The sequence below is a fragment of the Micromonospora sp. L31 genome (assembly GCF_052068075.1).
Taxonomy (GTDB): Bacteria; Actinomycetota; Actinomycetes; order Mycobacteriales; family Micromonosporaceae; genus Micromonospora; species Micromonospora purpureochromogenes.
This window is the reverse complement of record NZ_JBQHDC010000006.1, coordinates 400,243-457,913: the sequence shown is the minus strand read 5'-3', so window position 1 is coordinate 457,913 and position 57,671 is coordinate 400,243. Positions and strand designations below refer to the sequence as shown.

Genomic DNA, 57,671 nt, shown 5'->3' with positions numbered 1-57,671 from the left:
TGCCGGCCGGCGAGGTCTCCTTGTCCGGGGTGAACCGGGGGTCGCCGATCCCGGCGATGGTCAGCCCGGCGACCGTGGTGGTCGAGTTGTTGAGCACGATCGCGTTGGGCTGCCGGGCCACCGCCGCAGCGGTGCGCGAGGAGTCGTGGTTGCCCCGGATGTAGACGTACGGCTTCTTGAGCAGCCCGATCGAGCCCACGAAGGAGGCCTCCGGCTCGCTGCCCCAGTCGGTGATGTCGCCGGTGTCGATCACCACGTCGATGTCGAACTGCTCCACCACGGTGCGGATCAGCTGCCAGCCGGTCGGGTTGAGGTGCATGTCCGACACGTGCAGCACCCGGGTGGTGCCGGGCGCCGGCTCGTACACCGGCAGCGCCGAGACCGTGGTGTAGAGCTGGCTGACGTTGCCGACGATGCGCTGCAGCTGCTCGGCGTAGCGCGAGTAGTCGTTGGCGATGCGGCGGGCGTCGCCGACGATCGCCGGGGCGTTGACCAGCAGCCCCTCGTACCGTGGCTCCTCGATCGCCTGGGGGCGCAGGGTGCCCGCGGCGAGCCCCAGGCTGCCGGCGGTGACCGCCAGCGCGAGCCCGGTGGACCACGCGGTGCGGCGGACGTCCCGGAAGATCAGCCCGGCCAGCAGCAGCGTGGCCAGCACGGACGACCCGGCGGTACGCAGCCCGAGCCGCATCACGCCGTCGCGGACGTCCTCCACCGCCGACAGGCTGGCCCGGTTGATGCTGGCCGGGTCGTCGATCAGCGCCTCGGTCTTGCGCTGGTCCAGCGCGCCCAGCCGGACGGTCAGGTGGGTCGGCCCGTCGTGGCTGTCGAGCTGGAGCGCGCCCAGCGGCGGGACGTCGACGGTGGTGCTGCCCTTGACTGCCGGGGCGAGGGTGAGGTTGGCCCGGAACGGGCCGATGTCGGTGTTCACCCGGCCGCCGGCCAGCACCCCGATCACGGCTCCGGCCAGCGCCACCGTCAGGACGGCGAGCACCACGCCCACCCGCCGGGCCCACCCCGACCGGCCCGACCGGCCGGCCCGGTCCCGCCCGGGCGGCCAGCGTCGCTCACGCCGGGCCGGGGGAGTGTCCTCGTCCTCGGGCCCGCGCTGCTCGTTCTCCCCACCGTCCATGCTGAGATTCTGACCTGCCCAATGATGGATCTTGGCAAACCCGACCGACGGCGGCGTGTTCCGCGCCGAAACTCCCGGTGTGTCGCGCCTCCCGGCGGCTCGTGACAGCCGTTCGGCCGGTGCTCAGCTGCGCCCGGCACCACCGTCGGCGAAGACCAGCCGCAGCAGCCGGTCGTCCTCCGGCGCCGGCTCGCCCCGCCCGTCGTGGTTGGACGTGGAGACCCAGAGCGAGCCGTCCGGGGCGGCGGCCACCGCGCGCAGCCGACCGTACCGGCCGGTCAGCAGCTGGCGGGGCTGCCCGAGCACGGTGCCGGTGTCGGTCAGCTCGAGCAGCCACAGCCGCTCGCCGCGCAGGCAGGCGGTGACCAGCAGCCGGCCCGTCGCGGCCAGCCCCGAGCAGGACGCCTCCGCGGTGCGCCACTGCACGATCGGGTCGGCGTACCGCTTGTCGCCGGCCTGCCCCTCGACGGTGGGCCAGCCGTGGTTGGCGCCCTTGTCGATCCGGTTGACCTCGTCCCAGGTGTTCTGGCCGAACTCGGTGGCGTACATCCGCTTGCCGGCGTCCCAGGCCATGCCCTGCACGTTGCGGTGCCCCAGCGACCACACCGGTGAGCCGGGGAACGGGTTGCCGGGCGCCGGCCTGCCGTCTGCGGTGATCCGCAGGATCTTGCCGCCGAGGCTCTTCCGGTCCTGCGCGAAGTCCCGGTTGCCGGCGTCACCGGTGCTCACGTAGAGCTGCCCGTCCGGGCCGAAGGCCAGCCCGCCGCCGTCGTGGTTGCCCGCTTTCGGGATGCCGGTGAGGATCGGCGTCGGCGTGCCGCCGAGCTTCAGCCGGGCGACCCGGTTGTCCCGCTCAGTGGTGTAGTAGACGAAGACGGTCTGGTCCTTGGCGTACGCCGGGGAGACCGCGATGCCGAGCAGCCCCGCCTCGCCGCCGGCCGCCACGTCCGGCACGGTCTGCACCGGCGCGACCCGCAACCCCTCCGTCCCGGACTCCGGGCCGACCTTGAGGATTCGCCCGCTGTCCCGCTCGGTGACCAGCGCGCCGCCGTCCGGCAGGAACGCGATGCCCCACGGCACCCGCAGCCCCTTGGCCAGGACGGTGGCGACCACCTCCTGACCGGCGCCGCCGGCGCTCGCCGACGCGGACGGGGTGGGCAGGTTGGGGGGCTCGCCGGCCGGGTCCGGCTCCGGCGGGCCGAAGCTGCACCCGGAGGTGGCCAGCAGCAGCGCCGCGCAGGACGCCACCAGCGCCGCGCGACGGCGGCCGGTGCGGGGGTACGGGGGACGGGCGCTCACCCGGCCCAGCCTAGCCCGCGAATCCGGACTCCCCGGCCCACCGGCGGCGGTTGAGGGCTTCGCGACCCGCTCAGCGGGCCCGGACGGCGAGCAGCGCGACGTCGTCCTCGCGTCGGTCTGAGGAGGAGAGCAGCAGGTCGCACAGCTCGGCGAGGGGGAGCGGACCGGTGTCGGAGAGTCGGCTCAACAGCTCGGCCAGCCCCTCGTCGATGGAGCGGTCCCGGCGCTCGATCAGGCCGTCGGTGTAGAGCAGCAGGGTGTCCCCCGCCGCCAGGGTGGTCTCCTGGCTGCTGCGGGGGATCGGCCGGGCGAAGCCGAGCAGCGGCTCCCGCCGGCCGCCGAGGACCCGGACCACGCCCTCGGCGTCGACCAGCAGCGGCGGTGGATGCCCGGCGTTGCACCAGCTCACCGTCAGGCCCCCGGCCTCGAGGGGACGCAGCCGGGCCAGAGTGGCCGTGGCGGCGGCCGGGATGCGCAGTCCGGAGATGGCGCGGTCCAGCCGGGTCATCAGCTCGTCCACCGGGTCGGTCCGGCCGAAGGCGTTGCCCCGGACCAGGTTGCGCAGCTGGCCCATGGTCGCGGCGGCCTCGATGTCGTGGCCGGCGACGTCACCGATCGCCACGACCAGGTCGCCGTCGGGCTGGACGAAGGCGTCGTACCAGTCCCCGCCCACCTCGACCCGGTCCGCCACCGGCTGGTAGCGGGCGGCCAGCTCGACCCGGGGGCTCTCCGGCAGGACCGGCAGCATGCTGTGCTGGAGCACCTCGGCCACGTGCCGCTGCTCGTCGTACATCCAGCTGTTGCCGAGCGCCTGGCCGGCCCGGCGGCCGATCTCCAGGGCGATGTGCAGGTCGCTGTCGTCGAAGGGCCGCCGCCCCGGGGAGTTTATCAGCGTCACGCAGCCGACCACCGCACCGCGCCCGGGCGCCGGCACCGGCACCGACAGGTGCGACGCGAAGCCGAGCCGCTCGGCGAGCGACACCATCTCCGGGTCGGTGGTGGCCCGCCGGACGTCCTCCAGGGTGGCCGCGCTGCCCAGCACGGGCTGGCCGGTGCGCAGCACCGTACGGGTGATCGACTGCGAGCCGAGAGCGGTCGTCATCAGCTCGGCGAAGCGGTCGACCTGGGCGGCCCGGCCGGGATCCCGGTGCAGGGCGGTGACCCGGCGCGGCGCGCCGGCCCGGTCGACCAGCGTCACCAGTGCCCAGTCGGCCAGCAGCGGCACCACCGCCGCGGTCAGCCGGTCCACCGCGGTGGCCACGTCGAGGGTGCCCGTCAGGGTCTCGCTCAGCGCGGAGAGCAGCTTGAGCCGCTCGTGCGCCTCCTCGGCCCGCCGCCGGGCCTCCTCCGCGCCGTCGAGCGCGATCCGCAGCCGCAGCTCCGACGAGCACGCGGCGGCGAGGTCGGCCAGGGTACGCAGCTGGTCGGCGGTCCAGGCGCGGGGCTTGCTGTCGATGGCGCAGAGCGAGCCGAGCACCCGGCCGTCCAGGTCGGTCAGCGGCATCCCCGCGTACGCGACCACGCCCAGCTCCGCGATGGCCAGGTTGTTCCACACCCGGGGGTAGAGCCGGGCGTCGGGCAGCACCATCGGGATCTCGATGTCCACCACGTGCTGGCAGAACGAGTGGCTCAGCGGGGTCTGCCGACGGGCGGCCCACGGCTCCGGCAGGCCGACCGCGCCCGGGAAGAACTGCCGTTCGCCGGTGACCAGCGACACCAGCGCGACCGGCACCTCCAGCAGGTCGCTCACCAGCCGGGCGAAGCGGTCGAACGCCTCGTCGGGTTCGGCGTCCAGGCCCGTCTCGGCGAGCGCGCGCAGCCGCGCCGGGTCCGTCAGCGCGGGAATGTCCACGGCGGGCAGCGGACCGCGACGGTGCGGGGAGCGCTCGGTCATCGGCCACCTGTCTGCGGACGTGCGGGGCACCGGGTTGCGCTCCGACCCTCGGTTATACCCGGCAGGCGGCGGTGACGCCCACGGGCGGTGACGACCGCCGCCCGCCCCCGATGAGCCGGTGCGCCGGACCGGGTCGGGTCGCGGTCGCTATCGTCGGCGGACGTGAAGGTATGGATTCCGCACGAGGCCGGGGTCGGGTTGCTCGGCGAGGCGCCCGCGGGCGTCACCGTCCAGGCGTGGACGGACCCAGGACGCCCGCCGTCGGACCCGGCCGGGGTCCGGTTCTGGGTGCCGCCGTTCCTGGCCGCCGGGGACACCGCCGGGATGCTGGCGCGGCTGCCGGACCTGGCGGTCATCCAACTCCTCTCCGCCGGGGCGGACGCCTGGGTCGGCCAGGTGCCGAACGGGGTGACCCTCTGTGACGCGCGGGGCGTGCACGACGCCGGCACCGCCGAGTGGGTGCTCACCGCGATCCTGGCCCAGCTGCGCGGGTTCCCCGCGATGGCCCGGGCCCAGGCCCGTCGGGAGTGGGCGTACGACGAGGTCGCGCCGACCGACGAGCTGACCGGCAAGCGGGTGCTGATCGTCGGCGCCGGCTCGATCGGCGCGGCGGTGCACGCCCGGCTGGCCCCGTTCGACGTCACCGTCACGCTGGTCGCCCGCACCGCCCGCCCGGCCGAGGGCGTGCACGGGGTGGACGAGCTGCCCCGGCTGCTGCCGGAGGCGGAGGTGGTGGTGCTGCTGGTGCCGCTGACCGAGCAGACCAGGGGCATGGTGGACGCCGCCTTCCTCGCCGCGATGCCCGACGGCGCGTTGCTGGTGAACGCGGCCCGGGGTCCGGTGGCCCGGACGGAGGCGCTGGTGGCGGAGCTGTCCAGCGGCCGGCTGCGGGCCGCGCTGGACGTCACCGATCCCGAGCCGCTGCCTGCCGACCATCCGCTGTGGGAGCTGCCCAACGTGCTGCTCACCCCGCACGTCGCCGGCTCGGTACGCGGCCTGCTGCCGCGGGCGTACCGGCTGGTGGGTGCGCAGCTGCGGCAGTTCGCCGCGGGGGAGCCGCTGGTCAACACGGTGACCGACGGCTACTGAGCGGGCTCAGCGCTCGCCGGGCAGGTGCTGGCCGGTGGCGGAGACCAGCCGGGGCAGGTCGGTGCCGCGCACCGCGGGCAGCATGATCTCCTGCCCGTCGTCGAGGCGGGCGACGGCGCGGCCGCGGTTGTCGGCGGTCAGCTCGACGACCCGGTCCCACGCGATCCGGCGGCTGCCGGCCACGGCCCGCAGCCGCAGCTCCCGCCGGTCGGCGTCGGTGCCCGCCCGCCACGCCCAGACCGCGACGGCCAGCGGGATCAGCAGCACCGGCAGCAGGTACCACTCGGCGGTGGCCAGCGGCAGGGCGCCGATGAAGGCGACGATCGCCGCGACCAGGATGGCCTGGTTGTACCGGAAGCGGATGGTGTCGGCGCTACTCACCCTCCGATGATCCCACCCCGGCACCGCCCCGCTCCGCCCGGGCGGTGGACGGTGACCGGCACTATCCGGCAGTGACATGAGTCACTGAACAGGGCCGTAACCGACGCTCCGATCCGTCGTTGGCGGGGTGGTGGGTGTCGGATATCTGTCCTGTGCCCCGTCCCGCCCGCATCGCCGCACCGCCCCGTGTCCCCCTCACGAAGGCGACCGTCGTGCCTCACTCGTACCTGGTCCACCGCCCCGCGCCCGCGGTGGCCGCCCTGCTGGCGGCGGCCGCACTGCTGGCCGCCGCCGCCCTGGCCGGCGTGCTGCCGCCGCTGGCCGCCACGACGCTGGCCGGCGCGGCCGGCTGCGCCCTGGCCGGTGTCCGACTCTCCCGGGAGGCCGCCGTCGGTGGCGGCCGGGACCGGCGGGCGCCGCGTCGCCGGCGGGCCGCCGCGCTGCTCGACGCCGCCGTGCTGGTGGTCGGCCTGACCGTCGCCGTCCTGCCGCTGGCCGCCGGGGAGCAGCGCGCGAACGTCGCGGCCCAGGGGCTGGCCGCCGCGACCCTGCTGTACGTCGGCGGCCTGCTCCTGCTCCCCGGCCAGTCCCGGCTGGCGCCCCGGGTCCGGCTGGGCCGGACCGTCGACGTGCTCGGGCTCGGCACCGCCCTGTTGTTCGCCGGTTGGGTGCTGTTGCCGCCGGGTGACGTCCCTCCGCTGGCCCGCGCCGTCACGGTGCTCGGTGCGGGCGGGCTCGCCGCGCTGCTGGTGAGCGCGCTGGCCGAGCGGCGCCGTCGGCCCGGCGCGGCGCTCTGTCGGGCCGGCGCGGCGACCGCCCTGCTCGGCCTCGCCGATCTGGTGGTGCTGCTGGCCTACCGGGCGCCGGCCGTGGCGACGCTGACCGCGGTCGCGCCGCTGCTGGCGGGTGCCCTGTTCACCGCCGCCGGGATGGCGCGGGTGTCGGCCGGGGATCCGGCCCTGGGCACCGGTCCGCCGCCGGCCTGGCCCCGGGTGACCGCGCCGGCCGCGGTGGCCACCCTCGCCGCCGGGTACCACCTCTGGGCGGTCGGCAGCTTCACGCCGACCGCCGTCCTGCTCGGACTCGCGGTGATCCCGCCGCTGGTCGGCCGGGAGCTGATCACCGCCGCCGACAACCGGCACTGGGCCAGCCGGCTGGCCGCCCGGGAGGCGCACTTCCGGGCGTTGGTCTCCGGTGGCCGCGACCTGATCCTGCAGCTCGACGACGAGCTGCGGGTGCGCTGGCTCTCCGCGGCCGGCGCCCGTTGGTTCGGTCTGCGCGACGACGAGGTGCGCGGCCGGCGGCTGGTCGAGCTGCTGCACCCCGACGACGCGCCGGGCGCGCTCGCCCGGCTCGCCGCGCCCCGGGGTGGCCAGGAGCCGCTGCTGCTGGTGGCCCGGATGGCCACCGGCGACGGGGGCTGGCGGGAGACCGAGTCGACCGTGAGCGACCTGCGCGGGGTGCCCGAGGTCGACGCGGTGGTGCTGCACGTGCGCGACATCGGCGAGCGGCGCCGGTTGGAACGCGAACTGCACCGGCTGGCCGCCACGGACCAGCTCACCGGCCTGGCCAACCGGCGTGAGCTGATGCGGGCGCTCGGCGCGCGGGGCGACGGCTCGGGCGCGCTGCTGTTGCTGGAGGTGCACGGCCTCGGCGCGGTGACCGACGGAGCGGGGCCGTCGGCGGCGGACGGCCTGCTGCTCACGGCCGCCCGCCGGCTGCGCGACGTGGTCGGCCCGCACGACCTGGTCGCCCGGGTGGCCGGCGAGGAGTTCGCCGTGCTCACCGACGCCGGTCCGGTGCCGGCGTACGCGCTGGGTGGCCGCCTGGTCGCCGCGCTCGGCGAGCCGTGCCCGACGCCCGGGTCGATGGTGCGGCTGCGGGTGAGCGTGGGCCTGGCCGAGCTGGCCGGCATCGGGCCGGAGGACGCGCTGCGCCAGGCGGATCTGGCCCGGCGGCGCGCCGTCCAGCTCGGCCGCAACCGGGTCGAGTGGTACGACGCCTACCTGGAGGAGCAGCTGGTCCGCCGGCTGGACCTGGAGCGGGAGCTGCCCGGCGCGGCCACCCGGGGTGAGCTGGACCTGGTCTACCAGCCGGTGCTGGGGCTGGCCGACCGGCAGCCGGTCGGCACCGAGGCGTTGCTGCGCTGGCGCAGCCCGGTGCTGGGCACCGTGCTCCCGGCCGAGTTGCTGCCGGTGGCCGAGGACCTCGACCTTGTCGGCGAGCTGGGGCGCTGGGTGCTGGACCGCGCCTGCCGGCAGCTCGCCAGCTGGTCGACGGGGGGCCGGGAGCTCTGGATGGCGGTCAACGTGACCCCCCGGGAGTTGCTGGCCCCGGACTTCCTGCCCGGGGTGGCCGCCACGCTGGCCGGGCACGGGGTGCCGGCGCACCGGCTGGTGGTCGAGGTGGCGGAACCCCGGATCGGCCGGGACCTGCCCACCGTGGTGGCCCGGCTGGCCGGCCTGCGGTCGCTGGGAGTGCGCACCGCGCTGGACGACTTCCGCGCCGAGCACGCCTCCCTGGCCCAGCTGCGCCGGCTTCCGATCGACCTGCTCAAGGTCCGGCCGCAGCTGGTGGGGTCGACGCACGACCCGCAGCGACCGCTGATCGACGTGGTGGTCAGCCTCGGCGAACGGCTCGGCCTGTCGGTGGTGGTGGAGGAGCTGGAGTCCGACGCCGACGTCGACCGGGCGCAGCGGGCCGGCTGCCCGTACGGGCAGGGGTTCGCGTTGGCCCGGCCGGCCACGGCGGAGCGGGTGGAGGCGTACTTCGAGGAGTTCCCGTCCGCCTCCCGCTGACCGCCCTGTTCAGCAAATGCTGAACCGGTTCATCTGATCCGCGGCGGTGCGGTGCTGCCGCGCGGGGTCAGGTGGGCGGTCTCGTCCTGCAGGCCGCTCGCCGGCTCGCCGGCGATGACCGCCAGCAGCTGCCGCGCGGCGTGCGCGCCGTACGCCGGGATGTCCCGGCCGAGCGCGGTCAGCGGCGGGTGCACCAGCTGGCAGAGCGGCGAGTCGTCCCAGGCCACGATCGAGAGGTCGCCGGGGACGGCCAACCCCATCTCCTGCGCCACCGAGAGCCCGGCGATCGCCATGACGTCGTTGTCGTAGATCACCGCGGTGGGGCGATTGGCGGAGCTGAGCAGGCGGCGGGTGGCGCGGGCGCCCTCCTCGCCGGTGTAGTCGGACCAGACGGTGACGGCGTCGGCCAGCCCGAGTCGCTGGCACACCTCGGCGAAGGCGTCGGTACGGATCTCGGTGTGCAGCAGCGAGGGCAGGCCGCCCACCCGGGCGATCCGCCGGTGCCCGAGGGCGACCAGGTATTCGACCGTCTCCACCAGCGCCGCCGCGTCGTCCGACCAGACGCTGGCCAGGCTGCCGGTGTGGCCGGGTCCGCCGATCACCACGGCCGGCAGTTGCAGCTCCTCCAGGGCCGGCACCCGCCGGTCGTCGGTGCGCAGGTCGCAGACGAAGACCCCGTCGACGCGCCGCTCCGCCCACCAGCGGCGGTAGACCGCGATCTCCGCCTCCTGGTCGGCCACCACCTGGAGGGTGAGCGCGTACGACCGGGCGGAGAGTTCCGCCTCGACGCCGCTGATCAGCTCCATGAAGAACGGCTCGATGCCCAGTATCCGGGCGGGCCGGCACAGGGCCAGGCCGACGGCGTTGGCGGTGGCGCCGGAGAGCGCGCGGGCGGCGCTGCTCGGGCTGAACCCGATCTCGGTGGCGATGGCCAGGATCCGTTGACGGGTGGCCTCCGAGACGCCCGGCTGCCCGTTGAGCGCGTACGACACCGCGCCCTTGGACACCCCGGCACGTCGCGCGACGTCGGCGATGGTCGGCCGCTTCACCGGCGTGCTCCTCAATCCTCGCGGCCCCCCGGGCCGGTCCCACGGCACCGGGATCACCGGCGGCCCTCACGCTACCCCGACCCGGTCGGGCGAACGCCCCGCCGGATCGGCGGAAGCGGACCTGCTGCACGATCACTTGCACGGTTAAGCGTACGGCCCGTACGGTGGACTCACTTATCCGGTTCAGTCAACGTCCCTCGATATCGGGAGCGTTCCCCGCTTGGCGCGCGGAATCATGGAAGGCGCGGTGAAGTCGTGACCCGGCAGACGTTGCACGAGGGCTGGACGCTGCGGGCCGTACCGGGGTCGCAGGTGCCGGACGGGATCGCCGGCCGGGCGGTGCCCGCCACCGTGCCCGGCTGCGTGCACACCGACCTGCTGGCCGCCGGGCTGATCCCCGACCCGTTCGTCGACGACAACGAGACGACGCTGGCCTGGATCGGGCGGACCGACTGGGTCTACGAGACCACCTTCGACCGGCGGCCCGGCGACCACGAGCGGGTCGACCTGGTCTGCGCCGGCCTCGACACGGTCGCCACGATCACCCTCAACGGGGTCGAGGTCGGCCGCACCGAGAACATGCACCGCGGCCACCGGTTCGACGTCGGCGCGCTGCTGCGCCCGGGAGCGAACACCCTGACCGTCCGGTTCGACTCGGCGTACCGCTACGCGCAGCGGCACCGGGACGCCCTCGGCGACCGGCCGAACGCCTACCCGGAGCCGTTCCAGTTCATCCGCAAGATGGCCTGCAACTTCGGCTGGGACTGGGGACCGACCCTGGTCACCGCCGGCATCTGGCAGGAGATCGGCCTGCACGCCTGGTCCACCGCCCGGCTCGCCACCGTCCGGCCGCTGGTCACCGTCGCCGGCGGGGTGGGACGGGTCGAACTGCACGTCGAGGTGGAGCGGCTCGCGGTAACCCCGTTGACCGTCCGGGCCGCCGTCGCCGGCGCGGCCGTCGAGGCCGTCGTCCCGGCGGGGGAGCGCACGGCGGTGGCGACCCTCACCGTCCGCGACCCCGGGCTGTGGTGGCCCCGGGGGTACGGCGAGCAGGCGCTGCACCGGCTCGACGTCACGCTCTGCGCGCCGGACGGCCGGACCCTGGACACCTGGTCCCGCCGGATCGGCTTCCGGTCGGTACGCCTCGACACCACCCCGGACGCCCACGGCACCCCCTTCGCCCTGCACGTCAACGACACCCCGGTCTTCGTCCGCGGGATCAACTGGATCCCCGACGACCCGTTCCCCAGCCGGATCACCCGGGACCGGCTGGCCCACCGGCTCGACCAGGCCGCCGGAGCCGGGGTGAACCTGCTGCGGGTCTGGGGTGGCGGCCGGTACGAGTCGGAGGACTTCTACGACCTCGCCGACGAGCTGGGGATCCTCGTCCAGCAGGACTTCCTCTTCGCCTGCGCGGCGTACCCGGAGGAGGAGCCGTTCGGCACCGAGGTGGCCGCCGAGGCCACCGAACAGGTCACCCGGTTGGCCACCCACCCGTCGCTGGTGCTCTGGACGGGCAACAACGAGAACATCTGGGGCTGGTACGACTGGGACTGGCAGGAGCCGCTGGCCGGGCGTACCTGGGGGCGGGGCTACTACCTCGACCTGCTGCCCCGGATCGTCGGCGAGCTGGATCCGACCCGGCCGTACTGGCCGGGCAGCCCGTGGTCGGGCAGCGAGGAGATCCACCCCAACGACCCGGCGCACGGCACCATGCACATCTGGGACGTCTGGAACACCGACGACTACACGAAGTACCGCGAGTACGTGCCCCGCTTCGTCGCCGAGTTCGGCTACCAGGCACCCCCGGCGTACGCGACGCTGCGCCGGGCGCTGACCGACGAGCCCCTCGCGCCCGACTCGCCAGGCATGGCGCACCACCAGAAGGCCACCGACGGCGACGCCAAGCTCCAGCGCGGACTCGACGCCCACCTGCCCGAGCCGGCCGACTTCGACGACTGGCACTTCCTCACCCAGCTCAACCAGGCGCGGGCCATCCAGCTCGGGGTGGAGCACTTCCGTTCGCACCGGGACGTCTGCGCCGGCACCATCGTCTGGCAGCTCAACGACTGCTGGCCGGTGACCTCGTGGTCGGCGATCGACGGCGACGGCCGCCGCAAGCCGCTCTGGTACGCGCTGCGCCGGGCGTACGCGGACCGGCTGCTCACCGTCCAGCCCCGCGACGGCGGGCTGGCCCTGGTGGCGGTCAACGAGACCGGCGAGCCGTGGCGGGCCCCCGCGACGGTCACCCGGCTGACCCTGGCCGGTGAGCCGAGGGCGAAGACGGCGTACCCGCTGGACGTCCCGGCGTACTCGGCGGTGGTGCTGGCGCTCCCCGCCGACCTGGCCGGGCCGGAGGAGGCCCGCCGGGAGCTGCTGGTCGCCGAGGCCGGCGACACGGCCGAGCGGGCCCTCTGGTTCTTCGCCGAGGATCGGGAGGTCGACTGGCCGGCGGCCCGCTTCGACGCGACGGTCGCGCCGGGCGACGACGGCCAGCGGGTCCGGGTGACCGCCCGGACGGTGCTGCGCGACCTGACCCTCTTCCCGGACCGGCTGGACCCGTCCGCCGACGTCGACCGGGCGCTGGTCACCCTGCTGCCGGGGGAGTCGGCGACCTTCACCGTGCGGGCCGACACGGCGCTCGACCCGGGGGCGCTGACCGCCCGCCCGGTGCTGCGCTGCGTCAACGACATCGACGCCGCGACGCGGGCGGTCCCGGCCGCCGCCACGGAAGGAGCCGCGGAGTAAGGCGCGACGGGCGGCGGCTGGTCGGCATCCTGCGACCCGCCGCCGCCACGGTCACCGAACGCGGCGAAGTCGGTCGTCCCGGGTTGCCGGCCCGCGCTGGCCGGCGGCGGTCGGGGTGCCCCGCGCGGCGCGCCGCACGGGCGCTACCCGGCGTGGTCCGCGCGGACCCGCACCCGGTGGTGAGCGATATACCGCTGAGTCATATTTATGCCTCTGAGGTATATCGCCCACCAGGCATACGCCCTCCCGCCACGACACGCCTGCTGGCGTTCACCCGATCGCGGGCGTGGCGCGACCCCGGTCACCCGAAAGGGGTCACCGCCGCGCCGGGGCGCCGCTCACTCCGGCACCCGCCGGTACGCGCCGTCGCTGGCCGACGTCGCCATCGAGGCGTACGCGCGCAGCGCCGCCGACACCGGCCGCTGCCGGTCGACCGGGGTGTACGGCCGCTCCCGCTTCTCTTCGGCCACCCGGCGCGCCTGGAGCACGTCGTCGGGCACGTTGAGCTCGATGGACCGGCCGGGGATGTCGATGACGATCTCGTCGCCCTCGGCGACCAGCGCGATCAGGCCGCCCGAGGCCGCCTCGGGGGAGACGTGCCCGATGGAGAGCCCGGAGGTGCCGCCGGAGAAGCGGCCGTCGGTGAGCAGCGCGCAGGCCCGGCCCAGCCCCCTGCCCTTGAGGAACGAGGTGGGGTAGAGCATCTCCTGCATGCCGGGGCCGCCCTTCGGGCCCTCGTAGCGGATCACCACGACGTCCCCGGCGACGACCTGCTTGGCCAGGATCGCCGAGACCGCGTCGTCCTGCGACTCGTAGACCTTCGCCGGGCCGCGGAAGGTCAGGCACTCCTCGGGCACTCCGGCGGTCTTCACCACGCAGCCCTCCGGGGCGAGGTTGCCGTACAGGATGGCCAGCCCACCGTCGGCCGAGTACGCGTGCTCCCGGTCCCGGATGCAGCCGCCGGCCGCGTCGGTGTCCAGCGACGACCAGCGGTTGCTGGTGGAGAACGGCTCGGTGGTGCGCACCCCGCCCGGGGCGGCGTGGAACAGCTCGACCGCCTCCGGCGTCGGCGAGCCGCCCCGCACGTCCCAGTCGGCCAGCCAGCGCTCCAGCGAGGGGGAGTGCACGGCGTGCACGTCCCGGTGGAGCAGGCCGGCCCGGTTCAGCTCGCCGAGGATGGCGGGGATGCCGCCGGCCCGGTGCACGTCCTCCATGTGGTACTGCGGCGAGTTCGGCGCGACCTTGGCCAGGCAGGGCACCCGGCGGGAGATCGCGTCGATGTCGGCCACCTGGAAGTCCAGCTCGGCCTCGCGGGCGGCGGCGAGCAGGTGCAGGATCGTGTTCGTCGACCCGCCCATCGCCACGTCCAGGGCGACCGCGTTCTCGAACGCGGCCCGGCCGGCGACGACGCGGGGCAGCACCGAGGCGTCGTCCTGGTCGTACCAGCGCTTGGCGATCTCCACGACGGTGCGGCCGGCCTCGACGAAGAGCGACCGGCGCGCGGCGTGGGTCGCCAGTGTCGAGCCGTTGCCCGGCAGCGCCAGGCCGATCGCCTCGGTGAGGCAGTTCATCGAGTTGGCGGTGAACATGCCGGAGCAGGAGCCGCAGGTCGGGCAGGCGGAGCGCTCGATCTCGCCGAGCTGGTCGTCGGTGACCGCCTCGTTGGACGAGGCGATCATGGCGTCGATCAGGTCGATCTTGGAGTGCACGATCCCCTCGATCGCCACCGTCTTGCCGGCCTCCATCGGCCCGCCGGAGACGAAGACGGTCGGGATGTTCAGCCGCAGCGCGGCCAGCAGCATCCCCGGGGTGATCTTGTCGCAGTTGGAGATGCAGACCAGGGCGTCCGCGCAGTGGGCGTTGACCATGTACTCGACCGCGTCGGCGATCAGCTCCCGGCTGGGCAGCGAGTAGAGCATGCCGCCGTGGCCCATGGCGATGCCGTCGTCGACAGCGATCGTGTTGAACTCGCGACCCACCCCGCCGGCCTCGGCCACCGCGTCGGCGACCAGGCCGCCGAGGTCCTTCAGGTGTACGTGACCCGGGACGAACTGGGTGAAGCTGTTGGCGATGGCGACGATCGGCTTGCCGAAGTCGTCGTCGGTCATCCCGGTGGCCCGCCAGAGGGCCCGGGCGCCGGCCATCGTCCGACCGTGGGTGGAGGTCCTCGACCGCAGCTCAGGCATGCATACCAGTCTTGCACCGTCCCGGCGGTAGGCCCCGGCGGTCCGAGCGTGTCCCAACAGATGCACACCCGGTGCCCCGCGCGGGGCGCGGATCCGGCACAGTTGAGGACGTGCGTTTCCCCCCGGGCATGGTCGCCGTCGCGCTCCCCAGCGCCCTGGTCGCCGTGACCGCCACCCTGCTGCTCGTCGGGTCGGTCCGGCGTCGCAGCGGCCCGGACCGCCGGCCGTACGCGCTGCTGGCCGCCGCCGGCGGGTTCGCCCTGGTCGGCCTGCTGGTCGGGGTGGGCCTGGTGCTCGGTGATCCGCACCACCCGCCGCATCCGGCCCGACTCACCGGCTGGCCCGTCCTGATCTCCGCCGCGGTGACGCTGAGCGGCCTGGCCGCCGCCGCCGGACTGCTCCGCCTGCCGGGGGCGGTGGTGTCCCGGCCGGCGACCGCCCGGCTGCTGCTGGACGCGCTGATCGTCGCGACGGCCCTCTGGTTCGTCGGCTGGGTGCTCTTCTCCACGCCGACCCGGCTGCTCGGGTCGGCCACCCCGGTGGCCTGCCCGGCGATCCTGCTGGCCACGGTCAACGCCGCGCTGACCGTCGGGGTGACCCTGACCGTGCTGCTGCGCGCCGCTCCGCCCCGGGGCCGGTTCGGGCTGCTCGGCGCCGGCATCACCGGCGTCGCCGCCGGCGGGCTGGGCGTGGCCGGCGGGGTCTGCCAGGGCGGCCCGGGGATGACCCTGACCAGCGCCGCGCTGCTCGCCATGGGCCTGCTGGCGGTCGCGCTGGCGGTGCACCGGGTCGAGGCGCCGGGGCAGGTCGACGTCGACCTGATCCGCCGGGACGGCGCGTACGCCTTCGTCCCGATGTTCGCGATGGCGGCCTCGGCGATGTACCACCTGGCCCAGGGCGGGCGCTTCGACGCGCTCGGCATCGTCGCCGGCAGCGTCGAGGGGTTCGCGCTGGTGGCCCGGCAGTACCTCACCCTCAACGACATGCGCGGGTACGCCGGCCGGCTGGCCGAGCGCGAGAAGCACTTCCGCGAGCTGGCCCACACCGACCCGCTGACCGGGCTGGCCAACCGGCGGGGCCTGCTGCGGGAGCTGCAACGCTGCGCCGACGAGGGCGTCGGGTGCGTGCTGCTCGGGCTCGACCTGGACGGCTTCAAGAACGTCAACGACATGCGCGGCCACGACGTGGGCGACATGGTGCTGGCCGAGGTGGGCCGGCGGCTGAGGGGCAACCTGCGCCCCGGCGACCTGGCCGCCCGGCTCGGCGGCGACGAGTTCGCCGTGCTGATGCGCGGCCGGCTGGCCGACGCCGACGTGGTCGCCGAGCGGCTGCTCGGGGTGCTCGGCCGGGCGTACGAGCAGCCGAACGGGCCGGTCTTCCTCTCGGTGAGCATCGGGGTGGCCGGGCAGTGTGGCGAGCCCGACTCGGTGGCCCTGCTGCGCCACGCCGACCTGGCCCTGCGGTACGCCAAGCAGCGCGGGAAGAACCGCATCGAGCGCTACGACGGCACGCACGACCAGCTTCTGCTGCGGCGGACCCGGCTGGAGCACGAGATGCGCGGCGCGATCGAGCGCGACGAGCTGCGGCTGGTCTTCCAGCCGGTCGCCTCGCTGCCCTCGGTCCGCCCGGTCGGCGCCGAGGCCCTGCTGCGCTGGCACCACCCGGAGCTGGGCAACGTCCGCCCCGACGAGTTCATCCCGCTCGCCGAGGAGTGCGGGGTGATCGCCAAGCTGGGCGCCTGGGTGCTGCACCAGGCCTGCTGGCAGCTCTCCCGCTGGCTGGCCGACGGCCACGACGTCTGGGTCTCGGTCAACGTCTCCCCGCGGGAGCTGCACGCCCCGGAGTACGTCGTCCAGGTGGCCGAGGCGCTGCGCGCCCACCACGTGCCGCCGCAGCGGCTGGTGCTGGAAGTCACTGAGCACGCCGTCGCCACCGACCTCGACGAGCTGATCCGGCGGCTGACCGCGCTGCGGCGCACCGGGGTGCGGATCGCGCTGGACGACTTCGGCGCGGGCTACTCGTCCCTCGGCCAGCTGCGCCGGCTGCCGATCGACATCCTCAAGATCGACCACAGCCTGGTCGCCGAGCACGAGCCGGTCCGCCCGGTGGACACCGACGGGCCGGCCTTCGCCCCGATGGTCGACATCGTCATGCGCCTCGGGCACCAGCTCGGGCTGGAGGTGATCGCCGAGGGCGTCACCACGCCGACGGAGCTGGCCGCGGTGGTCGCCGCCGGCTGCCGGTTCGGCCAGGGCGCGCTCTTCGGCTGGGGCGTGCCGGCCGAGCACCTGGAGGCGATGCTGGACGCCGCCACCTCGCCCGGCGCCCGCCCGGGGCCGTTGCCGGCCACACCGCTCGTCGCTCGCCGGCCGGTGCCGGCGCCGCGCGTCGGTGGGACGGGATCCGCGCAGGTCGGACCGGTCGCCAAGCCCGCGACGGGAGACGGTGTCCCCCGTTCGTGAACCAACATGTGGGATCAGTTGACTCATCGCGTGAGATGCGTCAGGCTGGTCCACATGTCGTCGATCCCGTCGCAGCGAGTACTTACCTGAGCGCACTCTCCGTCACCGAGAGTGCGCTGGCCCCGTGCATCTGCACGAGGGCCGTTTTTATTGCCGTCGGACTCCACCGGGCGGGCCCCGCCCGCGTCGCACGTGTCGAAAGAGCCTCCACCCTCCAGCCGAAGGCCTGAACCGCCATGACGAGACCCACGCCAGAGACACTCGCCCACTCCGCCCGGCGGGCGCGGACGGCCACCGAGCCGGCCGGCGACGCCGACCACACCCCCGCGCCGCGCGGGGCCGCCGCGGCCACCCCGGCCGTACGGCAGCCCGCCCCGGCCCAGGTCTCCGGGGCCAGCTCGCTCGTGCGGTCCCTCGAGGCGCTCGGCGTCGACGTCGTCTTCGGCATCCCCGGCGGCGCGATCCTGCCCGCGTACGACCCGCTCTACGACTCGACCGTGCGGCACATCCTGGTCCGCCACGAGCAGGGCGCCGGACACGCCGCCACCGGGTACGCGCAGGCCACCGGCCGGGTCGGCGTCTGCATCGCCACCTCCGGCCCGGGCGCGACCAACCTGGTCACCCCGATCGCCGACGCGTACATGGACTCGGTGCCGATGGTCGCGATCACCGGTCAGGTCGCGCGGCCCTCGATTGGCACGGACGCCTTCCAGGAGGCGGACATCCAGGGCATCACGCTGCCGATCACCAAGCACAACTTCCTGGTCCAGACCCCGGAGGAGATCCCGCAGGTGCTGGCCGAGGCCTTCCACCTGGCCTCCACCGGGCGGCCCGGGCCGGTGCTGGTCGACATCCCCAAGGACGTCCTCCAGGCGCCGACCACCTTCGCCTGGCCGCCCACCCTGGACCTGCCCGGCTACCGGCCGACCCTGCACCCGCACGGCAAGCAGATCCGCGAGGCGGCCCGGCTGATGGCCATGGCCCGCCGCCCGGTGCTCTACGTCGGCGGCGGCGTGCTCAAGGCCGGCGCCACCGAGGGCCTGCGCAAGCTCGCCGAGCTGACCGGCATCCCGGTGGTCACCACGCTGATGGCGCTGGGCGCGTTCCCCGACTCGCACCGCCAGCACCTGGGCATGCCCGGCATGCACGGCACCGTCGCCGCGGTGTACGGCCTGCAGAAGTCCGACCTGATCGTGGCGCTGGGCGCCCGGTTCGACGACCGGGTCACCGGCCAGCTGGACTCGTTCGCCCCGGACGCCACGGTGGTGCACGCCGACATCGACCCGGCCGAGATCGGCAAGAACCGGCACGCGGACGTGCCGATCGTCGGTGACGCCAAGCACGTCATCGACGAGCTGATCGCCGCGGTCACCGCCGAGCGCAAGGCCGGCCACCGGTCCGACCTGGCCGACTGGTGGACCCAGCTGGACGACCTGCGCCAGCGTTACCCGCTGGGGTACGAGGAGCCGGCCGACGGCACCCTCTCCCCGCAGTACGTGATCAAGCGGCTCGGCGAGATCGCCGGCCCGGACGCGGTCTACGTGGCCGGCGTGGGCCAGCACCAGATGTGGGCCAGCCAGTTCATCTCGTACGAGAAGCCGGGCACCTGGCTCAACTCCGGCGGCCTCGGCACCATGGGGTACGCCGTGCCGGCGGCGATGGGCGCCAAGGTCGGCCGGCCGGACACGGTGGTCTGGGCGGTGGACGGCGACGGCTGCTTCCAGATGACCAACCAGGAGCTGGCCACCTGCGCGCTGGAGGGCATCCCGATCAAGGTCGCCGTGATCAACAACGGCAACCTCGGCATGGTCCGGCAGTGGCAGACCCTCTTCTACGGTGAGCGGTACTCCAACACCGAGCTGGGCACCCACAAGCACCGCATCCCCGACTTCGTCAAGCTGGCCGAGGCGCTCGGCTGCGTCGGCCTGCGCTGCGAGACCCCCGAGGACGTCGACAAGACGATCGAGGCGGCGATGGCGATCACCGACGCGCCCGTCGTGATCGACTTCGTGGTCGGCAAGGACGCGATGGTCTGGCCGATGGTGGCCGCCGGCACCAGCAACGACGAGATCATGTTCGCCCGTGGCGTCCGCCCGGCCTTCGACGAGGACGAGATCTGATGACTCTGCACACCCTTTCGGTCCTGGTGGAGAACAAGCCGGGTGTCCTGGCCCGGGTCTCCGGCCTGTTCTCCCGGCGCGGGTTCAACATCGACAGCCTCGCCGTGGGCGAGACCGAGAACCCGGACGTCTCCCGGATCACCATCGTGGTCAACGCCGAGTCGTCCCCGTTGGAGCAGGTGACCAAGCAGCTCAACAAGCTGGTCAACGTACTGAAGATCGTGGAGCTGGACCCGCAGGTCTCGGTGGCCCGGGAGCTGTTGCTGGTCAAGGTCCGCGCGGACCGCAACGCCCGGGCGCAGGTGCTGGAGACGGTCAACCTGTTCCGGGCCCGGGTGGTCGACGTCGCGCCGGACACGCTGACCATCGAGGCCACCGGCACCCCCGACAAGCTGGACGCGCTGCTGCGCGACCTCGAACCGTTCGGCATCAAGGAGATGGTCCAGTCCGGCACGGTGGCGATCGGGCGCGGCTCGCGCTCCATCACCGCCGGGCCCGCGCTGCGCGCCGCCTGATCTGACCTCGCCGGCGCTCCGCGCCGCCCGAACCACCGCACAAGTCCACGACGGGCCGCTCGGACCGCCGTACGAAAGGGAAGTCAATGAGCGTTGAGGTGTACTACGACGACGACGCCGACCTGGGCCTGATCCAGGGCCGCAAGGTCGCGGTGATCGGGTACGGCAGCCAGGGCCACGCCCACGCGCTGTCGCTGCGCGACTCCGGCGTCGACGTGGTGATCGGCCTGCCGGCGGGCTCGAAGAGCCGGCCGAAGGCCGAGGAGCAGGGCCTGCGGGTGCTCACGCCGGCCGAGGCGGCCGCCGAGGCCGACGTCATCATGATCCTGGCGCCGGACACCGCGCAGCGCGGTCTGTACGCCGAGGCGATCGCCCCCAACCTCGCCCCCGGCAAGGCGCTCTTCTTCGGCCACGGCTTCAACATCCGGTACGACCTGATCAAGCCGCCGGCCGACGTGGACGTGGCGATGGTCGCCCCGAAGGGCCCCGGTCACCTGGTCCGCCGCCAGTACGTCGACGGCAAGGGCGTGCCCTGCCTGGTCGCCGTCGAGCAGGACGCCAGCGGCACCGCGTTCCAGCTCGCCCTGTCGTACGCCAAGGGCATCGGCGGCACCCGGGCCGGCGCGATCCGGACCACCTTCACCGAGGAGACCGAGACCGACCTCTTCGGCGAGCAGGCGGTGCTCTGCGGCGGCGCGGCGGCGCTGGTGCAGACCGGTTTCGAGGTGCTCACCGAGGCCGGCTACGCCCCCGAGGTGGCGTACTTCGAGTGCCTGCACGAGCTGAAGCTGATCGTCGATCTGATGTACGAGGGCGGCATCGCCCGGATGCGCTACAGCGTCTCCGACACCGCCGAGTACGGCGACCTCTCCCGTGGCCCCCGGGTCATCGACTCCCGGGTCAAGGACGAGATGCGCAAGATCCTCGGTGAGATCCAGTCCGGCGAGTTCGCCCGCGAGTGGGTGGCCGAGGACGAGGCCGGCCGGCCGAACTTCGCCAAGTGGCGGGCCGAGGGCGCGGCCCACCCGATCGAGGAGACCGGCCAGAAGCTGCGCGCCATGATGAGCTGGGTCGACCGGCCCATCACCGAGACCGCCTGACGCGCGGCCCCGCCCCGGCGGGGCCACCGCGACGCGGCCCGCGACCCGACGCTCTCCCCGGCGCCGGGTCGCGGGCCGCGTTGGTTCGCGACCGTCGGCGACGGGAAGGAACCGCGTCGCCGCCGAGCCGGGGTGTCGCCGCGGACACTCCGGTGCCCGTCGAGCCGTATGCCGCACGGTCATTTTCATGCCGCTGAGGCATGTCGCTCACCGCATGTCCGGCGTCGGTGTCCGTCACGCTGGGTGCGGGCTCAACCGGAGGGCCGGTCCGTGGGCCCACCCGGCCCAGGTGGGGCGGAGCGCATGCGCCGGGCGGTGGCGGTGGGCCGGCTGCCCACGTGCTGGGACCGGGTGACCAACGCCTCGGCCAGCGGCGGGCCGAACCGGAGCGGCGCCCGCCGGGCCAGCCGGCGCAGCAGGGTAGCGCCACCGGGTGGCCGGGTGAACGCGGGATGACGAGCGTGCGACAACCCTGTGTGAGGGCCCTCACCCCGCCGTCCGGGACACGTCGGGCATCGGGCCACCTACGATCCCTGGTAGGTGCGTAGCCGGCACCTAACCGGCCATGGCACGGATCAGCGCAGGGCGCAGCGCGGCGTCCCGACGCCCCAGGCCGACCGCATACGACGTCTACGAGGACCGATGAATCCTGTCGTACTGATCGCCGAAGAACTCGCCCCCGCCGCCATCGAGGTGCTCGCCCACGACTTCGACGTACGCCACGTCGACGGCACCGATCGCCCGGCCCTGCTCTCCGCGCTCTCCGAGGCCGACGCGGTGATCGTGCGCAGCGCCACCCAGATCGACGCCGAGGCGATCGCGGCCGCGCCGCGGCTCAAGGTGGTCGCCCGGGCCGGCGTCGGGCTGGACAACGTCGAGGTGCCGGCCGCCACCGCGCGGGGCGTCATGGTCGTCAACGCTCCCACCTCCAACATCGTCTCCGCCGCCGAGCAGGCCGTCGCGCTGCTGCTCGCCGTCGCGCGCAACACCGCCGCGGCCAGCGCCGCCCTGAAGGCGGGGGAGTGGAAGCGGTCCAAGTACACCGGCGTCGAGCTGCAGGGCAAGACCGTGGGCGTGGTCGGCCTGGGTCGCATCGGCGTGCTCTTCGCCCAGCGCATCGCCGCCTTCGGCACCCGGCTCATCGCGTACGACCCTTACATCCAGCCGGCCCGGGCCGCCCAGCTCGGCGTCCGCCTGGTGGGCCTGGAGGAGCTGCTGCGGGAGAGCGACTTCATCTCCATCCACCTGCCGAAGACTCCGGAGACCGTGGGCCTGATCGGTGAGAAGGAGCTGGCGGTCGTCAAGCCCGGCGTCCGGATCGTCAACGCCGCCCGCGGCGGCCTGGTCGACGAGCAGGCCCTGGCCGACGCGATCGCCGAGGGCCGGGTCGCCGGCGCCGGCGTCGACGTGTACGCCAAGGAGCCCTGCACCTCGTCGCCGCTGTTCGCCTTCGACAACGTGGTGGCCACCCCGCACCTGGGCGCCTCCACCCACGAGGCGCAGGACAAGGCCGGGCTGGCCGTGGCGAAGAGCGTCAAGCTGGCGCTGCAGGGCGAGTTCGTGCCGGACGCGGTCAACGTGCAGGCCGGCGGCGTGGTCGCCGAGGACGTCCGCCCGCTGCTGCCGCTGGCCGAGAAGCTGGGCCGGGCCTTCACCGCCGTCGCCGGCGGGGTGGCCGCCAGCGTCACCGTCGAGGTGCGCGGCGAGATCGTCAGCCACGACGTGTCGGTCCTCAAGCTCGCCGCCACCAAGGGGCTGTTCAGCTCGGTGGTGGAGGAGCAGGTCACCTACGTCAACGCGCCGCACCTGGCCGCCGAGCGGGGTGTCGAGGTGACCCTCGCGACGCAGGCCGAGACGGTCGACCACGCCAACCTGGTCACCGTCCGTGGGGCGCTGCCCGACGGCCGTACGGTCAGCGTCTCCGGCACCGTCACCAACACCGGCACCCGCGACGTCATCAAGCTGACCGAGGTGGACGGTTTCGACGTGGAGATCGGCGCGGAGGGCATCCTGCTCTTCCTGCGCTACGTCGACCGGCCCGGCGTGGTCGGCACCGTCGGCACCCTGCTCGGCGAGGCCGGCGTCAACATCGCCGCCATGCAGGTGGCCCGTCGGGAGGCCGGCGGCGAGACGCTGATGACCCTCACCGTCGACCAGGCGCTCGGGGCGGACCTGCTCACCTCGGCGGCCGACTCGATCGGCGCGACCTCGGCCAGCGCCGCCGACCTGCGCGACGAGTAGTACCGGCAGGCACGACGCAGGGGGGCCCGGCCGTCTCGGCCGGGCCCCTCGCCGTACCGCGGGTCAGCCCGCGACGCGGGACGGCGGCGGATAGACCGAGCCGTCCTGGGCGTCGAAGAGCATCAGGTCGTGCTGGCCCGCCAGCCGCTCGATGTCGAGCAGCACCTGGTCCTCGCAGGTCGGCACGAGGTTCAGCTCGACGTGGTCGCCGGCCGCGTGCAGCGGTGCGACCTCCCACGGCGTACCCGGTTCGGCCGGCCGGTCGGGGTAGCTCGCGGTGATGGCCCGGTAGAAGGCGACGACCCGTGGGTCGGGGTGCCGGTCACCGTGGCGTCCCTCGCGGCACCGCCGCACCGCCGCCCGGACGTCCTCCGGCGTGGCCCCGTCAGGCAGGGCCCACACGCTCAGATCGAAACTCACGGCGGACAGCGTGCCATCCGCCGTTCACCTTTACGCAGCGGACCCGCCGACGAGCGACTCCGAGGTGACGCGAGGTCCGTCCAAGACGGTCCGCTGTGGAGACTCTTGCGTCGAGTTGCGTCGATTCGCTAGCGTACCGGTGCGGTCGCCGGCCGAGTGGAGCGTTCGGCCCGTCTTCGGGTGACGAGGTCAGGCGTTCCGGCCGACCGGTCCGCACCCCTCGATTGCGCGAGCCACGCGCACTCGTCGCTGACCGGCCCCCACGGTCGTTGCCGAGACCGTGGGGGCCGATCGCGGGCCCGCCGGCCGCGCCACCGAAGTGGACCCCCTCCACCGGTCGGCCGACGTGCCCCCGCCGCGCTCAGCGACGCCGGTGGGCGAAGAGCGCCTGATATCCCGAGCCGTTGCGGAACCAGGCCAGCCCGGTCGGGCCGGCCGCGTACAGCGCGGTGGCGTAGGCGTCCGCCACCGCCAGGTCGGGCCCGACGACGGTGGCGGCGACCAGCTGGTCGGCGGGTTCGCCGGTGTGCGGGTCGACCACGTGGTCCCGGCGGCCCGTCACCCCGGAGGTGCCCACCGCGCCGGCCGTCATCTCCAGCACCAACGGCGGGCGACGCCCGTCGGTCGGGTGGTGCACCGCGACCCGCCAGGGCCCGCCGTGCGCGGCGTGACCCCGGACGGTGAGGTCGGCGCCGGAGAGCACGGCGTAGTCGTGGATGCCGGCGGCGCGCAGCCGGGCCGCCGCCCGCTCCACCGCCCAGCCGTTGAGCAGGCCGCCGGGATCGAAACCGCCGGGTACGGCCCAGGCGTCGAACCAGCCGTCGGTGGCGGCGCGCATCGCGGCGCAGCGGTCCACCAGGTCCGCCAGCGGCGGGTACGACTCGGGCGCGATCTCGCCGCGGCGCAGCCGGGAGACCAGGCTGTCCGGCCGGCCGGGGCCGTAGGTGAGGTCGATGGCGCGCAGTTCGGCGACGGCGTCGCGCAGTGCGTCCCCGACCAGCCGGCGCCCGACGTGCTCGGGGGCGTTGAGCAGCAGCGAGTACTCGGCGGTGCTGGTGCGTACGGTGTGCCGGACGGCGATCCGGTCGACGGCGGCCTCGCCGGTGCGGTCGACCCGGTGGCTGCTGGTGCCGAGCCGCAGGTCCGGCCGGCGCCGGCCGAACGCCGCCTGGTCCACCCACCGGGTGCGGGGCTGCTCGTTCGTCCCGGCCGGTCGGTACCGCTGGTCGATCCGCATGACACCGCTCCTTCGCCGACGGCGCCGCGGCACCGCGGCGAATCCCGGCACGGGCCCCCGTGACCCGCTCGTCATCGACCATAGGCAGCGGACATGACCGCACCATGAATGTCACCTGGGAGCCTCCTGAGCATCCGTATGTCCCGAATGTTGGAAGGTGCGTACCGGGAGGCGGGACGGGGACGTACCGTGCACGAGAACGACGAGGTGAGGAGCGCCAGGTGGCACGGATCGCGGTGGTGGCCGGGGACGGTATCGGACCCGAGGTGGTCGCGCAGGCCCTCAAGGTCCTCGACGCCGTGCACCCCGGGATCGAGGCCACCCGCTACGACCTCGGCGCGGAGCGGTACCACCGCACCGGCGAGGTGCTGCCCGACGCGGTGCTGACCGAGCTGGCCGACCACGACGCCATCCTGCTCGGCGCCGTCGGCGACCCCTCGGTCCCGCCGGGCGTGCTGGAGCGCGGCCTGCTGCTCAAGCTCCGCTTCGCCTTCGACCAGTACGTCAACCTGCGCCCGTCGCGGCTCTGGCCCGGCGTGCCGGGCCCGCTGGCCAACGTCAAGCCCGGCGAGGTCGACCTGGTGGTCGTCCGGGAGGGCACCGAGGGGCTCTACGCGGGCGCCGGCGGCGTGCTGCACCGGGACACCCCGGCCGAGGTGGCCACCGAGGAGAGCCTGAACACCCGGCACGGGGTCGAGCGGGTCGTCCGGGACGCCTTCGCCCGGGCCGCCCGGCGCGAGCGCCGCAAGGTGACGCTGGTGCACAAGACCAACGTGCTGACCCACGCCGGTTCGCTGTGGGCGCGCGCCTTCGCGGCGGTGGCCGCCGAGCACCCGGACGTGACCACCGAGTACCAGCACGTCGACGCCGCCGCGATGTTCCTGGTGACCCAGCCCCAGCGCTACGACGTGGTGGTCACCGACAACCTCTTCGGCGACATCCTCACCGACATCGCCGCCGCCGTCACCGGCGGGATCGGGCTCGCCGCCAGCGGCAGCATCAACCCCGACGGGACGTACCCGTCGATGTTCGAGCCGGTACACGGCTCGGCGCCGGACATCGCCGGCAAGGGGCTCGCCGACCCGGTGGCCGCGGTGCTCTCCGCCGCGCTCCTGCTCGACCAGCTCGGCGACGCCGACGCCGCCGCGCGGGTGACCGCCGCGGTCGCCGTGGAGCTGGCCAACCGCACCCCGGGCGTACCGCTGCGCACCGACGAGGTCGGCGACCGGCTCGCCGCCCACGCCGTGGCCTGACCGGCCGCCGGCACGCTCGACACGGTCCGCCTCCCGGGTCCGCCGGACCCGGAGCCGGGCCTTTCCGGCCCCACCGTCGTCGCTGCTCCGCACGCCCCCGCGCCGCCCCATCCGGGGCGTTCGATCCGCCGGGGCGGAGCTATCCGCTGAACGACCGTTCGGGGTAAGTTTCTGGCACCAGTGATTCGGTGTGCGATCCCGCACGCCGTCGACCCGCAGGGAGGTCAGCGCGATGAGCGGTGGTGACAAGCTCGATTTCGAGATCCGTCCGAATCCCGCACCGGTATCCGCCGCCGACCGGGCCGCCCTGCTGGCCAACCCGGGCTTCGGCCGGGTCTTCACCGACCACATGGTCACCATCCGCTACGCCGAGGGCAAGGGCTGGTACGACGCCCGGGTCGAGGCGCGCGCGCCGATCCCGATGGATCCGGCCAGCGCCGTGCTGCACTACGCGCAGGAGATCTTCGAGGGGCTCAAGGCGTACCGGACGGCGGACGGGGCGGTCACCATGTTCCGCCCCGAGGCCAACGCCAACCGGTTCATCGCCTCCGCCCAGCGGCTGGCCATGCCGGAGCTGCCGGCGGAGACGTTCGTCGAGTCGCTGCGCCGGCTGGTCGAGATCGACCGGGAGTGGATCCCGGACGGGCCGGACGCCAGCCTCTACCTGCGGCCCTTCATGTTCGCCAGCGAGGTCTTCCTCGGCGTCCGCCCGGCCAACGAGTACCTCTACTGCGTGATCGCCTCGCCGGCCGGGGCGTACTTCGCCGGCGGGGTCAAGCCGGTCACCGTCTGGGTCTCCCCGGACTACACCCGGGCGGCGCCCGGCGGCACCGGCGCGGCGAAGTGCGGCGGCAACTACGCCGCCTCGCTGGCCGCCCAGGCCGAGGCGATCGAGGCCGGCTGCGACCAGGTGGTCTTCCTCGACGCGGTGGAGCGCCGGTTCGTCGACGAGCTGGGCGGCATGAACGTCTTCTTTGTCTACGACGACAACACCCTGGTCACCCCGCCGCTGACCGGCACGATCCTGCCCGGCATCACCCGCGACGCGGTGCTCACCCTGGCCGCCGCGGCCGGGCACCGGGTCGAGGAGCGGCCGGTCAGCTTCGCCGACTGGCAGGCGGACGCCGCCAGCGGCCGGCTGCGTGAGGTCTTTGCCTGCGGCACCGCCGCGGTGATCACCCCAATCGGCCGGGTGCGCTTCCCCGACGGGGAGTTCCTCATCGGCGGGGGCGAGCCGGGCCGGTCGACCATGGCGCTGCGGGACCAGCTGGTGTCGATCCAGCGCGGCGAGGCCGAGGACCCGCACGGCTGGGTGCAGCGCGTCCTCTGACCACTCGTGCCGACCGCCGGCCCGCCGCCGTGCTGCGGCGTGGCCGGCGGTCAGGGCCACGCGGTCGCGGCTTGCGGCGTGTCGCGGTGTCCGGCGACCGGGAGACCGCGACACGCCGCAAACGGTGAGTCGATCGGCTGGGCAGTCGGCTAGTCGAGCAGGTGGTCGCGGAGGGCGGTGAGCTGGTCGTCCGTCACTCCGGCGTGGCGCAGGTAGCCCTCCACCGAGCCGTGCCCCTGCCGCAGCTCGGTCAGGAAGAGCGCCATCGCCTCGGCCGGCGAGGCCAGGAACGGCGGGGGCGGTTCCTCGGTCTGCGGGGCGGTGGCCGCCAGCCAGGCGCTGAACCGGGCCGACGCCTCGCTGCTCAGCGCGTAGTCCTCGGCGATGTCGGCGTCGCTCACGCCGAGCACCGAGAGGGTGAGCGCGCAGACGATACCGGTACGGTCCTTGCCGGCCACGCAGTGCACGACCACCGGGGCGGTGGCGCTGTCGGCGATCAGCCCGACCGCCTCGGCCAGCCCGGCGGTGCCGGTCTGGGCGAGGTCGGCGTACCGGTCGGCGAGGTAGCGGGCCAGGCTGGCCCCCGGCTCGTACCGGCGCTGCGCCCAGTCGGCGTGCTCGGGGTGGATGTGCCGGTAGGTGAGCCCGTCCAGCTCCGGCACCCGGCCGTCCCGTTCCACCTCGGACGGTCGCCGTAGGTCGATCACGGTCCGGATGCCGAGGGCGACGAACGCGTCCCGGTCGGCCCCGTCGAGCCGGTGCGGTGAGTCGGAGCGGTAGAGCCGGCCCCACCGGACGGTACGGCCGTCGTGGCCGGGGTAGCCGCCGACGTCGCGGAAGTTGAACATGGCGGAGAAGGGGATCCTGCGGTTGACCTCGATGGCGTCCACCCTGACACGGTAACGGCCGGTGGGTCACCCCACCGGCCGTCAGTTTCTCGCCTCGGTCAGCGTGCGGTGCCCGGGGGGAGGTTGCCGTAGCTCTCGTCGTAGTAGCCGCCCAGCTTGTCCCGGTAGGCCGGGTCGCTGTGGCTGGTCTCGTCGTACTCCGGCGCGGCCTTGATCTGGTCCTTGCTGCGGTCGACGTAGACCTTGCGGTCGTCGTGGTCGACCTGGTTGACCGTGCCGGCCGGCAGCATGACCTTCTTGCCGAAGATCCACGGCCCGGTGTCGACGACCAGGTAGCTGCCGCCGACCTCGTGACTCGCGCTGTCGATCTTGCCGATGCCGCCGTCGGTGGCCTCGACCTTGTAGCCGACCAGGTCGGCGTCGGCCACCCCGGCCTCGTCCCGGTAGCTCCACGGGTTGAAGGCGCCCGTGGGCGCACCCCCGGCGAAGGCTCCCTGACCGCCGTCGAGCACCGGCTCGGTGGTGCCGTGCGTGCTGTGCGGGTCGAGCCTGTCCATGGGTAACTCCTGTCCCGACTTTTCCGTCGTTGTGGAGGGATCGTCTTCCGTGTCCAGAAAACAGGTACCCGGACCGAACCCCTCCCACACCACGGGGCCCGCAACGCCGGTGGGCCGGCACCGCGGGTCGCGGCACCGGCCCACCGGGGCGTACCAGGTCAGGCCAGCGCGGCCTGCGCGTCGAGGGCCACCGCGGCGGCGTGCACGACGGCGGCGATGCGCAGCGCCTCGTGCACCTGCTCCCGGGTGAACCCGGCACCACGCAGCGCCTTCTCGTGCGACTCCAGGCAGACGCCGCAGCCGGTGATCGCCGAGACGGCGAGGCACCACAGCTCGAAGTCGCCCTTGTCGACGCCCGGCCGGGCGATGATCTGCATCCGCAGCCGGGCCGGCATCGAGGCGTACTGGTCGTCGCCGATCAGGTGCTTGGCGCGGTAGTAGACGTTGTTCATCGCCATGATGGTGGCGGCGCCCTTGGCGGCCTCGATCGCCTCCGGCGTGAGGTGGGCGGTCGCCTCGTCGGCGATCTCCTTCAGCACGACCGGGTTACGCGCCGCGACCGCGCAGGCCAGGGCGGTGCCCCAGGCCTGCTCCGGCTTGAGGGTCGAGGTGCCGACGGTCGAGCCGAGGTTGAGCTTGATGTCCTTGGCGTACTCGGGCAGAGCCGCCTTGACCGCGTCCAGACCCATCTCAGGCACCGGCGCCGGCGAGCAGCGCGTTGGCGTCGAGGGTCTCGCCGCCCTTGTTCCAGTTGCACGGGCACAGCTCGTCGGTCTGCAGGGCGTCGAGCACCCGCAGCACCTCGGAGACGTTGCGGCCGACCGAGCCGGCGGTGACCATGGCGAACTGGATCTCGTTGTCCGGGTCGACGATGAAGGTGGCCCGCTGCGCCACGCCGTCCTCGCCGAGCACGCCGCAGTCGGCGGTCAGCTCGCGCTTGATGTCGCTGAGCATCGGGAAGGGCAGCTCGCGCAGGTCCGGGTGGTCCTTGCGCCAGGCGTAGTGGACGAACTCGTTGTCCACCGAGACGCCGAGCACCTGGGCGTCGCGGTCGGCGAACTCGCCGTTGAGGCGGCCGAACTCGGCGATCTCCGTCGGGCAGATGAAGGTGAAGTCCTTCGGCCAGAAGAAGACGACCCGCCACTTGCCCTCGTGGGACTTGTGGTTGATGGTCTCGAACGCCTTGTCGGCGTCCAGGGAGACGCAGGCGGTGAGTTCGTACTCAGGGAAGCGGTCACCGACAGTGAGCACGGGTCCTCCTTGGCAGCGGTTGTCAACGGCGCGGGGGCCGGTAACTTGATCGGTTCCAGATACTTCCGCAGCGCTGTTTCCGCCTGGTGGCGGCCGGGTGACTTGTGAAGTCGATCACCAGCGCCGCGTTCCGTCCGGGTCGCGGTGATTGATCGGGCATTGGACACCCTGGGTAACCGTCCCGGTATGTGGATTGTGCCTCCCAAAACCTGGGGTGGGGTGGCAGAGTGGCGATCGTGACCAGCACCGTCCTGATTATTGGCAGCTAGCGCGCCGGCTTCCCCTCCGCCGAGCGCGCAGACCTCCCGCATCCGCGGGGGGTCTTTTTGTTGCTCCCCCGCCCGAGGTCCGTGAGGAAGGCACTCCCATGACGTTCCAGGTGTACGACACGACGCTGCGCGACGGTGCCCAGCGTGAGGGGCTCAGCTACTCGGTGGTCGACAAGCTGGCCGTGGCCCGGCTGCTCGACGAGTTCGGGGTGGGCTTCATCGAGGGCGGGTGGCCGGGCGCGGTACCGAAGGACACCGAGTTCTTCCGCCGGGCGCGGACCGAGCTGGACCTGCGGCACGCCGTCCTGGTCGCCTTCGGCGCCACCCGCCGGGCCGGGGTGCCGGTGGCGGCCGACCCGCAGGTGCGCGGGCTGCTCGACGCCGAGACCCCGGCGGTGGCCCTGGTCGCCAAGGCCGACCTCCGCCACGTCGAGCGGGCGCTGCGCACCACCGGCCCGGAGAACCTGGCGATGATCCGCGACACCGTCGCCCACCTGGTCGCCGAGGGTCGGCGGGTCTTCGTCGACGGCGAGCACTTCTTCGACGGCTACCGGCACGACCCGGCGTACGGCGCCGCGGTGGTGGAGACGGCCCTCGCCGCCGGCGCCGAGCGGTTCGTGCTCTGCGACACCAACGGCGGGATGCTGCCGTCCATGGTGACGGCCGCGATCGCCGACCTGACCGCGCGCACCGGCATCGCCCCGGAGCTGTTCGGCATGCACGCCCAGAACGACACCGCCTGCGCGGTGGCCAACACCGTCGCCGCCGTCGAGGCCGGGGTCCGCCACGTCCAGGGCACCGCCAACGGGTACGGCGAGCGCCCCGGCAACGCCGACATCTTCTCGGTCGTCGCCAACCTCCAGCTCAAGCTCGGGCTGCCCGTCCTACCCGAGGGCTGCCTGGAGCAGATGGTGCGGGTCGCGCACGCCATCGCCGAGATCGCCAACATCGCCCCCGACACCCACCAGGCGTACGCCGGGGCCGCCGCCTTCGCCCACAAGGCGGGGCTGCACGCGAGCGCGATCAAGGTCGACCCGTTGCTCTACAACCACGTGGACCCGTCGGTGGTGGGCAACGACATGCGGATCCTGGTGACCGAGATGGCCGGCCGGGCCAGCGTCGAGCTCAAGAGCCGCGAGCTGGGCCTGGACCTGGCCGGCCATCCGGAGGCGCTGTCGAAGGTCACCAGCCGGGTCAAGGAGCTGGAGGCGGGTGGCTGGTCGTTCGAGGCGGCCGACGCGTCGTTCGAGCTGCTGGTCCGCTCGGAGCTGCCGGACGCCGCGCCGCCCCGGCCGTTCGCGTTGGAGTCCTACCGGGTGCTGGTCGAGCACCGCGAGGACGGCGCGGTGGTCTCCGAGGCCACCGTGAAGATCCGGGTACGTGGCGAGCGGGTGATCGCCACCGCCGAGGGGAACGGCCCGATCAACGCCCTCGACGAGGCGTTGCGGGTCGGCCTGTCCCGGCACTACCCGGAGCTGCGCGACTTCGAACTGGCCGACTACAAGGTGCGCATCCTGGAGGGCAGCCACGGCACCGGCGCGGTGACCCGGGTCCTGCTGGAGACCGCGGACGGCACCGGCCGGGACTGGACCACCGTCGGCGTGCACCCCAACGTGGTCGAGGCGAGCTGGCACGCCCTGGTCGACGCGCTCACCTTCGGCCTGGACCGCGCCCGGGTCTGAGCCGCCCGTCGGCGCGATCGGGCCGGGTCGGGGCCCGCCGGGGTCAGGCCGCCGGCAGGCGCAGCTCGGCCAGCACCGCGCGGTGGTCGCTGCCGGGCACCGGGTGCACGGCGACGGACCGGACGGCGATCCGCCGGTCGACCAGCACGTGGTCGATGGTGACCGGTGGGATGAGGTCGCCGTCGTACGGGCCCCAGGTGCCGGCGAGCCCCGCCCCGGCGGCGTCGGCCGCGTCGACGTACCCGGTGGCCAGCAGCGCGCGCAGCGGGGCGTGGTCGAGGGTGGCGTTGAAGTCGCCGGCGAGGATGCGCAGCGGCCCGTCCGGGGTGGCCGGGGGCTGCGCCCGCAGGTCGGTGAACCACTCGTCGACCGCGGCGACCGCGTAGGGCGCGGCCGGGTGCGTCGACTCGACCCGCACCGGCGGCGCCCCCGGCACCGCCACGACGGCGTACGCCTGGGTGAACTGGAAGCCGGCGTTGCGCCGGAAGCCACCCTCGGTGAGCGGGAGCCGTGAGTAGAGGGCGGAGCCGGTGGTGCCGACCTCCGCATTGAGCTCCTGGTGGGGCAGCAGCCGGGTCAGGCCCTGCCGGTCGAGCGCGTCGCGGGCCGCCGGGGTGAACTCCTGCACGGCCAGCAGGTCCACCCGGTGCCGGCGCACCAGGTCCACCACCGTCCGCGCGTCGGCACCGCCCTTGAGCAGGTTGGCGGTGAGCACCCGCAGCACCGGCCCGCCGGCCGCCGGCTGGTCGGCGGCGACCGCCCGGGGGGCCACCGCGCCGAGCAGCGCCAACGCCACCACCGCCGCGGCCACCGCCGGCCCGCGGCGCCGCAGGGCGAGCGCCAGCACCAGCGCGACCAGGCTCCAGCCCGCGACGTACGGGGTGAAGGCGACCGCCTGCACCAGCGGCCCGCGCTCCAGCCCGGCGAGGCGGACCAGCGCCCAGGCGGCACCGGGCACGACCGCCAGCCAGCAGAGCAGGGCGCGTACCGGCGGTCGGGTCCGGGCCGGCGGCTCCGTGGTGATCATGGACGTCAGACTAGCGCTCACGCCCGCGCCGCAGGCCCCCCGACCCGTTTCATGAATGGTGCAGCCCTCGCCTCTCACAATTACGGAAACCATCCGGAAAGAATGCGGAGCGCCTTGATCGACTATTGACGCTCGGCTTTTTCCGGTTTTACCTTCCTCCTGGTTGTGGCGCCACAACACAGCGTATTAATCCCAGCTCAAGACGGGTAAAAAAGCGTTGAGGAGTCAACGTTTCAGGTGCGGTCGAAAGTGTATTGCTTTCGTCAACCCGGCTCGTCCGCAGCAATCATCCGGCTCGCCGAAAATGCGGGTCGGCCGTATCACCACGGTCAGAAAAAGGGAGACCTGTCATGACCACATTCTTCAGGCGCAGGGCGGCGGCGGTGACGCTCGGCGTCCTGGCGCTCACCCTGGCCGGCGGGGGAATCGCCGCCGCCCAGCCGACGACCAGGGCCGGGGCGGAGGTCGGCCAGCCCGGCGTCCGGCAGCCCGGCGGCAACACCCAGCCGCCGGTCTCGGCCGCCGACGCGCGTGCGGCCAAGGCGGCGGTGCGGCAGGGCGCGACCCTGGCCGCACCGCCGGCCGCCGGCGCCGTCGCCTTCGCCGTCGTGGCCGCCAACGGCACGCTGCTGCACCACTCCGCCAACGTCGTGTCCGTCACGAAGTACGGCGCCGGGCAGTACCAGGTGCTGCTGGACTACAACGTCGTGCTGAAGGCGCACGTGGCGACGATCGGCACCAACGACCCGGGTAACGTCCCGCCCGGTGGTGAGGTGGCCGTCGCGCCGCGCTACCTGACTCCGAACGCGGTCTTCGTCCAGACCCGGACCTCCGGTGGCTCGGCGGCCGACCGCCCGTTCCACCTGGTCGTCGCCAACTGAGCACCGCCCGCTACGGTGCCGGCCCGCACGTGGGGGTCGGCACCGTCTGGTGTGGAACGCACCGTCGTCGCCCGCTAACGAGGTAACGGGTGCCTCGTCCCGCTCCGGGTGGGAAAGTGCCTGCCAGGGGGTGATATTCCGACGTTTGTCCGCCCGGTGCCCCGGGAAGCAAGCACCGTGACGGACATCTCGGACACCCTGGCCAGCCTGCCCAGCCCGGCCGATCCCGACGCGGCGGCCACCGAGCTGGAACAGACCCTCTTCGAGGTCAGACGCGTGATCGTCGGGCAGGATCGGCTCGTCGAGCGCCTGCTCACCGCACTGATCGCCGACGGGCACTGCCTGCTGGAGGGCGTACCCGGCGTGGCGAAGACCCTTGCCGCGCAGACCCTCGCCACCGTCGTCGGCGGCACCTTCTCCCGGATCCAGTTCACCCCGGACCTGGTCCCCTCCGACATCGTCGGCACCCGCATCTACCGGGCGTCGAAGGAGAGCTTCGACGTCGAGCTGGGCCCGATCATGGCCAACCTGGTGCTGGCCGACGAGATCAACCGGGCCCCGGCCAAGGTGCAGTCCGCCCTGCTGGAGGCGATGGCCGAGCGCCAGGTCTCCATCGGCGGGCGGAGCTGGCCGGTGCCGGTGCCGTTCCTGGTGCTCGCCACCCAGAACCCGATCGAGTCCGAGGGGGTCTACCAGCTTCCCGAGGCGCAGCGCGACCGGTTCCTCATGAAGATCGTCGTGGACTACCCGAGCGACGCCGACGAGCTGGCCATCCTCTACCGGATGAGCACCGACCGGCCCCGCGCCCACCAGGTGCTCGACCCGGGCCGGCTGCGCGGGCTGCAACAGCGCGCCGAGCACGTCTTCGTGCACCACGCGCTCGCCGAGTACGTCGTCCGCCTCATCCTCGCCACCCGCGACCCGGGCCGCTTCGGGCTGCCGGAGATCGCCCCGATGCTGGCGTACGGGGCGAGCCCCCGGGCCACCCTCGGCCTGGTCGCCGCTGCCCGCGCCCAGGCGCTGCTGCGCGGCCGGGAGTACGTGCTGCCGGAGGACGTCCGCGATCTCGCCGTCGACGTGCTGGCCCACCGGCTGGTGCTCTCCTTCGACGCGGTCGCCGACGGGGTCTCGCCCGAGGCGCTGGTGCACCGGCTGGTGCAGGCGGTGCCCCCGCCCGTGCTGGCCACCGGGCAGCCCGAGCACGCCGCCGACCTGGCTGCCGCATGAGGCGCCGCACCGCGCCGCCGCCCGCCGGACCGGGCCTGGCCGACCTCGCCGGGGACCAGCGGCTGCGCCGGCTGGAACTGACCGTCACCCGTCGGCTGGACGGGCTGCTCCAGGGCCAGCACCGGGGTCTGCTGCCCGGCCCGGGCAGCGAGATCGCCGGCAGCCGGGAGTACCGCCCCGGCGAGGACGAGGTGCGCCGGATGGACTGGGCGGTGACCGCCCGCACCACCGTGCCGCACGTCCGCGAGGTCGACGCCGACCGGGAACTGAGCACCTGGCTGCTGGTCGACGCCAGCCCCAGCATGGAGTTCGGCACCGCCGAACTGGACAAGCGGGAGCTGTCGGTGGCCGCCGTCGCGGCGATCGGCTTCCTCACCGCCGGCACCGGCAACCGGCTCGGCGCGCAGCTGCTCACCCCGACCGGGCTGCGCCGCTTCCCGGCCCGCAGCGGCCGCACCCATCTGCTGGGCGTGCTCCGTACGCTGCTGGCCGCGCCGCGTACCGGTGACCACGACGAGCGGACGGTCCCGCCCGACCCACCCGACCTGACGGAGGCGCTCGCGGCCGTGCAGCGGGTCGCCACCCGGCGCGGCCTGGTCGTGGTGGTCTCCGACTTCCTCGACGGCCTGCCGGAGCACCACGATGAGCCCACGCCCTGGGAGCCGGCGCTGCGCCGCCTCGCCGCCCGGCACCAGGTGCTCGCGGTCGAGATCACCGACCCGCGCGAGCTGGAACTGCCCGACGTCGGCCTGATCACGCTCGTCTGCCCGGAGACCGGCCGGCGGCGGGAGGTCTGGACCGGCGACGAGGCGCTGCGCCGGCGCTACGCCAGCGCGGCGGCCGCCCAGCGCGAGCAGGTACGCCGGGCGCTGCGCCGGTCCGGCGCCACCCACCTGCCGCTGCGCACCGACCGGGACTGGACCGCCGACGTGGTACGGCACGTGCACGCGCAGCGCCGCCTGGCCGCCGCGCCGGCCGCCGCCCGGGGAGGTGTCGCGTGACCTGGCAGTCGCCCGCCCGGCTCCTGCTGCTGCTCGGCGTGTTCGCGCTGGCCGGCGGCTACCTGCTCGCCCAGCGCCGGCGCAGCCGGTACGCGGTGCGCTTCACCAACCTCCGGCTGCTCGACCGGGTCGCGCCGACCCGGCCGGCCTGGCGGCGGCACGTGCCGGCCGGTCTCTTCCTGGCCATGCTGGCGCTGCTGGTGGTCGGCTTCGCCCGGCCGACGGCCGAGGTGCGGGTGCCCCGCGAACGGGCCACCGTCATGGTCGCCGTCGACGTCTCCACCTCGATGCTCGCCACCGACGTGGAACCGGACCGGCTCGCCGCGGCCAAGCACGCGGCCCGGCGGTTCGTCGACGTCCTGCCCGACGAGTTCAACGTCGGCCTGGTCGCGTTCGCCGGCAGCGCGGCGGTGGTGGTGCCGCCCGGCACGGACCGGGAGGCGCTGCACGAGGGGATCGACCGGCTCGCCGAGGGCATCACCGGGGTGCAGGGCACCGCGATCGGCGAGGCGATCAGCGCCTCGCTCGGCGCGGTCAAGAGCCTGGACTCGACGGCGGCGAAGAAGCCACCGCCGGCCCGGGTCATCCTGCTCTCCGACGGGGCGAACACCTCCGGCATGGACCCGATGGAGGCCGCCGCCGCGGCCGTGGCGGCCAAGGTGCCGGTGCACACCATCTCCTTCGGCACTCCCGGCGGGTTCGTCGACCGGGGCGGCCGGCCGATCCAGGTGCCGGTCGACGGGCAGACCCTCAAGGCGGTCGCCGAGGACACCGGGGGTGGCTTCCACGAGGCGGGCAACAGCGCGGAACTGCGCAAGGTCTACGAGGACATCGGCTCGTCGGTCGGCTACCGCACCGAACGCCAGGACATCTCCGCCCGGTTCATCGGCCTCGGGCTGATGTTCGCGATGGGCGCCGCGGCCGGGTCGATGCGGTGGTTCTCCCGCCTGCCCTGAGCCCGCCGAAGCGACAGTGAGGAGCGCACGCATGGCAGTGCAGACCGGACTGGGCGAGCCCCGGGGACCGTGGTTCGTCTCGCCCGAGCTGGGACCGGACGGGCGGCCCCGGTGGGACGTACCGGGGGCGGGGGAGGGCCCGTCGCGGCGACGCTGGCGCGGCCGGCTGCTGACGGCGGCGGCGGTGGTGGCGCTCTCCACCGTCTCCGGCGCGGCGGCCGGTGGCTGGGTGGCCGGCCGGGACGGCGGTGCGGGGCCCTCGGCGGCGTCCGCCGCGCCGGTGCCGGCCGAGCTGGTGACCGCGGCGCAGAAGACCGTGCCGGGCGTGGTGTCGGTGATGGTCGGCGGTGGCGCGGCCAGTTCGGCGTCCGGCTCCGGGTTCGCCATCGACAACCAGCAGCACATCGTCACCAACGACCACATCCTGGCCAAGGGCGGTGGCGGCGAGGTGACCGTGGAGCTCTCCGACGGCCGGCGGTACGCCGCCGAGGTGGTCGGCCGAGAGCCGGGCAGCGACCTGGCGGTGCTCCGGGTGCCGGCGGTGGCCGGGCTGGCACCGTTGCCGCTGGCCAAGCCGCGCTCCACCAAGGTCGGTGAGCCGGTGCTGGCGGTCGGTTCGCCGCTCGGCCTGGCCGGGACGGTCACCGCCGGCATCGTCAGCGCCCTCGACCGCCAGGTACGCCTCGGCACCACCCGGCGCAGCGCGGTGCAGACCGACGCCTCGATCAACCCGGGCAACTCGGGAGGGCCGCTGGTCAACGCCCGGGGGGAGGTGGTCGGGGTGAACACCGCGATCGCCACCATCGACGGCAACGGCTCGATCGGCATCGGGTTCGCCATCCCGATCGAGCAGGTGCAGCAGACCGCCGACACCATCATCGGCAAAGGCGGCTGAGTCGGGCGCGCCCAGGACGCGGCGGTCGTAACGGTAAAACTGTCGGATTCCTGGCGCGGAACCATCGGGCCATAGAAATATCACGCTGAGTATGGATACTGGCGTGGGTGGAGCTTCCTCTCATAGCGGTCCTGCTGGCGGTGGGACTCTTCATCGGATGGGGCGTGGGCGTGCAGTACGCCCGGGCCAAGCGCGGCTGGACCGACTACAAGGCCGCCAAGAACGCGGTGCCGGGCGCCCGGAAGACGGCGTGGCTGCTGGTCCGGGCCGTCACCACCAAGGTCGGCGTCATCGCGCTGCTGCTCGTCGGGGCGGTCGCGTACGCCGCCGTCGGCCCCGACCACGAACGGGCGGAACCGGCACCCAGCCCGTCGCCGAGCTCGTCCGCCACCCCCGGTGCCCCGAAGGGGCGCTAGCCTCGGGGCGTGGACGACGGACTGCGGGTGACCGACCGGTGGATCGTGCCCGCCGCCGAACTGCGGGAACGGTTCTCCCGCTCGTCCGGGCCCGGCGGGCAGGGGGTCAACACCGCCGACTCCCGGGTGGAGCTGAGCTTCGACCTGGCCGCCTCGCCCAGCCTGCCGCCGGCGCTGCGGGCGCGGGCGCTGGAACGGCTGGCCGGCCGCCTGGTCGACGGGGTGGTGACCATCGCCGCCAGCGAGCACCGCGCCCAGCTCGCCAACCGGGAGGCGGCCCGGGAGCGGCTGACCGCACTGCTGCGCGAGGCCGTCGCGCCGCCGCCACCGCCCCGGCGGCCGACCCGCCCGTCGCGCGGCGCCAAGGAACGCCGGCTGGCGGAGAAGAAGCGCCAGTCGCAACGCAAGCGGGACCGCCGGGTCGACGGGGACTGAGCGGTAAATCCGGTGTGCCCGCGGGGGAGCGGTGCCTAGGCTGCCAGCATGTCCACCGACACCCTCGTCACGCTGCACGGTCGTTCGCTGCTCGCCTGCGCCCCCGACGGGCCCCGGCTGTGCGGGGGCGGCGACGCGCTGGAGGTGATCGGCGAGGCGCTCGGCCAGCGGGCGGAGCTGGTGGTGCTGCCGGTACGGCGGCTCGCCGACGAGTTCTTCACGCTGCGCACCGGGGTGGCCGGTGAGCTGGTGCAGAAGTTCGTCAACTACCGGCTGCCGGTGGTGGTGGTCGGCGACATCTCCGCGCACGTCGCCCGCAGCATCGCCCTGCGGGACTTCGTCACCGAGTCCAACCGAGGGCGCCAGCTCTGGTTCGTCGAGACGATGGCGGAGCTGGAGGAGCGGCTGCGCCCGGCGGCGTGAACCGGCCGGCGCCCCACTGACTGGCGGCAGGGCGTCCAGCCGCGGTCAGGCGACGGCGTCGAGGGCGGTCAGCAGGCGGGCGCGCAGCACGGCGGCCCGCTCGGCGAAGCCGCGCTGGGCGGCGGCGTACTCGGCCCGGCCCTCCGGCGTCTCCACCCGCACCGGCGGATAGCCGAGCGCGGCCAGGTCGTACGGGCTGGCCCGCATGTCCAGCGCCCGGATCTCCCTGGCCAGGGAGAAGCAGTCCGCCACCAGTTCGGAGGCGACCAGCGGCGAGAGCTTGTACGACCACTTGTAGAGATCCATGTTGGCGTGCAGGCAGCCGGGCTGCTCCAGCGCGTGCTGACTCTCCCTCGTCGGGCTGAGCAGGTTCAACGGCCGGGCCGGCGCCGTGAAGAACCGGTACGCGTCGAAGTGGCTGCACCGTACGCCCCGCTCCTCGACCACCGCGGCGGTGCGCTCCGGGCTCAGCCGCAGCGGCCAGGAGTTGTGCCGGACCTCATCCTGGGTCTGCCGGTAGACCATCGCCCACTCGTGCATGCCGAAGCAGCCGAGGTGCGCCGGCCGGCCGGCGGTCGCGGCCAGCAGGTCGCGGATCCAGGCGATCGACTCGGCGCGCCGGGCGCGTACCCGATCGGTGTCGAGGGTGACTCCGGCGGCGTCGGCGCGGTAGTCCGGGCCGAACTCGGCCGGCTCCGCGTCGCGTAGCAGCACCCCCGCGCCCGGGTGCCAGCGGCGCAGCTGGGCCGGCCGGTGCGAGTAGTAGGTGAAGAGGAAGTCCTCGACCGGGTGCCGGCCGCCGCTGCGCCGTCGGGCCAGGTGCGGCGCCAGCCACGCGTCGACCCGGGCGACGTGCGCGGCCCGGCGGGCCTGCCAGTCGGCCGCGTCGAGGGCGGCGGGCGCGAGGGCGGCGGTCACGGACCCAAGGGTACGACCGCCGCCCGGCCGCCGGTCAGGGCACGTCCACCCGGACCCCGGCGGAGAAGACCCCGCTGCGCAGCTCCAGCTGCTTCGGCTTCTGCGGCCCGTTGAGCGTGAACACCAGCGGCAGCACCACCCGGTTGCCGGCCGCGACCGGCTGGGCGAAGACGTCCCGGCCCAGGTTCGCCAGCCGGGTGGCCGGCTCGTCGGTGCTGACCCAGTTGCCCCCGGGCAGGTAGGCGCGCTGGAGTTCGCCGTGCCACGCCTGCTGCTCGGGGGTGAGGTTGCGCACCCCGACGGTCGCGTGGCACCGGCGGCCCGTCCCGCCGGCCGTCTCGCAGGCCACCCGGTAGACGGTGAACTCGAACGCGTTCTCGCGCAGCGGCACGCCGACGCTGCCGGTGGCGCCGCGACCCATCCAGGCGCCACTGGTCGGCTGCTTGGTGGTGTCGATCGCGGCGACCCGCTGGGTGGCCGTCCACCCGGCGGCGACGACCACCCCGGCCAGGATCGCCGCGGCCACGCCGACGATCATCCAGACCGGTGGCGTCCGCCGTCGCCCCGACCCGCCCGGGGCGGCCGGGCGCGGGTAGACGGTGCCACCGCCGGGCGCGGCGGCGCCGCCCGCGTACGTGGGATTGCCGACGACCGTCGGGGCCGCGCCGGTCGGCTCGACGCCGCTGCGCCGCCGCCGGGCCCGCTGCCCCCACCACAGGCCGCCGCCGGCGATCACCAGCAGCGCGGCCAGCGCCGCCGCCAGGATCGGCGGCCGCCGCCAGGCCGGGGCCGCCTCCTCCACCCGGGTCGCCGGTGCCGCCGCGGCCTGCCAGGTGGCGGTCGCGCAGTCGTACGGCCGGTTGCCGTCGCTGGTGAACGCGCAGGCCGGCGCGGTCACCGAGGTGCCCGGCGGGGTCGCCGCCAGGGCGGTGTCCAGCGTCGTCGTGCTGCGGGCGGGCAGCCGGAGCCGCCAGGTCACCGCGGCCGTGCCGTTCCCGGCGGACCGGATGGCCCGACCGCCCGCACTGACCGCGGTCGGCGAGGCGCCGGCCGGCAGCTCCTGCCGCACTGTGGTGTCGAGCGGGAAGCCGCTGTCGTTGCGCAGCTGGATCCGGTAGCCCGGCACCGGCGTCCCGGCCGGTGCCACCGTCACGGTGACCGGCTGGGCCGGTCGGGGCGAACCCGGATTCGCGGTGGTGGCCATCCCCGGCGCCGGCATCCCCGGGGGCACCGGGATCACGGCGCCGGTCGCCGCCGCCCCGGGCGCCGCCGGCGACGCGTGCCCCGCCGGCTGAGGGGTGGCCATCGGCGTGGCCGGACCCGTGGGCAGGGGTGTGGCGGCCGGGCCGGTGGGCGTGGCCGTGGCCGGCGGGCTGGCCGGCGTGGTGACCGCCGGTGCCGCTTCGGCCCTGGTCGTGGGCGTCGCCGTCGGCAGCGCCGGTACGGCGGCGAGGATGCCCAGGCCGTTCACGAACACGGCGAGGGCCCTGTGGTGTCGTCTCGATGCAGGCATACGAACCGAACCTCCGGAGCCGACGGTAGGGGCGCGGACACTCCGCCCGGGTACGAAGTGCCGAAGCTCGCCCCGATCGCCGGCCGATCCCCTACCCTGCGCCGACACCGCCGCGGCCTCCGGCGTCGACGGGGTGCCACCACGTGGGCGGGAGCTAGATTGGCCAGGTGCGTATCGCTCGTTTTGCTCATGCCAAGGGAATGTCGTTCGGGGTCGTCGAGGGCGAGCCGGGGGTGGGCCCGGAGGGCCTGACCATCGCCGAGATCGAGGGCCACCCGTTCGGTCAGGTCACCTTCTCCGGCGCCCGCTGGGCGCTCTCCGACGTCCGACTGCTCTCGCCGATCCTGCCCAGCAAGGTGGTGTGTGTCGGTCGCAACTACGCCGAGCACGCCGCCGAGCACGGCAGCGAGGTGCCGAAGGAGCCGCTGCTCTTCCTGAAGCCGTCCACGTCGGTGATCGGCCCGCGGGACGCCATCCGGCTGCCCATCTTCTCCAAGCAGGTCGAGCACGAGGCGGAGCTGGCCGTGGTGATCGGCGCCCCGGGCGCCCGTCGCGCCGACCGGGCCGCTGCGGCGAAGGCCATCTTTGGCTACACCTGCGCCAACGACGTGACGGCGCGGGACCTCCAGCGCTCGGACGGGCAGTGGACCCGGGCCAAGGGCTTCGACTCGTTCTGCCCCATCGGCCCCTGGATCACCACCGGACTGGACGTCTCCGACCTGGAGATCCGGTGCGAGGTGGGTCGCAACCCGGACGAGATGGAGGTACGCCAGCTCGGCCGGACGAAGGACATGGTCTTCGACGTACCGGCCCTGGTGTCCTACATCTCGCACGTGATGACGCTGCTGCCCGGCGACGTGGTGCTGACCGGCACGCCGGCGGGGGTTAGCCCGCTCACGGAGGGGGATACGGTCACCGTGCGGATCGAGGGGATCGGCGAGCTCACCAATCCGGTGGTGCCGGTCGCCTGACGCGTCCGACGCCCTGTTTTCGCAGCTCACAGGCGTTTCGGGGGGTTGGATTTGGCCTGCCGGCGCGGGGAGGGTAAAGTTCATTCCCGGCGCCGCAAGGGGCCAATGGGGTATGGGGTAATTGGCAGCCCGACTGATTCTGGTTCAGTTAGTCTAGGTTCGAGTCCTGGTACCCCAGCGCAACCGCGGATTCGCGAGAATCCCGGACGCTGGATTCTGGCGGAGTTCCGCTCCGTCCCTCCCGAGGGACGGCAGATGATCTCTGATAGAGTGCAGCTTCCCCACCCGCCAGGGTGGGGAAGCAAGTTGAAGTTCTGGCCCCGTCGTCTAGCGGCCCAGGACGCCGCCCTCTCAAGGCGGTAGCGCCGGTTCGAATCCGGTCGGGGCTACAGTGCTGACAGCCCGTTCCACCTCGGTGGGGCGGGCTGTTTCGTGTTCCCGGCTCCTCGTCTGCCGGGCTTCCGGAGCCGCCGGACCCCCTCGTCCTCGGACGCCGGTGGTGCCGCTAGACTACAGCCGTGCCGCCCACCAGGGCGGTGAAGCAGGAAAAGTGCCTGGCCCCGTCGTCTAGCGGCCCAGGACGCCGCCCTCTCAAGGCGGTAGCGCCGGTTCGAATCCGGTCGGGGCTACATCGCCGAACGGCCCGTCTCGCGACAGCGAGGCGGGTCGTTCGCCTTTCCCGGCCGCGGCCCCGGCCGGGTGCGCGCCTGCGCGGTGGACGGCGCTCGGAGCCGCCTTCAGGAAGCGTCGGCCGGGTGCCGGCGGGCGGGGGTTCGGTGAGTCAGGTGCCGGAGGCGGCGGCTCTGCGAGTGCCGGCCCGCCCGGTGCGTGTCGCGGAGGCGGCGGCCCGGTGCGGCTCAGCCAGTGCCGGCCCGCCCGGTGCGTGTCGCGGAGGCGGCGGCCCGGCGAGCGACTGGTTCCGTGGAGTCGGCCCGCCGAGCGGGAGCCACAGGTGTGTCCCAGACGCTGTAGAGCTGATGTCGTGGACGAATCACCGGTGGGGGTCGGCGGCCCGGCGGCAGTCCGCTCGTGATTCGTTCACGACATCAGCTCCACAGCGAGCGACCCCCTACCCAGACCGGCCGAGAGATCGGATCGAGGTCGCCCCCGGCCGCCGGCCTCGGTGATCAAGAGGTTTGCGTCACGCCCGAGGCGGCTGCGGACGCAAACCTCTTGGTCAACTTTCAGCCCAGGTGGGCCGAGCCCGGGTCGGGCGGCGCCGGCCAGGGGGCAGGCCAGCGCCGGGTTGAGCGGAGGCAGGGCCAGGTCGGGTGTGGCGAGGCCGGTGCGGGGGCGGGATCAGAGGCCGGAGAGGCGCTGGCCGGCCCTGACCACGGCCATGGCGTGGCGTTCGCCGGGTCGGCGGCCCAGGCGCTCGATCGGGCCGGAGATGCTGATCGCGGCGATCACCCGGCCGGTGCGGTCGCGGATCGGGGCCGAGACGCTCGCCACACCCGCCTCCCGCTCGGCGACGCTCTGCGCCCAACCGCGACGGCGTACCTCGGCGAGGGTGCGGCCGGTGAACTTGGCGCGGGGCAGCAGCGGCATGACCGCCTCCGGGGGCTCCCAGGCGAGCAGGATCTGCGCCGCGGAACCGGCCGTCATCGGCAGCACCGAGCCGACCGGCACGGTGTCCCGCAGGCCGCTGGCCCGCTCGGCGGCGGCCACGCAGACCCGCTCGTCGGCGCGGCGCAGGTAGAGCTGGGCGCTCTCCCCGGTGGCGTCGCGCAGCGCGGCCAGCAACGGCTCGGCGGCGGTCAGCAGCACGTCGGGGGCGGCGTTGGCCAGCTCGCCGAGCCGGGGCCCCGGACGCCAGCGCCCCTGGGTGTCCCGGACCAGCATGCGGTGGATCTCCAGCGCCTGCGCCAGCCGGTGCGCGGTGGCCCGGGGCAGCTTGGTGCGTTCAACGAGTTCGGCCAGGCTGGCGCCGTCGACACAGGCGGCCAGGATGACCACCGCCTTGTCGAGGACGCCGACACCGCTCATACTGTGTCCCACAAGCCGAAACTTACCTCCCAGAATTTAGGATGTCCAGATGGTGGGAGTCACTCGACCGAGGACCCTGGCCGAGAAGGTCTGGGACGCGCACGTGGTACGGACCGCCGAGGGTGAACCGGACCTGCTCTACATCGACCTGCACCTGTTGCACGAGGTGACCAGCCCGCAGGCGTTCGACGGGCTGCGCCTGGCCGGTCGTCCGGTTCGCCGTCCCGATCTCACGCTCGCGACCGAGGACCACAACACCCCGACCGGGTACGACGACCCGAGCTTCCGGTCCCGCCGGGGTGATCTGCTCACCATCGCGGACCCCACCTCGCGTACGCAGATCGAGACGTTGCGCCGCAACTGCGCCGAGTTCGGGGTGCGGCTGCACCCGCTCGGCGACGAGAACCAGGGCATCGTGCACGTGATCGGCCCCCAGCTGGGCGTCACCCAGCCCGGCATGACGATCGTCTGTGGCGACTCGCACACCGCCACCCACGGCGCCTTCGGTGCGCTCGCCTTCGGCATCGGCACCAGTGAGGTCGAGCACGTCCTGGCCACCCAGACGCTGCCGCAGGCCCGCCCGCGCACCATGGCGGTCACGGTGACCGGCCAGCTCGGTCCCGGCGTCACCGCCAAGGACCTGGTCCTCGCGCTGATCGCCCAGGTGGGCACCGGCGGCGGGCGCGGCCACATCGTGGAGTACCGGGGCGAGGCGATCCGCGCGCTGTCCATGGAGGGGCGGATGACCGTCGCCAACATGTCCATCGAGTGGGGCGCCAAGGCCGGCCTGATCGCGCCGGACGAGACCACCTTCGCGTACCTCAAGGGGCGGGCGCATGCCCCCCGGGGCGCCGACTGGGACGCGGCGGTGGCCTACTGGCGGACGCTGCCCACCGACGAGGGTGCGACCTTCGACGCCGAGGTGACCCTCGACGCCAGCCGGATCACCCCGTTCGTCACCTGGGGCACCAACCCGGGGCAGGGCGCGCCGCTCGGCTCGGCCGTGCCGGCCCCGGAGGACTTCGGCACCGACGCGGAGCGGACCGCCGCCCGCCGGGCGCTGGAGTACATGGCGCTGACCCCGGGCACGCCGCTGCGCGACCTCGCGGTCGACGTGGTCTTCGTCGGCTCCTGCACCAACGGGCGGCTGGAGGACCTCCGCGCCGCCGCCGACGTGCTGCGCGGGCGCAAGGTCGCCGACGGCGTACGCATGCTCGTGGTGCCCGGATCCGCGGCCGTGCGGGAGGCGGCCGAGGCGGAAGGGCTGGACAAGGTCTTCGCCGACGCGGGCGCCGAGTGGCGATTCGCCGGCTGCTCCATGTGCCTCGGGATGAACCCCGACACGTTGAAGCCCGGCGAGCGCTCGGCCTCGACCTCCAACCGCAACTTCGAGGGCCGCCAGGGCCGGGGAGGGCGCACCCACCTGGTGTCCCCGCCGGTCGCCGCCGCCACCGCCGTGGTCGGCCGGCTCTCCGCCCCCGCCGACCTGTAGAAGGGCAGCCGAGAGATGGACAGGTTCACCACCCACACCGGCACCGCCGTGCCGTTGCGGCGGTCCAACGTGGACACCGATCAGATCATTCCGGCCGTGTACCTCAAGCGGGTGACCCGGACCGGTTTCGCGGACGGACTCTTCAGCGCGTGGCGGGAAGATCCGGCATTCGTGCTCAACGATCCGGCCCATTCCGGAGCGTCGATTCTCGTGGCCGGTCCGGAGTTCGGCACCGGATCATCACGCGAGCACGCCGTCTGGGCGCTGCGCGACTGGGGCTTCCGCGCGGTGATCTCGCCGCGATTCGGTGACATCTTCCGGGGCAACGCGCTCAAGGAAGGCCTCCTACCGGTGGAGCTGGAATTGAAAGCCGTCGAGGAGATCTGGGACCGGGTCGAGTCCGATCCGACCACCGAGGTCGCCGTCGACCTGGCCGCCCGCGAGGTCCGGGTCGGCCCGGCGAGCTGGTCGTTCCCGCTGGACGACCACAGCCGCTGGCGGCTGATGGAAGGCTTGGATGACATTGGACTCACCCTCCGGCACGCCGCCGAGATCAGCGCGTACGAGGCGTCCCGGCCGTCGTTCAAGCCCGCCGTGGCATAGCCGTACGCCCGACCGCTCATCGGTTTTCGCCCCCACCGGTCCGCCCGGTGGGGGCGAATCCGTTACGACACAAGGGCTTTTTTCCACCGAATGTTTGTGTCCCGCCAGCACAGGGCATACCGTGCGCGCAGAATGGCTCGCGTCGAGTCAGTTGCACAATCGGGAGGAAGTCGTGAACAAGGCCGAGCTCATCGAGGCGCTCGCCGCTCGCCTGGGGGACCGGAAGACGGCGACGGCGGCGCTCGACGCGGTCATCGCCGAGGTCCAGGGGGCGGTAACCAAGGGCGAGAAGGTGGCGATCACCGGATTCGGAGCTTTCGAAAAGCGCGTCCGGGGTGCCCGAACAGCGCGCAACCCGCGTACCGGTGAGGCGGTGAAGGTCAAGAAGACATCCGTCCCGACCTTCCGCGCCGGCGCCGGTTTCAAGGAGATGGTGGCCAGCGGCAAGGTGCCGAAGGCCGCCGCGCCGGCGAAGAAGACCACTGCGGCCGCAGCCAAGGCCGCCGGCGCGAAGGCGACGGGGGCCAAGGCGACCGGCGCCAAGGCCGCCGCCGCGAAGAAGACCACCGCTGCGGCCGCCAAGAAGACCGCCGCGGCCAAGGCCGCCCCCACCAAGAAGGCCGCGCCGGCGAAGAAGACCGCCGCGGCCACCAAGACCGCCGCGGCCAAGAAGACCACGGCGGCGAAGAAGACCACGGCGGCGAAGAAGACCACGGCGGCGAAGAAGACCACCGCCGCGAAGAAGACCACCGCCGCCAAGAGCACGGCGGCCAAGAAGGCTCCGGCGAAGAAGGCTCCGGCCAAGAAGACCGCCGCCCGGCGCTGACCTGCGCACGTACGCCCGTGAGGGGCGCCCACCGCACGGTGGGCGCCCCTCACGGCGTTTCCCGCCCGTTGACCCGGGGCCCGCCGGCTGCGCAGAATCGCCGCACCCCCACCGGTCGGCGAGGAGGCCTCGTGCGCTACCGCCACCGCACCACCGTCGTCACCGCCCTCGGCCTGGTCGTGCTGACCGACGTGCTGCGGGTCTTCCTGCCGTCGGTCATCACCATCTTCGGGCAGGCGGCGTCCACTCCGGCCGAGCTGCTCGGGGCGTTCGCGCTCGGCTGGTTCGTGCTCGCCCTGGCCGTGCCGCCGCTGCTGCGCCGGGCCGGCGTCCGGCCGGTGGCCCTCGCCGCCGCGGTGGTGCTGGCCGGCGCCCGGCTCGCCGTCACCGGCTTCCCCGGCGGGCGGGTACAGCTCTGGCTCGCCACCGCCGGCCTCGTCGCCGGGCTCTGCTGGCTCACCGCGGTGGCCGCCGGGTCGAACCGGCCGGTACCCGGGCTGGCGCTCGGCCTGGCCGCCGCCGCGGTCCTGCACGCCGTCTCCGACACCTACCGCTCGCCCTGGCTGGGCGGCGCGGAGGTCTGGGTGCTGGGCGTCGTGCTGGCCGTGCTCTTCCTGGCCGGACAGGCCCTGCCCGCGCCGCCCGCCGGCGCCGGTGGCGCGCGTGCCTGGCTGCTGGTCGGGCCGGCGCTGCTGCTCGCCGGCATGGTGGCGCTCTCCCCGGCGGTGGCCCGCACGGCGATGTCGTACCAGTTCGGGCTGCTGGAGTCGTCGCCCGCGCAGGGCTCGGGAGCGGCCGTCGCGCCGCTGTTCGGGCCGCTGCCGGTCGCGGTGGCGGTCGGCGGGTTCCTGCTCGCCGCGCTGACGCCGCCGCGCCGGCCGGCCGGGCGGTGGATCGGCCCGGTGGCCCTGCTCGCCGGGGCCGTGCTGGTGGCCCTGGGGCGGGGCGAGCTGCTGCTGCCGGCCGTGCTGCTCACCGCGGTCGGCCTCGGTGGCTGCCTGGCCCGCTGCGACAGCGCCGAGGAGCCGGCGCCGGCGATCCCGGCGATCCCGACGACCAGCATCGAGCCAGCGACCGTGCCGGCCGGCGTCTCGTCGGCGACGGCCGCGACCGGCGTCACGCCGACGGCGCCCGCCGGCGTCGCGCCGGCCGCGGGGGACACCGGCGTCGCGCCGGCCGCGGGGGGACCGGGCGACGGCGAGGCGAGCGGATTCCACCGGGCGGCGGGCCGCCGCGGGTACGCCACGGTCGGCGGGATGCTGGTCTTCGCCGTCGCGGCGGTGCTCTACTACGCCGCCTACGACCTCGGCTACCCCAACGGATGGGTGCCGGTGGCCGTGGCCGTCCTGACGGCTGCCGTCGCGTTGTCCGCTGGGCCCGCACCGGCGCGTACCGGGCCCGTGCCGGCGCTGTCCGCCGGGCCCGGGCCGGCGCGTACCGTGCCGTCGCTGCCCCCGGTGCGGACCGCCGCGTGCGCCACGGCGCTGGCGCTGGTCGCCGCGTTGACCGTCGACGAGACGCTGGTGGCCGGCAACCGCGAGGGACCGCCGTCGACGGTGCGGGTGGCGGCGTACAACATCCGCATGGGCTTCGGCATCGAGGGCCGGTTCGATCCGGACGCCCTGGCCCGGGCCGTCGGCCGGGCCGACGTGGTGGTGCTGAGCGAGGTGGACCGGGGTTGGCTGCTCAACGGCGGCCACGACACCCTCGACCTGCTGGCCGAGCGGCTGGACACGCCGTACGTCTTCGCCCCGGCGGCCGACCCGCTCTGGGGCGACGCGGTGCTGAGCCGGTGGCCGTTGGCGGCGGCGCGCACCCGCCGGCTGCCGGCGGTGGGCGCGCCGACCGGGGCGCAGGCGCTCGGCGTCACCGTCGACCTCGGTGCCGACGTACGCCTCGCGGTGGTGGCCACCCACCTGCAACCGCCGCCCGGGCGGGAGCCGGTGGTCCAGGCCCGCGCGGTGGCCTCGTTCGCCCTCGGGTACGCCGCCGGCCGCCCCCTGGTGGTGGCCGGCGACCTGAACACCGAACCCGGCGCTCCCGGCTTCGCGGAGTTCACCCGCGCCGGCCTGGTGGACGCGCTGGCGGCGGCCCGGCCGTTGCCGACCAGCCCGGCCGACGACCCGCGCGAGCAGATCGACCATGTCCTCGTCTCGCCCGGGCTCACCGGCGCCGACGCCGTCGCGCCGCGCGGCACCGCCAGCGACCACCTGCCGGTCGCGGTGACCCTGACCCTGCCGCCCGCCTGACCGGGACAGCGCACCCGCCGGTCTCAGAGCCGGTCGGCGGCGACCAGCCGGTCGGCGGCGAAGGCGAGCAGCCAGCCGCCGCCCTTCGGGGTGTTGAAGTCGTCGGTCCGCCCGGTCAACCGCTCCAGCGCGCCCGGGATCACCTTGCCCTGGCTGCACACCGCGACCGGTTCGCCGGCGGCGGCCAGCTCCGCCAGCCGGCCGGCGACCGCCAGCGCGCACTCGTCGCCGAGCTGGCCCGGCCGCGGCTCGTCCAGGTCGCCGTCCACCTCGATCGGCAGGTCGAGCAGGGCGGCCGCCGGGTCGAGGGTCTGCACGCAGCGACGCGCCGAGGCGGACAGCAGCCGGGTGGGGCGGACCAGCGCCACCAGCGGGGCCAGCCGCTCGGCCTGGGCCCTGCCGGTCACGTCCAGCGGGCGCCCGTCGTCCGGACCGGACCAGGTGGCGCGCTTGCCGGCGCGGGCGTGCCGGACCAGCACGATCGTTCCGGTGACCGGGGGCAGCGCGGCGAACGCGGCCAGCACCTCCGCGTCGTGCGGGTAGCTGACCAGCCGGATCGCCTCGTCGACGGCGAGCCAGCGCACGTCGTCGACCTCGGTGCCGGGCTGGAAGCCGCCCTCGCCCACCGCCCGCATCGACCAGTAGTCCACCGCCTTCGGTCGACCCTCGCTGCGGTAGCGCACCGTGGGGAGCCGGACCTGCGGCACGGCCCGTACGTCGGTCTCCTCGGCCACCTCGCGGACGGCGGCCAGCAGCGGGTGCTCGCCGGGCTCCAGCTTGCCCTTCGGCAGCGACCAGTCGCCGTAGCGGGGCCGGTGCACCAGACAGACCCGGAGGCCACCGTCGGCGTCCGGCTGCCAGGCGACTCCACCGGCCGCCCGGATGTCGACCGGTTGCTCCTGCGCCATCTGATCACCCTACGTCCGGGCGACCCGCCGTACGGGCCGCTCAGCTTCGTCCGACGGCGCAGCGCCGCGCGCCCGAACCGTGACGGCGGCGGGCCGTCCCGGTCAGCCGGCGGTGCCGCCCACCCGGCGCAGCAGCAGCTCCTGCAGGTCCGTCAGCGGCTCCTCCGGGGTGCCGGCGCGGCGGGTCCAGGTGCCGTCGCCGGCCAGCTCGAACGAGTCCACCTCGGGGCTGAACGCGGCGGTCAGCACGTGGTCGAGTTCGGCCCGGGCGACCGGGTCGCTGACCTGCACGAGGGCCTCCACCCGCCGGTCCAGGTTGCGGTGCATCAGGTCGGCCGAGCCCATCCAGAACTCGGCGTCGCCGTTGTTGCCGAACCGGAAGATCCGCGAGTGCTCCAGGAACCGGCCGAGGATCGAGCGGACCCGGATGTTGTCCGACAGCCCCGGCACCCCCGGCCGCAGCGTGCACATGCCCCGGATCAGCAGGTCGACGTGGACGCCGGCCCGGGACGCCCGGTAGAGCGCGTCGGTGATCTCCTCGTCGACCAGCGCGTTCACCTTGAACTGCACCAGCCCGGGCATCCCGAGGCGGACGTGGTGGATCTCCCGCTCGATCCGCTCGATCAGGCCGCTGCGGATGCCCTGCGGCGCCACCAGCAGCCGCCGGTACGCGGTCTGCCGGCTGTAGCCGGTGAGCACGTTGAACAGGTCGGTCAGGTCGGCGCCGATCTCCGGGTCGGCGGTGAGCACGCCGAAGTCCTCATAGAGCCGGGCGGTCTTCGGGTGGTAGTTGCCGGTGCCGATGTGGCAGTAGCGGCGGATCTGGTTGCCCTCCTGGCGTACCACCAGGGCGGTCTTGCAGTGTGTCTTGAGCCCGACCAGGCCGTAGACGACGTGGCAGCCGGCCCGTTCCAGGGTGCGCGCCCAGCCGATGTTGGCCACCTCGTCGAAGCGCGCCTTGACCTCCACCAGCACCACCACCTGCTTGCCGGCGGCGGCCGCGTCGACCAGCGCGTCGACGATGGGGGAGTCGCCGCTGGTGCGGTACAGGGTCTGCTTGATGGCGAGCACGTTCGGGTCGGCGGCGGCCTGCTCGATGAAGCGCTGCACGCTGGTGGCGAACGAGTGGTACGGGTGGTGCACCAGCACGTCCCCGTCGCGCAGCGTGGCGAAGACGCTGCGCGGCACCTCGCCCTCGGCGAGCCGGGGGTGGGTGGCCGGCACGAACGGCCGGTCCTTCAGGTCGGGGCGGTCGGCCTCGCCGTAGAGCTGCCAGAGCGCCGAGAGGTCGAGCAGCCCGGGTACCCGGAGCACGTCGTGCCCGTCCATGTCCAGTTCCCGGACGAGCAGCTCCAGCATGTGGTCGGAGATGCTGGCGGCGACCTCCAGGCGTACCGGCGGGCCGAAGCGGCGCCGGGCCAGCTCCCGCTCCAGCGCCTGGAGCAGGTCCTCGTCGCGGTCCTCGTCGACCTCCACCTCGGCGTTGCGGGTGACCCGGAACAGGTGGCACTCGACCACCTGCATGCCGGAGAAGAGCTGGCCCAGGTGCACCGAGATGAGTTCCTCCACCGGCAGCATCCGCAGGCCCGGCTGTTCCCGGGCGACCCGGACGAAACGCGGCACGTTGTTGGGCACCTTCACCCGGGCGAACAGCTCGGAGCCGCCGTCCGGGTCGCGGACCGCCACCGCCAGGTTCAGCGACCGGCCTGAGATGTACGGGAACGGGTGCGCCGGGTCGACGGCGAGCGGCGTGAGCACCGGGAAGATGTGCTCACGGAAGTAGGTGCGCAGTCGTTCCCGCTCGGGATCGTCCAGCTCCGCCCAGCGCAGGATGCGGACGTCCTCGGCGGCCAGTTTGGGCAGCACGTCCTCGACGAAGCAGGCGGCGTGCCGGCCGACCAGTTCGGCGGCCTTCTCGGTGATCAGCTCCAGCTGGGTGCGCAGCGGCAGCCGGTCACCGCCGCGTACGGGCAGGCCGGCGGAGAGGCGACGCTTCAACCCGGCCACCCGCACCATGTAGAACTCGTCGAGGTTGCTGGCGAAGATGGCCAGGAACTTGGCCCGCTCCAGCAGCGGGGTGCGCGGGTCCTCGGCGAGCGCCAGCACCCGGGCGTTGAAGTCCAGCCAGGAGAGCTCCCGGTTGAGGAACCGGTCCTCGGGCAGCGGCGCGACGGCCGGCGGCTCGCCGTCCAGACCGGTCGGCGGGGTGGGCCGGTCGCCCGGGTCGAGCACCTCCTCCAGCCCGGCGGAGGCCCCGGCGGCGCTGGCGCCGGGGGAGTCGGGCGCGGTGGCGACGGTCTCCTCGGGAGCGCGGGTGCCGCCGCGGCGGCGGGCGCCGTTGCGGGGGCCAGTCGGGTCGGCGGCGTGGGGCGGACGGGCGGGGTGCTCGCGAGGGGTGCTCACCTGCTCATAATCACCCGATCCTGGTTAACGCAAAATGAACTCGGGCGGGTCGGTTCAGGCCATCGTCGGCAATGTCACCCGGACGACCTCGCCGTCCGGACCGAGGTCCACCCGCAGCCGCTGCCCGAGGCGGAGCAGTCGGAGCCCGGAGGCGTCGAAGGCGGGCGCCGGGAAGGCCAGCTCGGTGCCGTCGTCCAGGAGGAGCACGCCGGTGCGGGTCTGCGCGTCGAAGGTCGCCACCGTGCCCTGCATGCCAGCACCGTACCCCGACGCGCTCTCCCCTCGGGCCGCGGCGAGCGCGGCGGTGCGCGGCCCCAGCCCGAGGTGCCGCGCCGCCGCCAGGTCGGCGGCGGTGTCCACGTCGCGGCGCAGCGAGGGCCACGGCCCGGCCAGCGGCAGCGCCCCGCTCGCGGCGTGCGCCGCCGCCGAGTCGACCCCGAACCGGGGCTCCAGCGGCACGCCGGGCGGTGTGGTGAGCAGCACGGTGCCGCTGCCCGGGGCGTCGGCGACGAAGCGGCGTACCCGCGGGTCGTCGGCGGCGGCCCGCAGCGCCGCCGCCAGCTCCGCCGGACGCAGCGCCGGCAGGTCGGCGGTGAGCCCCGCCACCCAGCCGCCCGCGGCGGCGGCCGCGGCGCCGTGCCGCAACGCGGCGTTCAACCCGGCCTCCGGCTCGTCCGGCACGATCCGGGCGCCGGCCGCGCCCAGCAGCGCCGCGGCCCGCTCGTCGCCGGTGACCACCAGGACCTCGGCGACCGCGGGGCAGGCCCGCACCGCGCGGACCGTGTCGGCCGCCAGGGCCAGGGCCAGCTCCTCGTGGGGTACGGCCGGCAGCGCGCCCCGCAGCCGGCTCTTCGCCGCGCCCAGGCGCTTCACCGGCACCACCACGGTCCACAGGCTCTGACCCACGCGACAATCCTGCCAGCGTCGACGGTGGTACCCGCACTGGCCGTACCCGGGGCGAGCAGGCATGATTTCCGCTGCGGGCCGCACCGGTGGGTGCGGCGCGCGGGGTTGGGGCGACGAGGAGGCAGGGTGACACGGCGCAGGCTGGGTTTCTGGCAACGTTTCGCCGTGGCGCTGGTCAAGCCCGTGATGCTGGTCTGGACCCGGCGCACCTGGCGCGGCGCCGAGCAGTTGCGCCGCGACGGCGGCATCATCATCGTGCCCAACCACCTCTCGCACGCCGACCCGCTGGTCTCGGCGCACTTCATCTACGAGGCCGGCCGCTGGCCGCAGTACCTCGGCAAGGCCAGCGTCTTCCGGGTGCCGGTGATCGGGTGGATCCTGCACCGCTGCCGGCAGATCCCGGTGGAACGCGGCACCGCCGACGCGGTCAAGTCGCTGGACAAGCTGATCGCGGCGCTCGACGCCGGCGGCGCGGTGGTGATCTACCCGGAGGGCACCATCACCCGCGAGCCGGAGCTGTGGCCGATGAAGGGCAAGACCGGGGCGGCCCGGCTGGCGCTGGCCACCGGCGCGCCGGTGATCCCGCTGGCGATGTGGGGCCCGGAGAAGCTGTTCGACCCGCGGACCACCCGCTTCGGCCTGCGCCCCCGCACCCCGGTGACCGTCGTCGCCGGCGAGCCGGTCGACCTGAGCCGGTGGGCGGGCGACACCCCGAGCCGGGCGGTGCTGGAAGAGATGACCGACGAGATCATGTTGAGCCTGCGCGCCCTGCTCGCCGACATCCGGGGTGGCACGCCGCCCCCGCTGTGGGAACGTCCCGCCCGTCCGCGTACTCCCGAGGTGACCGAATGAGCGAGCGGATCGACCAGCTCAGTGTGGTGGCGCCGCGCGCCGCCGATCGTGTGGAGGCGAGGGCATGAGCGGCCATGTGGCGGTGCTGGGGGCCGGGTCCTGGGGGACCGCCTTCGCCAAGATCCTCGCCGACGCCGGCCGGGACGTGACGATCTGGGCCCGGCGGGAGTCGGTCGCCGACGCCATCCGGGTCCACCGGCGCAACCCGGACTACCTGCCCGACCTGCGGCTGCCCGAGCGGGTCACCGCGACCGGCGAGGCGGCCAAGGCGATCTCCGGCGCCGAGCTGGTGGTGCTCTCGGTGCCGTCGCAGACGCTGCGCGGCAACCTCGCCGACTGGGCCGGCCACCTCGCCCCGGACTCGACCCTGGTCTCCCTGATGAAGGGCATCGAGCTGGGCACCACCCGGCGGATGAGCGAGGTGATCGTCGAGACCGCCGGGGTCAGCCCGGACCGGGTGGTGGTGGTCTCCGGCCCCAACCTGGCCCCCGAGATCGCCGCCGAGCAGCCCGCCGCGACCGTGGTCGCCGGCACCGACGCCCGCCGCGCCGCGCTGGTGCAGTCCTCCATCCGGACGCCGTACTTCCGCCCGTACACCAACGACGACGTGATCGGCTGTGAGCTGGGCGGGGCGGTCAAGAACGTGATCGCCCTGGCGTACGGGATTGCCACCGCGATGGGCTTCGGCGACAACACCCGGGCCATGCTGATGACCCGCGGGCTCGCCGAGACCGCCCGGCTGGGCGTCGCGCTCGGCGCCGACCCGATCACCTTCGCCGGCCTCGCCGGCATGGGTGACCTGGTCGCCTCCTGCTCCTCGCCGCTGGCCCGCAACCGCACCTTCGGCGAGCACCTCGGCCGGGGGGAGACGCTGGAGCAGGCGCAGGCGGCGACCCGGCAGACCGCCGAGGGCGTGAAGAGCTGCCTGGCCATCCGGGACCTGGCCCGGGCGCACGGGGTGGAGATGCCGATCACCGAGCAGATCGAGCGGATCTGCCACGAGGGCATGGACCCCCGGCTCGCCGTGGACGCCCTGATGAGCCGCACCGCCAAGCCGGAGTCGTACGAGTGAGCGCCGCCGAGCCGCAGTGGCGGGACGGTACCCGCTGCGTCCGGGCCGGGCTGCCGGAGCCGGTGCCCGGCGACCCGTTCCTGCCCGGGCCGGTCTTCGCCGCGCCGTACCACCTCGACCCGTGGGAGGGGCCGGCCGCCGCGGCGAACGGCTACGGCCGGCCGGACAATCCCACCCGGCGGCTGCTGGAGTCGGCCATCGGCGAGTTGGAGGGGGGCGACTGCCGGGTCTTCGCCAGCGGTCAGGCCGCCATCACCGGGCTGCTGCTGGCCGTGCTGCGACCCGGGGACACCGTGCTCCTTCCCGCCGACGGGTACTTCCCGGTGCGCGCCTTCGCCACCGCCACCCTGGAGGGGATCGGGGTGCGGGTCGGGTTCGTGCCGACCGTCGGGCCGTACCCGTCGTTCGAGGGCGTCCGGCTGCTGATGCTGGAGACCCCGGCGAACCCCGGCCTGGACGTGGCCGACGTCGCCGCGCTCGCGCGGGAGGCGCACGCCGCCGGCACCCTGCTGGTGGTCGACAACACCACCGCCACGCCGCTCGGGCAGCGCCCGCTGGACCTCGGCGCCGACCTGGTGGTCGCCTCCGGCACGAAGGCGCTGACCGGGCACTCCGACCTGCTGCTGGGCTACGTGGCGACCCGCTCGGCGGAGCTGCTGGCGACGCTGACCGCCTGGCGCACCACCACCGGCGCGGTGCCCGGGGCCTTCGACGCCTGGCTGGCGCACCGGTCGCTGGCCACCCTCGACCTGCGACTGGCCCGGCAGTCCGCCAACGCGGCGGCGGTGGCCGAGCTGCTCGCCGGGCGCGCCGACGTGACCGGCCTGCGCTGGCCCGGGCGACCGGCGGACCCGGCGTACCCGGTGGCCTCGGCGCAGATGCGGCGGATGCCCGGCGTGGTCTCCTTCGACCTCGGCGCCGCCGACCGGGTGAGCCGGTTCGTCGAGGCCGCTCGGCTGGTCGTCGCCGCGACCTCCTTCGGCGGCCTGCACACCACCGCCGACCGGCGGGCGCAGTGGGGCGACGACACCGCGCCGGGCTTCGTCCGGCTCTCCTGCGGGGTGGAGGACACCGCCGACCTGGTCGCCGACATCGCCGCCGCGCTGGACGCCGCCGGTCCGGTCCGTCCGCTATCGTGATCCCCGGCCCGTGCGGGCCCCGACCGGAGGAGGTGAGTCCGATCCGCCAGACAGCAGGAACGGCGCTCCCCTCCGAGTCCCCGTCGCACCGCTAGGCGACGGCCGGGAGCGCCGACGAGCGTTCCCGAAAGGCATCCCATGGCACCGACCGCGTTCCACGTCGACCGTCCCGCCCTCGTCTCGCGGCTGCGCGCCGCCGGCTGCGTCTACGCCGAGGACGAGGCGGAACTGCTCCTCACCGCCGCCGACTCCGCCGAGACGCTGGCCGCGCTCGCCGACCGCCGGGTCGCCGGCGTTCCCCTGGAACACCTGCTCGGCTGGGCCGAGTTCTGCGGGCTGCGGGTCGCCGTCGACCCCGGCGTCTTCGTGCCGCGGGGCCGTACCGCCCTGCTGGTGCAGGCCGCGGCCGCGGTCGCCGGGCCGGCGCCGGCGGTGGTCGACCTCTGCTGCGGTTCCGGCGGCACCACGCTCGCCCTCGCCGGGCGCCTCGCCCCGCGCTGGCTCGCCGCCGTCGACGTGGACCCGGCCGCGGTGGCCTGCGCCCGGCGCAACCTCGCCGGCCACGACGTGCCGGTGCTGACCGGCGACCTGTACGACCCGCTCCCGCCGGCCTGGCGGGGGCGCCTCGACCTGGTGGTGGCCAACGCCCCGTACGTGCCGACGGAGGCGGTGGCGCTGCTGCCGGCCGAGGCGCGGCTGCACGAGGCGCCGGTG

At 74.3% G+C, this 57,671-nt stretch carries 46 protein-coding genes, 3 tRNA genes and 1 pseudogene (2 of these 50 only partly in view); 31 read left to right on the top strand and 19 right to left on the bottom strand.

Translation table 11 applies throughout. The annotated features are described in order from the left end of the window. The 3 genes from ACTMS9_RS19540 to ACTMS9_RS19530 form a co-directional block, all read right to left on the bottom strand. Positions 1-1,129: the 5' portion of a metallophosphoesterase gene (locus tag ACTMS9_RS19540; protein WP_441165632.1), read on the bottom strand. The gene continues 449 nt to the left of window position 1, outside the view; only the first 1,129 of its 1,578 coding nucleotides appear in the window; it begins with the start codon at positions 1,127-1,129; its stop codon lies off the left edge, out of view. A gap of 123 nt (positions 1,130-1,252) precedes the next feature. Continuing rightward, the gene (locus ACTMS9_RS19535; protein ID WP_441165631.1) at positions 1,253-2,428 is read right to left on the bottom strand and encodes a PQQ-dependent sugar dehydrogenase; all 1,176 of its coding nucleotides are present in this window, start codon (positions 2,426-2,428) and stop codon (positions 1,253-1,255) included. A gap of 70 nt (positions 2,429-2,498) precedes the next feature. Then, positions 2,499-4,322 carry a SpoIIE family protein phosphatase gene (locus tag ACTMS9_RS19530; RefSeq protein WP_441165630.1) on the bottom strand — a complete coding sequence of 608 codons (1,824 nt, stop codon included), beginning with the start codon at positions 4,320-4,322 and terminating at the stop codon, positions 2,499-2,501. Positions 4,323-4,484: 162 nt separating this feature from the next. On the opposite strand from ACTMS9_RS19530, the gene ACTMS9_RS19525 reads away from it, so the two are divergent. Beyond that, positions 4,485-5,411 (top strand): 2-hydroxyacid dehydrogenase, encoded by a 927-nt coding sequence (locus ACTMS9_RS19525; protein WP_441144658.1) that lies wholly within the window; start codon positions 4,485-4,487, stop codon positions 5,409-5,411. Between the two features lie 6 nt (positions 5,412-5,417). Here ACTMS9_RS19525 and ACTMS9_RS19520 read toward each other — a convergent pair whose 3' ends face one another. Next, on the bottom strand, positions 5,418-5,792 hold the full coding sequence (locus ACTMS9_RS19520; RefSeq protein ID WP_357997768.1) for a PH domain-containing protein: 375 nt from the start codon (positions 5,790-5,792) through the stop codon (positions 5,418-5,420). Positions 5,793-6,004: 212 nt separating this feature from the next. Here ACTMS9_RS19520 and ACTMS9_RS19515 point away from each other — a divergent pair, with 212 nt between their 5' ends. Beyond that, positions 6,005-8,590 carry a putative bifunctional diguanylate cyclase/phosphodiesterase gene (locus ACTMS9_RS19515; protein WP_441165629.1) on the top strand — a complete coding sequence of 862 codons (2,586 nt, stop codon included), beginning with the start codon at positions 6,005-6,007 and terminating at the stop codon, positions 8,588-8,590. A 29-nt stretch (positions 8,591-8,619) separates the two neighbouring features. Here ACTMS9_RS19515 and ACTMS9_RS19510 read toward each other — a convergent pair whose 3' ends face one another. Beyond that, on the bottom strand, positions 8,620-9,639 hold the full coding sequence (locus tag ACTMS9_RS19510; RefSeq protein ID WP_441165628.1) for a LacI family DNA-binding transcriptional regulator: 1,020 nt from the start codon (positions 9,637-9,639) through the stop codon (positions 8,620-8,622). A gap of 255 nt (positions 9,640-9,894) precedes the next feature. Between ACTMS9_RS19510 and ACTMS9_RS19505 the strand changes: the two genes are divergently transcribed. Continuing rightward, complete coding sequence (locus ACTMS9_RS19505; RefSeq protein ID WP_441165627.1) at positions 9,895-12,387, top strand: glycoside hydrolase family 2 protein; 2,493 nt, start codon at positions 9,895-9,897, stop codon at positions 12,385-12,387. A gap of 338 nt (positions 12,388-12,725) precedes the next feature. Here the strand turns inward: ACTMS9_RS19505 and ilvD are convergent, their stop codons facing one another. Beyond that, positions 12,726-14,573 carry a dihydroxy-acid dehydratase gene (ilvD, locus tag ACTMS9_RS19500; RefSeq protein WP_441165626.1) on the bottom strand — a complete coding sequence of 616 codons (1,848 nt, stop codon included), beginning with the start codon at positions 14,571-14,573 and terminating at the stop codon, positions 12,726-12,728. 110 nt (positions 14,574-14,683) lie between these two features. Between ilvD and ACTMS9_RS19495 the strand changes: the two genes are divergently transcribed. From ACTMS9_RS19495 to serA, 5 genes are all read left to right on the top strand, one after another. Beyond that, on the top strand, positions 14,684-17,035 hold the full coding sequence (locus ACTMS9_RS19495; protein ID WP_441165625.1) for a putative bifunctional diguanylate cyclase/phosphodiesterase: 2,352 nt from the start codon (positions 14,684-14,686) through the stop codon (positions 17,033-17,035). Between the two features lie 236 nt (positions 17,036-17,271). Beyond that, entirely contained in the window at positions 17,272-19,155 is a 1,884-nt protein-coding gene (locus ACTMS9_RS19490; RefSeq protein ID WP_441165624.1) for an acetolactate synthase large subunit, read from the top strand. Beyond that, on the top strand, positions 19,155-19,670 hold the full coding sequence (ilvN, locus tag ACTMS9_RS19485; protein WP_088963577.1) for an acetolactate synthase small subunit: 516 nt from the start codon (positions 19,155-19,157) through the stop codon (positions 19,668-19,670). Before ACTMS9_RS19490 ends, ilvN begins: the two co-directional genes overlap by 1 nt. Positions 19,671-19,756: 86 nt before the next feature. Further along, complete coding sequence (ilvC, locus tag ACTMS9_RS19480) at positions 19,757-20,770, top strand: ketol-acid reductoisomerase (RefSeq protein WP_088963576.1); 1,014 nt, start codon at positions 19,757-19,759, stop codon at positions 20,768-20,770. A gap of 642 nt (positions 20,771-21,412) precedes the next feature. Continuing rightward, entirely contained in the window at positions 21,413-23,011 is a 1,599-nt protein-coding gene (gene serA / locus ACTMS9_RS19475) for a phosphoglycerate dehydrogenase (protein WP_441165623.1), read from the top strand. A gap of 63 nt (positions 23,012-23,074) precedes the next feature. Here serA and ACTMS9_RS19470 read toward each other — a convergent pair whose 3' ends face one another. Both ACTMS9_RS19470 and ACTMS9_RS19465 read right to left on the bottom strand, forming a co-directional pair. After that, entirely contained in the window at positions 23,075-23,431 is a 357-nt protein-coding gene (locus tag ACTMS9_RS19470) for a hypothetical protein (protein WP_441165622.1), read from the bottom strand. Between the two features lie 361 nt (positions 23,432-23,792). Further along, entirely contained in the window at positions 23,793-24,668 is an 876-nt protein-coding gene (locus ACTMS9_RS19465) for an FAD:protein FMN transferase (RefSeq protein WP_357616737.1), read from the bottom strand. Positions 24,669-24,889: 221 nt separating this feature from the next. Between ACTMS9_RS19465 and ACTMS9_RS19460 the strand changes: the two genes are divergently transcribed. After that, positions 24,890-25,921 carry a 3-isopropylmalate dehydrogenase gene (locus tag ACTMS9_RS19460; RefSeq protein ID WP_441144637.1) on the top strand — a complete coding sequence of 344 codons (1,032 nt, stop codon included), beginning with the start codon at positions 24,890-24,892 and terminating at the stop codon, positions 25,919-25,921. Between the two features lie 232 nt (positions 25,922-26,153). Beyond that, positions 26,154-27,251, top strand: coding sequence for a branched-chain amino acid aminotransferase (locus ACTMS9_RS19455; RefSeq protein WP_441165621.1), 1,098 nt, complete (start codon positions 26,154-26,156; stop codon positions 27,249-27,251). A gap of 149 nt (positions 27,252-27,400) precedes the next feature. Here the strand turns inward: ACTMS9_RS19455 and ACTMS9_RS19450 are convergent, their stop codons facing one another. The 4 genes from ACTMS9_RS19450 to ACTMS9_RS19435 form a co-directional block, all read right to left on the bottom strand. Further along, entirely contained in the window at positions 27,401-28,141 is a 741-nt protein-coding gene (locus tag ACTMS9_RS19450; protein WP_441144633.1) for a tyrosine-protein phosphatase, read from the bottom strand. Positions 28,142-28,197: 56 nt separating this feature from the next. Beyond that, positions 28,198-28,656 (bottom strand): PRC-barrel domain-containing protein, encoded by a 459-nt coding sequence (locus ACTMS9_RS19445; protein ID WP_441165620.1) that lies wholly within the window; start codon positions 28,654-28,656, stop codon positions 28,198-28,200. Between the two features lie 158 nt (positions 28,657-28,814). After that, the gene (locus ACTMS9_RS19440) at positions 28,815-29,345 is read right to left on the bottom strand and encodes a carboxymuconolactone decarboxylase family protein (RefSeq protein ID WP_441165619.1); all 531 of its coding nucleotides are present in this window, start codon (positions 29,343-29,345) and stop codon (positions 28,815-28,817) included. Between the two features lies 1 nt (position 29,346). Further along, positions 29,347-29,907 (bottom strand): peroxiredoxin, encoded by a 561-nt coding sequence (locus tag ACTMS9_RS19435; RefSeq protein ID WP_210778166.1) that lies wholly within the window; start codon positions 29,905-29,907, stop codon positions 29,347-29,349. Between the two features lie 367 nt (positions 29,908-30,274). Here ACTMS9_RS19435 and cimA point away from each other — a divergent pair, with 367 nt between their 5' ends. Beyond that, positions 30,275-31,858, top strand: a complete 1,584-nt coding sequence (gene cimA / locus ACTMS9_RS19430) for a citramalate synthase (RefSeq protein WP_441144626.1) — start codon at positions 30,275-30,277, stop codon at positions 31,856-31,858. A 43-nt stretch (positions 31,859-31,901) separates the two neighbouring features. Here the strand turns inward: cimA and ACTMS9_RS19425 are convergent, their stop codons facing one another. Next, the gene (locus tag ACTMS9_RS19425; RefSeq protein WP_441144624.1) at positions 31,902-32,885 is read right to left on the bottom strand and encodes an endonuclease/exonuclease/phosphatase family protein; all 984 of its coding nucleotides are present in this window, start codon (positions 32,883-32,885) and stop codon (positions 31,902-31,904) included. Positions 32,886-33,235: 350 nt separating this feature from the next. Between ACTMS9_RS19425 and ACTMS9_RS19420 the strand changes: the two genes are divergently transcribed. The 8 genes from ACTMS9_RS19420 to ACTMS9_RS19385 all read left to right on the top strand — a co-directional run bounded on the left by ACTMS9_RS19420 (position 33,236) and on the right by ACTMS9_RS19385 (position 39,119). After that, positions 33,236-33,766: a hypothetical protein gene (locus tag ACTMS9_RS19420; protein WP_441144622.1), complete on the top strand. Its 531-nt coding sequence runs from the start codon at positions 33,236-33,238 to the stop codon at positions 33,764-33,766. A 177-nt stretch (positions 33,767-33,943) separates the two neighbouring features. Next, complete coding sequence (locus ACTMS9_RS19415; RefSeq protein ID WP_154943345.1) at positions 33,944-34,993, top strand: AAA family ATPase; 1,050 nt, start codon at positions 33,944-33,946, stop codon at positions 34,991-34,993. Continuing rightward, positions 34,990-35,994, top strand: a complete 1,005-nt coding sequence (locus tag ACTMS9_RS19410; protein WP_441165618.1) for a DUF58 domain-containing protein — start codon at positions 34,990-34,992, stop codon at positions 35,992-35,994. The genes ACTMS9_RS19415 and ACTMS9_RS19410 overlap by 4 nt, the downstream gene beginning before the upstream one ends. Beyond that, positions 35,991-36,950 (top strand): VWA domain-containing protein, encoded by a 960-nt coding sequence (locus ACTMS9_RS19405; RefSeq protein ID WP_441144616.1) that lies wholly within the window; start codon positions 35,991-35,993, stop codon positions 36,948-36,950. Before ACTMS9_RS19410 ends, ACTMS9_RS19405 begins: the two co-directional genes overlap by 4 nt. A gap of 31 nt (positions 36,951-36,981) precedes the next feature. After that, positions 36,982-37,845 carry a S1C family serine protease gene (locus ACTMS9_RS19400; protein WP_441144614.1) on the top strand — a complete coding sequence of 288 codons (864 nt, stop codon included), beginning with the start codon at positions 36,982-36,984 and terminating at the stop codon, positions 37,843-37,845. 107 nt (positions 37,846-37,952) lie between these two features. Beyond that, positions 37,953-38,261: a hypothetical protein gene (locus tag ACTMS9_RS19395; protein ID WP_441144612.1), complete on the top strand. Its 309-nt coding sequence runs from the start codon at positions 37,953-37,955 to the stop codon at positions 38,259-38,261. Positions 38,262-38,270: 9 nt separating this feature from the next. Then, positions 38,271-38,696 carry an alternative ribosome rescue aminoacyl-tRNA hydrolase ArfB gene (arfB, locus tag ACTMS9_RS19390; RefSeq protein WP_334568763.1) on the top strand — a complete coding sequence of 142 codons (426 nt, stop codon included), beginning with the start codon at positions 38,271-38,273 and terminating at the stop codon, positions 38,694-38,696. 48 nt (positions 38,697-38,744) lie between these two features. Next, positions 38,745-39,119, top strand: coding sequence for a DUF4180 domain-containing protein (locus ACTMS9_RS19385; RefSeq protein WP_441144610.1), 375 nt, complete (start codon positions 38,745-38,747; stop codon positions 39,117-39,119). A 45-nt stretch (positions 39,120-39,164) separates the two neighbouring features. Here the strand turns inward: ACTMS9_RS19385 and ACTMS9_RS19380 are convergent, their stop codons facing one another. Then, positions 39,165-40,037, bottom strand: coding sequence for a 3-methyladenine DNA glycosylase (locus ACTMS9_RS19380; protein ID WP_441165617.1), 873 nt, complete (start codon positions 40,035-40,037; stop codon positions 39,165-39,167). Positions 40,038-40,071: 34 nt separating this feature from the next. Next, positions 40,072-41,550, bottom strand: a complete 1,479-nt coding sequence (locus ACTMS9_RS19375; RefSeq protein ID WP_441165616.1) for a hypothetical protein — start codon at positions 41,548-41,550, stop codon at positions 40,072-40,074. A gap of 167 nt (positions 41,551-41,717) precedes the next feature. Between ACTMS9_RS19375 and ACTMS9_RS19370 the strand changes: the two genes are divergently transcribed. The 4 genes from ACTMS9_RS19370 to ACTMS9_RS19355 all read left to right on the top strand — a co-directional run bounded on the left by ACTMS9_RS19370 (position 41,718) and on the right by ACTMS9_RS19355 (position 43,150). Next, positions 41,718-42,521, top strand: coding sequence for a fumarylacetoacetate hydrolase family protein (locus ACTMS9_RS19370; protein WP_154943356.1), 804 nt, complete (start codon positions 41,718-41,720; stop codon positions 42,519-42,521). A gap of 106 nt (positions 42,522-42,627) precedes the next feature. Further along, positions 42,628-42,699, top strand: a tRNA-Gln gene (locus ACTMS9_RS19365). 138 nt (positions 42,700-42,837) lie between these two features. Continuing rightward, positions 42,838-42,910, top strand: a tRNA-Glu gene (locus ACTMS9_RS19360). A gap of 167 nt (positions 42,911-43,077) precedes the next feature. Continuing rightward, positions 43,078-43,150: transfer RNA gene (locus ACTMS9_RS19355), tRNA-Glu, on the top strand. Positions 43,151-43,820: 670 nt separating this feature from the next. Here the strand turns inward: ACTMS9_RS19355 and ACTMS9_RS19350 are convergent. After that, entirely contained in the window at positions 43,821-44,507 is a 687-nt protein-coding gene (locus tag ACTMS9_RS19350; protein ID WP_088963553.1) for an IclR family transcriptional regulator, read from the bottom strand. Positions 44,508-44,556: 49 nt separating this feature from the next. Between ACTMS9_RS19350 and leuC the strand changes: the two genes are divergently transcribed. The 4 genes from leuC (at position 44,557) to ACTMS9_RS19330 (ending at position 49,677) form a co-directional block, all read left to right on the top strand. Then, the gene (leuC, locus tag ACTMS9_RS19345; RefSeq protein WP_441165615.1) at positions 44,557-45,999 is read left to right on the top strand and encodes a 3-isopropylmalate dehydratase large subunit; all 1,443 of its coding nucleotides are present in this window, start codon (positions 44,557-44,559) and stop codon (positions 45,997-45,999) included. 15 nt (positions 46,000-46,014) lie between these two features. Beyond that, the gene (gene leuD, locus ACTMS9_RS19340; protein WP_441165614.1) at positions 46,015-46,602 is read left to right on the top strand and encodes a 3-isopropylmalate dehydratase small subunit; all 588 of its coding nucleotides are present in this window, start codon (positions 46,015-46,017) and stop codon (positions 46,600-46,602) included. Between the two features lie 172 nt (positions 46,603-46,774). Continuing rightward, positions 46,775-47,428 (top strand): HU family DNA-binding protein, encoded by a 654-nt coding sequence (locus tag ACTMS9_RS19335; protein WP_441144593.1) that lies wholly within the window; start codon positions 46,775-46,777, stop codon positions 47,426-47,428. Between the two features lie 131 nt (positions 47,429-47,559). Next, positions 47,560-49,677 (top strand): endonuclease/exonuclease/phosphatase family protein, encoded by a 2,118-nt coding sequence (locus ACTMS9_RS19330; protein WP_441165613.1) that lies wholly within the window; start codon positions 47,560-47,562, stop codon positions 49,675-49,677. A gap of 23 nt (positions 49,678-49,700) precedes the next feature. Here the strand turns inward: ACTMS9_RS19330 and ACTMS9_RS19325 are convergent, their stop codons facing one another. From ACTMS9_RS19325 to cofC, 3 genes and pseudogenes are all read right to left on the bottom strand, one after another. Next, complete coding sequence (locus ACTMS9_RS19325; RefSeq protein ID WP_441165612.1) at positions 49,701-50,585, bottom strand: NUDIX hydrolase; 885 nt, start codon at positions 50,583-50,585, stop codon at positions 49,701-49,703. Between the two features lie 102 nt (positions 50,586-50,687). After that, positions 50,688-52,988 carry an RNA degradosome polyphosphate kinase gene (locus ACTMS9_RS19320; protein WP_441144587.1) on the bottom strand — a complete coding sequence of 767 codons (2,301 nt, stop codon included), beginning with the start codon at positions 52,986-52,988 and terminating at the stop codon, positions 50,688-50,690. 270 nt (positions 52,989-53,258) lie between these two features. After that, positions 53,259-53,882: pseudogene (cofC, locus tag ACTMS9_RS19315) on the bottom strand (2-phospho-L-lactate guanylyltransferase); the annotation flags it as partial. Positions 53,883-54,020: 138 nt separating this feature from the next. Between cofC and ACTMS9_RS19310 the strand changes: the two are divergent. The 4 genes from ACTMS9_RS19310 to ACTMS9_RS19295 form a co-directional block, all read left to right on the top strand. Continuing rightward, positions 54,021-54,746, top strand: a complete 726-nt coding sequence (locus ACTMS9_RS19310; protein WP_441144585.1) for a lysophospholipid acyltransferase family protein — start codon at positions 54,021-54,023, stop codon at positions 54,744-54,746. A gap of 64 nt (positions 54,747-54,810) precedes the next feature. Next, positions 54,811-55,818 carry an NAD(P)H-dependent glycerol-3-phosphate dehydrogenase gene (locus ACTMS9_RS19305; protein ID WP_088963545.1) on the top strand — a complete coding sequence of 336 codons (1,008 nt, stop codon included), beginning with the start codon at positions 54,811-54,813 and terminating at the stop codon, positions 55,816-55,818. Then, positions 55,815-56,957 (top strand): cystathionine gamma-lyase, encoded by a 1,143-nt coding sequence (locus tag ACTMS9_RS19300; protein ID WP_441144583.1) that lies wholly within the window; start codon positions 55,815-55,817, stop codon positions 56,955-56,957. Before ACTMS9_RS19305 ends, ACTMS9_RS19300 begins: the two co-directional genes overlap by 4 nt. A 138-nt stretch (positions 56,958-57,095) precedes the next feature. After that, positions 57,096-57,671, top strand: partial view of a putative protein N(5)-glutamine methyltransferase gene (locus ACTMS9_RS19295; protein WP_441165611.1) — the 5' portion only. 216 nt of this gene lie beyond the right edge of the window; 576 of the gene's 792 nt are visible here — the first part of the coding sequence; its start codon is at positions 57,096-57,098; its stop codon lies beyond the right edge, outside the window.

Coding starts and splice junctions, on each gene's coding strand:
- ACTMS9_RS19305 (WP_088963545.1), top strand. CDS start 54,811: ATGAGCGGCCATGTGGCGGTGCTGGGGGCCGGGTCCTGGGGGACCGCC.
- ACTMS9_RS19325 (WP_441165612.1), bottom strand. CDS start 50,585: ATGGCGCAGGAGCAACCGGTCGACATCCGGGCGGCCGGTGGAGTCGCC.
- ilvC (WP_088963576.1), top strand. CDS start 19,757: ATGAGCGTTGAGGTGTACTACGACGACGACGCCGACCTGGGCCTGATC.
- leuC (WP_441165615.1), top strand. CDS start 44,557: ATGGTGGGAGTCACTCGACCGAGGACCCTGGCCGAGAAGGTCTGGGAC.
- ilvN (WP_088963577.1), top strand. CDS start 19,155: ATGACTCTGCACACCCTTTCGGTCCTGGTGGAGAACAAGCCGGGTGTC.
- ACTMS9_RS19445 (WP_441165620.1), bottom strand. CDS start 28,656: ATGGACAGGCTCGACCCGCACAGCACGCACGGCACCACCGAGCCGGTG.
- ACTMS9_RS19530 (WP_441165630.1), bottom strand. CDS start 4,322: ATGACCGAGCGCTCCCCGCACCGTCGCGGTCCGCTGCCCGCCGTGGAC.
- ilvD (WP_441165626.1), bottom strand. CDS start 14,573: ATGCCTGAGCTGCGGTCGAGGACCTCCACCCACGGTCGGACGATGGCC.
- cimA (WP_441144626.1), top strand. CDS start 30,275: ATGACGTTCCAGGTGTACGACACGACGCTGCGCGACGGTGCCCAGCGT.
- ACTMS9_RS19385 (WP_441144610.1), top strand. CDS start 38,745: ATGTCCACCGACACCCTCGTCACGCTGCACGGTCGTTCGCTGCTCGCC.
- ACTMS9_RS19490 (WP_441165624.1), top strand. CDS start 17,272: ATGACGAGACCCACGCCAGAGACACTCGCCCACTCCGCCCGGCGGGCG.
- leuD (WP_441165614.1), top strand. CDS start 46,015: ATGGACAGGTTCACCACCCACACCGGCACCGCCGTGCCGTTGCGGCGG.
- ACTMS9_RS19455 (WP_441165621.1), top strand. CDS start 26,154: ATGAGCGGTGGTGACAAGCTCGATTTCGAGATCCGTCCGAATCCCGCA.
- ACTMS9_RS19440 (WP_441165619.1), bottom strand. CDS start 29,345: ATGGGTCTGGACGCGGTCAAGGCGGCTCTGCCCGAGTACGCCAAGGAC.
- ACTMS9_RS19465 (WP_357616737.1), bottom strand. CDS start 24,668: ATGCGGATCGACCAGCGGTACCGACCGGCCGGGACGAACGAGCAGCCC.
- ACTMS9_RS19420 (WP_441144622.1), top strand. CDS start 33,236: ATGACCACATTCTTCAGGCGCAGGGCGGCGGCGGTGACGCTCGGCGTC.
- ACTMS9_RS19375 (WP_441165616.1), bottom strand. CDS start 41,550: ATGCCTGCATCGAGACGACACCACAGGGCCCTCGCCGTGTTCGTGAAC.
- ACTMS9_RS19400 (WP_441144614.1), top strand. CDS start 36,982: ATGGCAGTGCAGACCGGACTGGGCGAGCCCCGGGGACCGTGGTTCGTC.
- serA (WP_441165623.1), top strand. CDS start 21,413: ATGAATCCTGTCGTACTGATCGCCGAAGAACTCGCCCCCGCCGCCATC.
- ACTMS9_RS19350 (WP_088963553.1), bottom strand. CDS start 44,507: ATGAGCGGTGTCGGCGTCCTCGACAAGGCGGTGGTCATCCTGGCCGCC.
- ACTMS9_RS19410 (WP_441165618.1), top strand. CDS start 34,990: ATGAGGCGCCGCACCGCGCCGCCGCCCGCCGGACCGGGCCTGGCCGAC.
- ACTMS9_RS19425 (WP_441144624.1), bottom strand. CDS start 32,885: ATGATCACCACGGAGCCGCCGGCCCGGACCCGACCGCCGGTACGCGCC.